The organism is Mycobacterium sp. ELW1, from assembly GCF_008329905.1.
In the GTDB taxonomy this organism is placed as follows: Bacteria; Actinomycetota; Actinomycetes; order Mycobacteriales; family Mycobacteriaceae; genus Mycobacterium.
Window position 1 is genome coordinate 1,204,040 of record NZ_CP032155.1, and the last position, 53,756, is coordinate 1,257,795.

A 53,756-nucleotide genomic window follows, 5' to 3' on the forward strand; every position below is an offset into this window, starting at 1 on the left:
GTGGCACTCCGCCCGGCACGATCAACGTGTCGATCCGGTTCGGCACCTCGGCCAGCGGGACATCGACTTTGAGGGTGACGAAGGAGGTCGTGTTGACCGCTTCACCGGTCAGCGAGGCCAGGATAACCTGGTACTTCGCGCCGAAATCGTTTGCCCGCGCGAATATTTCAAGCGGTGCGGCCACATCTTGTAGCGTCACTTTGTCGTACAGCGCGAACACGACGATCTTGGGCGCCGGTGATCCCTGCGCGTTCGCGGGTCGACGCCCCGCGGCGGTCGGCCGCTGTGGACTGTGCTCGTCTGACACCCGGTGCTGTCCTCTCGTGACCCCATCCGAGGTGAAGTCAACGTAGCGGCACCACGGTGAGACGGCAACGCGAACAGTGCGGCAGCACCGCGAAGTCCGGAATTGCGTGTTTCGTGTCCGGACCTGGCGGGCCGAGCAACCGAGTCGTAACACCGCTGAAACCCCCTGGGCGGAGGCTGATTTCACCGTACTCCGCTTCGATGCCGCAGCGAGTCATCAACCCTTCGAAGAAGGTGGGCCATGGATTCTCGGACAGCCTTGACGCTGAGCATCGGCGTGCTCGGCGGCGTGGCAGTCGCGTTCACTGCCGAAGTCATCACCGTGCCGATCTGGGTGGTGTTCCTGGCGTGGGCATCGTTCTTCTTCGTCGGTGGCGGTGTTGCCGGCTGGGTCCGATCGGTCTCGTCGAACATCGTCGGCGTGGTCATCGCATCGGCCAGCCTGTACGCCGCCTACCTGATGGGCGACAGCCTGCTGGTGACCGCCATCGCTGTCGGCGTCGGCAGCGCTGTCATGGTGCAGGCGTCGTGGCTGCCCCTGTTGGCCACCACTCCCGCCGTCGTCGTCGGATTCGCCTCCACGGTGTCGACGGTCGCCGGACGCGGCAACGACATCACCGTCACCACCGTCTCGCACCCGGGGCTCGTGGCCGCGGTGGCCTGCGTCCTCGGAGCGTCCTTCGGCCTGCTTTCCGAGTACCTGGCCACGGCGATGACGAAGAAGCCGGTCGCAGACACCGCACCCCCGCACACGGAAGGAAGCCCGGCCTGATGAAACTGCAGCACTATCTCGGCGGCCTCGAAGGCCTGCCCGAGCCGTTGACCCTGGAGAAACGGGTCTTCGTCGAGGAGTGGGAGAAGCGCATCTTCGGTATCCACGTCGCGATGATGGGGTTGTCGAACCATCTCGGGGCCGCGCTGCCGGCGTATCCCATCGACGACGTGCCCACCGCCTTCAAAGACGAGTGGACGTGGGCCGACCTGCGTACCGGCGCCGAGGCGATGAACCCGTTCGACTACTTCAAGTTTCGCTACTACGAGAAGTGGCTGGGCGGCATCACCCAGTTCTTCATCGACAAGGGTTATGTGACCGAGGAGGAGCTCGCCGAACGGATGTCGCAGGCCGGCTCGGGCGCCGACGCCGAGGACCTGCCGGCGATCGACGACCAGGTGATCGCCTACCTGCGCCTCGGGGACAGCCCGCGCCGTGACGTCGCGCACCCGAAGTTCGCCGTCGGCTCGCAGGTGCGCATCACCAATGTCCCCGCTGACGCACACAGCCGCTTGCCCGGTTACCTGCGTGAACGGGTCGGCACCGTGGAACGCGTTTTCGAGGGTGACTACGGCTATTTCACCCACACCGGCGATGGCATCGGTGACCCGATGCCGATCTACATCGTCGAATTCGCGCCGGCCGAGATCTGGGGCCCGCGCGCCGAGGGCGGCCCGCTGAAGCTCTACGCCGAGTTGTTCGAAGCCTATTTGGCACCGATCGAGGAGAAAGCATGACCGGACAGTTCGCCTACCCGCCGGACCGCGAGGAGATCAGCGCCAAGCAGGTGGCTGCACTCGAGGCGCTGCTCATCGAGAAGGGCGTCATCACGCCGCAGACCGTGGACAAGGTGCTGGCCTACTTCGAGACCGAGATGACACCGCTCAACGGCAAGAAGATCGTCGTAAAGGCTTGGACTGATCCCGAATTCGCCGCCAAGGTCGTGGTCGACACCCCGGCGGCCGTCGCCGAACTGGACCTGCCGGAGGGGATGGCCGGCGCCGAGGGTGAGCACCTGCAGGCGGTGGCCAATACGCCCGGGGTGCACAACCTGGTGATCTGCACGCTGTGCTCCTGCTTTCCGTGGCCGGTGCTCGGGTTGCCGCCGTACTGGTACAAGGATCCGACATTCCGGTCGCGGGCCGCGCGGGAGCCTCGCAAGGTGCTCGCCGAGGTCGGAGTCGATCTACCGGACGACACCGAGATCAAGGTCTGGGACTCCAGCGGCCACTCGCGATGGTTCGTCATCCCCGAAAGACCCTCGGGTACAGAGGATTTCACCGACGAGATGCTGATGGATCTGGTGACCACCGAGTCGATGATCGGCGTGGCATTGGCGGGTCCCGCGTCATGAAGCTGCACGAGACCTGCACCACCGATCAGGCTGCTCCGCAGTTCGACCACGAATGGCAGCGTCGGGCGTTCGGGTTGGCGCTCGCACTCTCGGAGTTCCGGCACTACCCGTGGAGTGAGTTCCAGCAGACCCTGATCGCGACGATCGGGGAGTGGGAAGCCACCCCCGAACCCGAACGGGGGCAATGGGAGTACTACGACCACTGGGTCGCCACGCTCGAGAAGCTCGTCGACCGCCACGAGCTCCTCACTGCTCCGCTGCTCACCGATGCCAATGATCACGCCATCGCGCACGACCACGACCAAGACCACGACCACTAGAACTGCGAGGACCCCTTCGATGAACGAAGCCAATCCCACCCTCGGCACGCCGAGCGTCGACGTCCGTGCGGCCGCAAACACTTTGGCTGCCCCGCTTCGGCTGGCTGTGCTGACGCTGCTCGCGCTGATCGTCTACTACTTCGTCGGCTATGACCAAGGTGCCGTGTCGGTGTTCGGCTCGGACACCCACATCCACGAATTCGTGCACGACGCACGTCACCTGCTGGGGTTCCCGTGCCACTGACCGCCGAATTGCCCGCGGCTGTGCGCTATCTCGTACCCGGCGTGATGGGCGGCATGGTCTGCTTTGCGTTCAGCCGGTGGCTGATCGAACCGTTGATCTCCGCTGCGGTGGGCTACGAAGGCGCTCGCGAGCATGCAGAAGCCGAGCTCGCCGGAGAAGGTCATGGCCACGGCCACGAGCTCTTCAGCCGCTCGGTGCAAGAGAACTTCGGTGCCGCCGTCGGGATCATTGCTTTCGCCGTCGCGATGGGCGTGCTGTTCGTGGTGGCTTACAGCGTGATTCGCTCTGCGATCGAACGACGCGGGGGCACGGCCGATCCCACCGGCCTGGCGCTGCTGTTGTCGGCAGGGATGTTCGGGGCGATCACGTTGGTGCCGGGCCTGAAGTATCCGCCGAATCCGCCGACCGTCGGTCTGGAAGAGACGATCGGCGCGCGAAGTTCGGCCTTCCTGACCATCACGGTGGTCTCCGTGATCGCGGCGTGCGTGGCGACAGCCGCAGGGCTGGCCTGGTCGCGGCGGTGGGGGAGTTGGCCGGCGACCGCACTGGCAGCCGGTGGCTACGGACTGGTCATGGTGGTCACCTTCGCTGCGCTGCCCGGCTTCCACGAGGTTCCCGGCCCGCTCTCCGGACCGGACGGCATCCTGATCGAGGGCTTCCCGGCCCAGGTGCTGGCCGATTTCCGGGTGTATTCGCTGCTGAACCAAGCAGTGATGTGGACGACGATCGGCGTGACGTGGGCGCTTCTGTCGGGATTGGCCGCACGCAGCCGGCGGCGCTCATTCGGAAGGGATTATGTCGCAGCCTGACTGATCGCGTCGGTTCGTCATGCGACACTGACTCCCAGAGCACGTGATGGGAGAACGCAGATGTCGCGCTGGACGAGGGTCACCCGTGTCGCCGCGTTGGTGTTCGCCGGGCTGCTGATAGCGAATGCGGCACCGGCGCTGGCAGATCCGGGTGATCCGGCCGCGGGTCAGGACCCGACGCCGTTCACCGGCGTCGCGCCGTTCGGGCCACCGCGAATAGCTCCTGCGAACGGCTCGACGGTCGGTGTGGCTCAACCGATCATCATCGACTTTCCCGGACTGGTCGACGACGCCGGCGCGACCGAGAACGCCATCCACGTCTCGTCGAACCCACCGGTCCCCGGCAAGTTCTACTGGATGACCCCCACCCAGTTGCGATGGCGCCCGCTCAGCTTCTGGCCCGCGCACACCATGGTGACCGTCGATGCCGCAGGCACCGTCTCCACCTTCCGCACCGGCGACACACTGATCGCCACCGCCGACGACGCGACACATCAGCTGACCGTGACCCGCAACGGGGTGGTGGAGAAGACCATCCCGATGTCGATGGGCATGGCAGCAGGTGGGCACCAAACCGCCAACGGGACCTACTACGTGCAAGAGAAGATGCCGTCGGTGGTGATGGATTCTTCGACCTATGGGGTTCCGGTCAACTCCACCTACGGCTACAAGACGACGGTCGAGCTCGCCGTGCGGTTCGATGACAGCGGCAACTTCGTGCACAGCGCTCCCTGGTCGGTCGACGATCAGGGGAAGCGCGACGTCAGCCACGGGTGCATCAACATCAGCCCGGCCAACGCCCGCTGGTTCTACGACAACTTCGGCGCCGGTGACCCCATCATCGTGAAGAACTCCACCGGCACCTACACCAGGGTCGACGGTTCCAGCGACTGGCAGCGATAGCGCGGTCTCGCTTTTCGTTCGCTGAGGGAGCAGGGCGCTGACAGAGATGCGGCAACGTCTGCGTTCGCTCGCCCTTGAGTGATTTGCCAGAACGTGCAACACCGGGACCGGACGGACCGGCCGTACGGTCCAAACACGGCCCATCCCTGTCGAATTCAATTTTCCCGCCCCTTACTTGGGGTAGGTTGCTCATGGGTCAGGGGTGACACGACGACGGGGAGTCACTATGTATGCAGTCCCTCGGCCCTTTGTTGCCGCCACGGCGGCAGTGGTCGGCGCCGGCGCCATCGCGATCAGCCCGGTAGGCCCGGTGGCCGTGGCGCCGCTGGATATCCACGCCGCACCCGCGATCCAACTGGCTGCCAGCACCGACTGGGCGGACATCTTCACCAGGGCCGGCCAGAGCGCGCAGGCGTTGTTCGACACCTGGCGACAGGCGCCGGCTCCGGTGCTGCAGCAGATCGTCGCCAACCAGATCTCCTACCTCAAGGAGCTGCCTGACTTCGCTGCCGTCGCCAACCAGATCCAGACCCATCTCCGGGCCGCGCTGGCCGCACCGACCGCTCCCGATCTGAGCACTCTGGACCCCACCCACGGGACCTTCTACCAACTGCTGCCCGCGGTCTTGCAGTTGCCCGGTGTCCCAGAAGCGTTGAACCTCATCATCTCCCCGACCGGGCGGCAGTTGCTGGGCTTTTCGACGACTGCGCTGAGCGGCTTGATCCTCGGCATGGCCGGTCCGGTGCTGGGGCCCCTCATCGTGTTGTCGTCGAGCGTGGATGCGATCCGGGCGGAACTCACCTCGCCGACGCCCGACGTGGCTGCTGCGCTCAGCACGTTGACGAACATCCCCGCGGCCATGACCGACGCTTTCCTCAACGGCGGCCAGCACGTCGACCTCACGGCGCTGGCGAAGACATTCGGACCGGTGATCGGAGTCAGCTTCCCGGCCGGCGTGCAAGTCGGGGTCGCGCTCGGCGGTCTACTCAGCCCGGGTGGCTCGATCTTCAATGCCCTGGATTTCGCTTACGACAACAACCTGCTCGGTGTCTTCCACATCCACGTCCCGCTCGCGACCGGTACCGGTGTCGGGCCCATCGGGGCGTTCATGGACTTCACCAGGGCCATCGCCAAGGCCATCGGGTGGACTCCGCCCGCGAGCGCCGCCGCCACCGCCACCGCCCGGAGTGTGGCTGCGCCGAGCGGTTTGGCCGCCGCCAACGAGGTGCCGAGGTCTGTCCTGGCGTCTGTGCCGACCGCCACGGTGACGACGCCGCCGGTTGTCCCCAAAGCAACCACGAACCGTGATGTCAAGGCGAGCAAGGGAAGTGGTGCCGCGGCTCGCGGCACCACCACCGCGAAGCGTACCCCGGCGGCGGCCGGGTCCGGCAAGGGATCCAGCGCGCGGGCGAAGGCACCGGCAAAAGCTGCAGCCGGGTAGTCGCCGGTCAGGGTTCCAAACTCAGTAGCCGGGCCTCGGCGCGCCAGGGCCCCGTTTCGACCACGTCGGGCGATGATACGGATGTGGCTGCTGATACCAATGTGACTAACCAGGAACCGCCGGTCGAGCGCCCGACACCGCAACCGGAGGCATCCGCCGAGGCCGTGAACGGTGAGCCGCCCGCCGACTCGACTCCCGTGTCGCCGCCCAAGCAGCGGACCTGGTCGATGCCGAAGTCGCCGATCACGCGCAAGCAGGCCGACGACGTCGGTCGCGCGGCGCTCAAGGCCGTCACCGGCATCGCCCGGTTCATCGCCGCGGTCGCCCGGAACTCGGCGCTCGCCGTCACGAAGATCTGGCGGGTGATCGAAGGCGTACCGGCGGCCGTGCAGCTGTTCGGCGCCGCGGGCATCGGGATGCTCCTCGGCATCGTCGGCGCGATCACACTGCACTCAACTGCGGGCTTGGTCTGCACCGTCGTGGTCATCCCGGTCTGCGCCGCAACCCTCGGTGCGCTCGGCCACCGGTGGTATCGGGGACTGGGTATCGACGCCACTGAGCACCGCACCTCGGCCGAACCGATGCAATCCGACCTGCAGCGTTCGGTCGAGTATGTCGACAAGAAGCTGGCGCTGGCCCTGACCGCGTTCGGCACCGAGCAACATCAGCAAGCGGTCATCGCGTTGTTCCAGGCGAAGACGGCGGTCGAGCTCACGCTGGGGACAGAGCAAGACCCGCCGAATCACGTCGACCTGTCGCTTCGCGCGGACGACTACGCCTTGCGACCGCGGATCCGCGCCGGGTCGACTTCTGCTCTGCCAGAAAGCAATTCACTGGCGGCATCGTGACAGGAACGGCCATTACCGGTCAGGTCGCTCTCGTCGAGGACGACTACACCCTCGTCATCAACCGCGGCAGCGACGCCGGGGTGAGACCGGGCATGATCTTCGCGGTGCACTCCACGTCGGGGCCGGTGATCACCGATCCCGAGTCCGGCCGGGAACTGGGCAGACTCAGTCGGGAGAAGCTGCGGGTCCGCGTCTTCGATGTACAGCCCCTGTTCGCCCGCGCGCACACCTTCGTCGAGACCGACAGCTTCCACGGCCTGCTCGGGATCCCCTTCGTGCCCGACGACGACGTCGTCGTCATCGACGTCGGGGACGCTGTCGAATTGATCCCTCGAGACGCACTCCGAACGCGCGCCGCCGCCCAGTAGCTACGAAACACGGTACAAACGGGTGATACCGGGTACTCCAGCGCGATGATGAATCGCGCATTCGCCATCGCAGCGCTCCTTGCGGCACCCGTCGTCGTTCTGGCGGGCTGCAACTCCGCTCAGAACGGCAATCCCCAGACATCCGGTACGACGACGTCGGGCTCCAATGCCCAGACGATCACAGCAGAGCTGAAGTCGCCCGACGGTAAGCCCGTCGCCAACGCGACCATCGACTTCGCGAACGGGTACGCGACCGTGACGGTCGAGACCGTCGCCGGCAGCACCCTGTCCCCGGGAAGCCATGGCATGCACATCCACTCGGTCGGCAAGTGCGAGGCCGACTCGGTCGCCCCGTCCGGCGGTGCGCCGGGCAACTTCCTCTCCGCAGGCGGTCACCTGCAGGTCGGCGGCCGCACCGAGCATCCGGCGAGCGGTGACCTGACACCGCTGTTCGTGCGCACGGACGGTTCGGGAAAACTCGTCGCCACCACCGACGCCTTCACCCTCGACGACCTCAAGGGTCCGCAGGGCAGCGCGCTGATCATTCACGCGGGGCCGGACAACTTCGCCAACATCCCGCAGCGCTACACCCACGACGGCGTGCCGGGGCCGGACGCCGAGACGATGGCGACCGGCGACGCCGGCGGCCGCGTGGCCTGCGCGGTCCTGGCGCCGGCGAGCGCAGGCGCCACTCCATCCGTCACGACGAGTACGTCGACCGTCACCGAGACGACGGTTACTCAGGTGCCGCCGGCTGAGACCAGCCCGACCACGACGACATCGACCGCGCCGACCACCACAACGACGGTGAGTCCGACCACCACGGTGACGACGTCGACCACGGTCTCGACCACGACGACGCCGGTCAGTCCCCAGCCTGCCGGCTGACCGCGAGTAGCGGAAGTTGTTGGCCCGCTGCGATCGACATGCGCTGGCGAGCCAGGGCCGGCCATGCCTGGACTGCGCAGAACGGCGCGCACTGGTGCTGAGCTGCGCTGGTGCCGACGTGGACACAGCACTGCACCAAGCGTTCCTCGATCATGGTCGACATGTCCATGAACGGCTTCACCGTGATGCGCACGACCCGTTCGCCCAGCATCCGGCGGAGCTTGCGACGCCGTCCGGGCAACGCCGACGATGCCATGGTGAGCAGGGTGCTCACGCCGAGATCGCAACTCTCGCAAATGGTTCGCCACACATCGCCGATATCCGGGTGCGACAGTGACGACTGCTCCGAGAGCAGCCCCAGCAGCGATTCCTTGACCGCGAGGCGCAGCTGCTGAGGAAGCTCGCTGTCGGCGATCCGGTTCGACACCAGCCCGAGCCGGGCCTTGAGGCCGTCGTGGCCGAGCAGCGACACCAGTGAGCGCCACGCGCCGGCGTCGTCGCGAATCAGGTATCCGACCGAGCAGCAGTGCGGGTGTGAACACGGTAGTGCGGTCAGGTCGCGCCACGTCACCACGCCGTCGGTCTGCGGCCCGAGCCGCTTGAGCACCCCGGTGTGGGTGAGCCGGTCCAACGGGTCGATGTGCCCGGACCGGCCGGAGCCGAACTGCGGCTGGATGCTGATTCCCCCGACGTAGGGCGTGGCCAGAGCCAGTGCGACCATGTCGCCGATCTCGGTGTCGTTCACCCCGAGGGCCGCCGTCATCACCAGCGTCGTGAAGATCTCCCGCTGCGACAACCGTTGCAGTGCGGTGTTTTTCACTGAACGCAGATCCCCGCCGCGGTGATGGCGATGCGCCACCTCGGTGAGACCGTCGTATTGCAGGTACACCTCGACGCGGTCACGATGCTCGGTGAGCAGATCAAGCAGGCCGTCGTCATTGGCAATGCGAACACCGTTGCTGTTGATCAGTATTCGGGTGATCGGACGAGAGGTCAGTTCGGCCAACAGCTCGGGCAACGCCGGGTGCAGCGTCGGTTCGCCACCGGAGAGCATCAGCACGTCGAGGCGGCCGTTTTCGCGGGCCAGCCGCTGATCCACGTTGGCGAGCACGTCGGCGACCGCGACCACGTTGCGCAGGTCCGGCGAGGAACCCGTGAAGCAGGTGGGGCAGCGCAGATTGCAGGTTTCGGCGATGTCTTCGAGAAGGATGCACGTGTGCTGGGTCTGCATCTCCGGCAGTCCGCGCAGATACGCCGACGGGATCGGATCGAAATTCCCCGCCACATCGGGGGTGTGGGCCTTGGTGGGCGCAGTCCATTCCTCCAGGTAACGCAGGATCTCCGGATCCTCGTCGTAGAGAGTGCTCACCAAACCGTGCATCCCGCAGCCACGCTCGAGCCACACCCGCTCGTCGCGCTCGACGAGCCGGCCGCTGAGGCGTGCGACATCGGCCAGCGACTTTTCGGGGGCCTCGTCGTGGCAGGACGGGCAGAACGCGGTGACGTAACGCAACAACCGATCGCCGCGCAACCCCATCCCGGCGGTCACGTGTACAGCTCGGGGTTGAGACCCGTGCAGAATCCGACGGAGATGACGGACAGCACCGCCCAGCCGATCATCAGGCCGAGGCCCAGCCCCTTACCGTTCGCCTTCCCGGTGGCCAGCAGTACACCGCCCCCGCCGAAAGCGATGAGCGCCAACACCACTGCGCCGAGGACCACGGTGCCGTGCCCGCGCCCGTCGGACATGGCCAGCACGGCGAAGGCGATGACGAAGTTCAGCGGCATGTACAGAAACGCCCCGAGGAACGCCATCCCGACCGAGATGCGCGGGGAGTGTGGTTGCCGCGGCGGCGGCACAGGTGGCGGGTAGTCGTACTGACCCGGCGGCCGATACCCCGGCGGAGGCGGGTATCCCGGCGGAGGCGGGTATCCCGGGGGAGGCGGGTATCCCGGGGGCGGCGGGTACCACGGCGGCTGCGGCAGGTAGGCGGGCGGCAGCGGCTGCTCCGGTGGTGGCGGTGGGACGTCGTCGCCCTTCTCGCCGCTCCCCTTCTCGTCGTCGCCCGGTGGGGGAGTCGTCATGCGTGTACCTCCTGCCGCTGCGCTGGGAAGCGATAGTAGCCGCGGCGGTAGCCGTACCACATCCGAACGCCGACAACGGCGAGCGAAGGCAGCAGGAACCATTGCGGCCGAGTCAGATCCAGCCACACCGTCTGGTTGGCGCGGGTGAACTCGACGAAGAAGCGGAACACGGCGTATGCCGCGACGTAGATGACGAACAGTTCACCCGGCCTGGTGATGCGGGGCCGCAGCCACATCAGCGCAGCGAAAGCCGCCAGCTGGAAGGCGATTTCGTACACGAACGACGGGTGCATCGCCTGGCCGGTGAGGCAGCCGGGGCATTCGGGTGTGCTGGCGGCGGCGTGTACACCCCAGGGCAGGGAGGTGGGCCGACCGGGTGCCTCGGTGAGATGGCACCCGATCCGGCCGACGGCCATCCCGAGTGCCACCGCCGGTGCGAACAGGTCGCCGGTCTTGCCCCGGTACCCGCCGAGTCGTTTGGCGATCAGCACCCCGACGTAGGCTCCGAGCAGGCCGCCGAGAATGCTCTTGGAGCCGTACTCCCAGGCGCGCGCCAGCGTGGGGTTGGCGGCGAAATCCAGGTGACGTGCCCAGCCGGAGAGGCGCATTCCGATCGCGCCGCCGACGAGTGCGCCGGTGACCGCGACCAGGGACTGGTCGTTGACGGCCCCTCGCCGACGCGCCTCGACCATGAACACGACCATCGCGGTCACCACCCCGAGTCCGACGAACAGACTGTGCACCGGAATCGCCACCGGTCCGACGTGCCATTCGGGGACCATGTGTCAAAACCTATCGGCAATTTCGCGACCGCGACGTGTGATTGCCTGCGAGTGGTTCGGTTCGGACCGCCGCGTCGGCGTCCACGGTGGAATAACGTGACATGTCACGTAGTTCTTATGGCCGTAGGTCCCACACATCGAGGAGTAATCATGGGTCAACTCAGCGGCAAGACAGCCCTGGTCACCGGCGGCACGTCGGGCATCGGCCTGGCGACCGCACAACACCTCGCGGCCGAAGGCGCGCATGTCTTCCTGACCGGACGAACCCAGGAGCGGGCCGACGCGGCGGCGGCCACGATCGGTGACGCCGCGACCGGAGTCGCGGCCGACGTCACCGATATCGATGCCCTCGATCGTCTCGCCGAGGTGATCGGGCAACGTGGCGGCGGCGTGGACGTGATCTTCGCCAACGCGGGCGGTGGCGAGTTCGCGACTCTGGAGGAGGAGACACCCGAACACCTGGCCGACACCTTCACCCGCAACGTCGGCGGCACGGTCTTCACCGTGCAGAAGATGCTGCCCCTGCTCAACGAGGGCGCCTCGATCGTGCTCACCGGGTCGACGGCCGCCAGCCGCGGAGTGCCCGCCTTCGGTGCCTACGCCGCATCGAAGGCCGCCATCCGCTCGTTGGGGCGGACCTGGGCGGCTGAATTGGTCGGCCGCAGGATCCGGGTCAACACCGTGGTCCCCGGGCCGATCGAGACACCCGGGCTCAAGGGTCTGGCTCCCAGTGGCCAGCATGATGCGCTACTCGACGGGGAGGCCGCGACGGTGCCGATGGGCCGCGTCGGTAACCCCGGTGAAATCGCCACTGTGGTGGCGTTTCTCGCCTCCGACGCGAGCAGCTTCATGACCGGGTCTGAGATCTTCGTCGACGGCGGGTCCGTTCAGGTCTGATCCGGGCGCGGCAGCGTTCCCTCTCGCAGGATGCTGTCGTAGACGACCGCCAGGATGTCGGCCAACTGCTCGTCCTGGCGGTCGTCGAGGTCGGAGAAGAACAACGTGCGAACCCATTCCGCGTGCAGCGGCGCGGCCGAACGCAGCGTGTCCCAACCGGCGTCGCTGAGCAGCACGTCGGTGGATCGGCGATCGGTGTCCGATCGCACACGTTCGACCAAGCCGCGACCGGTCATCCGCTGAAGATGATGGGACAGCCTGCTGCGCTCCCACCCGATCGTGGTCGCCAGCGCGGTCAATTGGGTACGTCGGCCCGGCGCCTGCGACAGCGCGTTGAGCACCGTGTAGTCGCTGAGCGACAGTCCGCAGTCGGCCAGCAGTTGCCGGTTCATCTCGTATTCGAGCCGGTGATACACCCGCATGTAGTTCAGCCAGGTCCGCTGCTGAGATGCGTTGAGCGGATAGCTCTTACGGCGTGCGGCCACGCGGGGTTCTCCTGTCTGGAAAATGTGACGTGTCACGCATCCTAAGTCTGCCCGCTGCGCGTTCAGAAACGTTTCACAACATGTGCAGTGCGGGGTGGCACACTCGCCAGATGGATATTGACTCCACCGATACCGCCGTCGTCGTCATCGATCCGCAGAACGACGTGTTGAGCCCGACGGGTAAGAACTGGGAGGTTCTGGCGGCTTCGGTGACGGAGAACAACACCGTGGGACACCTCGTCGAGATCTTCACCGCTGCCAAGGCGGCCGGTTACCCGGTGGTCATCTCGCCGCACTACTTCTATCCCACCGACCACGGCTGGCTTTTCAACGGACCGCTGGAGTCCGACGAACTGGCCACCGGCACGTTCGCCCGCCGCGGTGCTTTGACACTGGACGGCTTCGACGGATCCGGCGCCGACTGGCTCGAGGAGTTCAAGCCGTTCATCTCCGACGGCTCGACGATCGTGGCCAGCCCCCACAAGGTGTGGGGACCTCAGACCAACGACCTGGTTCTGCAACTGCGCAAGCGCGGGATAACCAAGGTCGTGTTGTGCGGCATGCTCGCCAACATCTGTGTGGAATCCCATCTGCGGGATCTGCTCGAGCAAGGGTTCGAGGTGGCGGTGGTCCGCGACGCCACCGCAGGCCCACGACATCCGACCCGTGGTGACGGATATCAGGCGGCGCTGGTCAATTACGCGTTTCTGGCGCACGCTGTGCTGAGTACCGACGACGTGGTCGCAGCCATGGCAGTTCCGACGGAAGGCGCAACGTGACGGAATCCCGGCCACCGTTCCCGCCCTTTGACCTAGACGCCGCACTGCAGAAGGTTCAGGCCGCCGAAGACGCCTGGAATACCCGCGACCCACACCGTGTCAGCTTGGCCTACACCGCCGACAGCGTCTGGCGGAACCGCGATCAGTTCGTCACCGGCCGCGATCAGATCGTGGAGTTCCTGACCGCGAAGTGGGAGCGCGAATTCGACTATGCGCTGCGCAAGAGTTTGTGGGACTTCCACGGCAACCGCATCGCGGTGCGTTTCCAGTACGAGTGCCGCGACGCTGCCGGCCAATGGTGGCGAAGCTACGGCAACGAACTGTGGGAGTTCGCCGACGACGGGTTGATGCGCCGTCGTGAGGCCAGCATCAACGACGTCGCCATCGACGAATCCGAACGACGCTACTTCGGGCCTCGGCCGGAAGACGAACGAGGCCGCGAGATTCCGTTGCGGTGAATCCGGGCTGACAGGGAGACGACATGAGCAAGCATTACGCGTCCATCGCCTTCACCGACGATGTCCGCGCCGTCCAGAGCGATCATGGCAGCGACGCGTTCTACGGCCGCAAGATCGTGGCCGGTAAGGCCGCCCCGGGACGCGACCCGCTCACCGAGGACGAGAAGGACTACCTGAGCGAGCGGGACGGCTTTTATCTGGCCTCGGTGTCGGAGACCGGGTGGCCGTACGTTCAGTTCCGCGGCGGCAACCCGGGATTCATCCACGTCGTCGATGACCACACCATCGGCTGGGCCGACTTTCGGGGCAACCTGCAATACATCAGTACCGGCAACATGAGCGGTGACGATCGGGTGGCGATCATCGTCCTCGACTACGCCCACCAGCGCCGGCTGAAGATCTTCGGGCACGCCCGCATCGTGACCGCCGACGACGACCCGGAGCTGCTGAAAGCCTTGACCGATGAGACCGACGACTCGGTGGTCGAGCGGGCCGTCCTCGTCGATGTCGAGGCCTACGACTGGAACTGCCAGCAGCACATCACCCCGCGCTTCAGTGCGGCTGAACTCGAACCCGCGCTGGAACCCCTGCGCACCAAGCTGGCGGAGCTGCAGGCTGAAAACGACCGCCTGCGTGCCCAACTCGACGACCCGAAAGGGTGATCACCGATGGCGACATTGGTCTCGGTCAACGTGGGACTCCCCAAGGATGTGGCCTGGAACGGGCGCACCGTGTACACCGGCGCCTGGAAGGCCCCGGTGTCTGGTCCGCGGATGGTGCGCCGGCTCAACGTCGACGGCGACGGCCAGGGTGATCTCGGCGGTCACGGCGGCGAGAACCGTGCCGTGCTGGTGTATCAGGTTGCCTCCTATGAGCATTGGGCCGGTGAACTCGGCCGCGACGACTTGGTGCCGGGCACCTTCGGGGAGAACCTGACCGTCGACGGGATGCCCGATGACGAGGTCTGCATCGGCGATCGGTACCAGATCGGCGAGGTGGTCCTGGAGGTGACGCAACCCCGGGTCACCTGCTACCGCGTCGGAATGCGGCTGGGCGAGCCGCGAATGGCCGCCCTGCTGGTATCGCATCACCGGCCCGGGTTCTACTGCCGGGTGCTGACCGAAGGTGAACTCGCGGCGGGCCAGGAGGTGGTCAAGATCGCCGACGGTCCACAACAGGTCAGTGTGGCCGAGATCGACGCTCTGCTCTACCTCCCAGGGCATCCCCGCGACGCCCTGGAACGCGCCCGCGCCATCCCGGCATTGAGCCCGGGATGGAAGGCCTCGTTGCAGAGCCTGTTGAAACAAGACTCGGGAACGGGCAACACCGGGCTGACCGGAGTCGCGCCACCACCGCCGGCGTGGCCGGGCTTCCGCACGCTCAAGGTGACCGCGGTGCGCGATGAGAGCCGACATGTCCGCTCGGTGTCGCTGGCCGACCCCACTGGCGAGCCGTTGCCGAAATGGCTTGCCGGCCAATCGATCGTGCTGCGGGTCGCGGTCGCCCCCGGCGGGCCGTCGCTGGTCCGCAACTACTCGTTGTCCAACGAGCCGGGTATGCCCGAGTACCGCATCGGCGTCAAGCGGGAACCGATGGGCACGGTCAGCGCATACATCCACGACCACGTGAAGGTCGACGACCTCGTCGAGGTGGCGGCGCCGCGAGGGAGTTTCTTCCTCGACGACAGCTTGCAACCGGTGATCCTGATATCGGCCGGCGTCGGAGTGACCCCGGTCTTGTCGATGCTGCACTCGCTGGCCGAGACCGGCTCCGAGCGCCCCGTCTGGTGGCTGCACGGCGCCCGTGACAGCGCCGAGCACCCCTTCGCGGCAGAGGTGCGGGATCTACTGAATCGACTGCCGCACAGCCAGTCTCACGTCTTCTTCAGCAGCCCCGGCACCGCCGACCGTGCGGGCGTCGAGTTCGATCAACCGGGGCGGCTGTCCGCGGAGGCGCTGAGTGGCCTGGGGCTACCGACGCAGGCGCAGGTGTTCGTCTGCGGCCCGGAGCCGTTCATGGATGCGGTGAGTGACGCTCTGGTCGCGTGCGGTATCGACGCCCGGAGCATCCACTCCGAGCGGTTCGGCGCCCACACGGCGATCACGCCCGGCATCGCGGCAGCCACCGCGCGCCCGCCGCATCAGCCCGAAGGTCCGCCCGGTCCGGGACCCAGCGTGCAATTCGCGCGGAGCGGGCTGTCGGCCCCATGGCGGACGACCGACACCAGTCTGCTCGAGTTCGCCGAAGCCTGCGACGTGCCCACCCAATGGTCGTGCCGCACAGGGGTGTGCCACACCTGCGAGACGGCGCTGCTGGCCGGTCGGGTCCGCTATGACCTGGAGCCGCTGGAGCCGCCGGCCGACGGCAACATCCTGCTGTGCGTCGCCTCGCCCGCCGAGGACGTCGTCGTCGATTTGTGAGTCGTCAGGGCTTGGTGAGGTAGCGCTGCCAACGCCGCTGGGTGGTTGCCGCCGCCGGGGCGTCGGCGGGCCGCAGGGCGTCGAACATCCGGGCCTGCACCGTCGCGGTGTCGAGGTGGGTCCCGATCGCCACGAGGTGGGAGTCTGCTCCTGACGGGAGGGCGCTTCGGGCGATGTGCACCGCGGGCCCGACGACGTTGATCACGAAACCCCTTACGGCGGTGCGATGTCGCACCGCCACCCGGCCCTTCATCCGGTACACGCCTGCGGGCGGAAACTCGAGTAGCTCCAGCAGCCGCGCCGGGTCGATCGGCTCGGTGGCGGTCACCGTCACCGACTCGGCGTGCACGTGGTCGTGCTCACCCACCGTTTCTTCGAACAGCGCATCGCGAAACGACAACTGGCCGGCCTCGTCGGTCGCCGCGGCGACGTCGTACAGCAGGGCCGGGTCGATGTTTCCGTTCGTGGCCCCGATGACGTGGGCACGTGAATTGCGTTCGCGCACCCGGGCTTCGACCCGCGCCAGCACGGCATCGTGGTCCTCCGTCGGGATCTGATCGAGCTTGTTGACCACCACCAGCGTCGCCGCGCCGTACCGGGCGGGTGCCACGCCGCCGCGGTCGACGGTGTCGAAGTGCTGTAAGGCATCGACCACATCGACGACCCCGCCGTCGCGGACGCCGCCGATCTCGCTGAACCCGATGATGCGGGCCAGTGCTGCGGGATCGGCCAGACCGCTGGCCTCCACGATGATGGCATCCAGCCGCAGCTTGGGATCCGCGAGCCGGGCGAGCGCGGCGTCCAGTTGACCGTCGTCGGGAAGGCAGCAGATGCAGCCACCGGCGATCGAGGCGGGCTCGTCGATCTGCCCGCTGATCAGGCCGGCGTCGACGTTGATCTCGCCGAAGTCGTTGATTACCACCCCGATCCGAGCCTGCGGGGTACGCAGCACGTGATTGAGCAGGGTCGTCTTACCCGCGCCCAGATGGCCGGTGAGCGCGATCACCGGGACCGTTGCGCCGCTGACAGCCCGGGACACCACGTTCCAGATGGTGCCACACTCGGCCGTGCCGCGGCGCGCCGCATCATGCCGCGTTTGCTGAAAGCTATGAATGTCCACACCGTGGCGGGCGAATGCCAAGGCCGTGACCGCTGCGGTCGCGCAATGCCCAGCGTGCAGTCCGGCTACCTCGGCGCCTCAAAGATTGCTGGGCGAAACGCCCTCGTAGACAGTGGCTACCTCGCTGGTGGCGGGCTAAAGTGCCTCAGGCAATCACATCTTCCGGTCTGTCTCGCGGCACTGTCGCGCAGTGCCGCGGGATCCATGCCAGGACCGGATCGAGTCGTTTGCTAAGTAGAAGCGGCCGTGCGCGGGGCGCGCGTCGTGGTCGTCTCGAGCTCGGGGGGGAACAATCGTCACCGATCGCCAAGCGCTGACAGCCCGCGGACGGATGTGGGCCGGCCGTGGCGTCGTGGTCGCGTTGACTCTGCTGCTCCTCGTGATGTTCGGAAACCCGCCGGCGAACGCCGTCGTGATGTGGCATCCCAAGCCTGCGCCGCTGCCCACCCCGTGGACCAAACTGGTCGGGCCGGAGAACGCGCTGCCCGACTACCCCCGCCCGCAGATGACGCGGGCGTCCTGGATGAACCTCAACGGCGTGTGGGGTTACATGGGTCGGTCAGCCGGAACGGTGTTGCCCGCACCTCCCGCGCCGAGCGCCTACGGTGAACAGATCCTCGTCCCGTATCCGGTCGAGTCGGCCCTGTCCGGTATCCAGCGTCACGACGACGAGATGTGGTACCGCAAGGTGGTCAAGCTGCCGAGCAATTGGGTGGGGCAGCATGTGCTGCTGCATTTCGGTGCGGTCGATCAGATCGCGACGGTCTGGGTGAACAACCAGGAGGTGGCCCGGCACGAAGGCGGCTACACCGAATTCAGCGTCGACATCACCCGGGCGCTGCAGTGGCCGGGCCCCCAGGAGATCACTGTCCGCGTCCAGGACCGCAACGACGCCAATCCCTTTCCGATCGGTAAGCAACGCAATCGACCGAAGGGACTGTTCTACACCGGCGCGTCCGGGATCTGGCAGACGGTCTGGGTGGAGCCCGTCCACGCCACCTACATAAACAAGGTGGACATCAGCACGGATCTGACCGGTATGACCGTCACCCCGCGCATCGCCGGAACGAAGGGCCAGCGCGCCGTGGTGTTCGTCGTCAAGCCCAACGGCGGCCGGGTGGTGGCGGTCGGCTCTGCCGGTGCCGGTGACACCATTCGTCTGCCGGTGCCCGAGCCGCACTTGTGGACACCCGACGATCCGTACCTGTACGACCTGAAGGTGGCGTTGGTGGATCCGTCGGGCAAGGTTGTCGACGCGGTCTCCAGCTATGCCGGGCTGCGCACGATCGGCACGATGCCCGATCCGCAGGGCCGGCCGCGAATCGCGTTGAACAACAGGATCACGTTCCTGCACGGCCCGCTGGACCAGGGGTACTGGCCCGACGGCATCTACACCGCGCCCACGGACGAGGCGCTCAAGTCGGACCTGCTGCGGATCAAGGATCTGGGGATGAACTTCGTGCGCAAGCACGGCAAGGTGGAACCCGCGCGCTGGTACTACTGGGCGGACAAAGTGGGGCTGATGGTCTGGCAGGACATGCCGTCGCTGGATGTGTCCCTGGACATCCCGGTGGGCCCCGCCCCGGAGCCGTCACCCGCGGCGAAGGCCAACTTCGAGAAGGAACTGCTGGCGATGATCGACCAGCTGCGCAGCGTGACGTCGATCGTCGGCTGGGTGCCGTTCAACGAGGGCTGGGGGGAATTCGACACAGCCCGGATCGCCGGCGTCACGAAGGCGGCGGACCCAACTCGGATGGTGGACGCCAACAGCGGGGTGAACTGCTGCAAGTCGCGTGGCGACACGCTGGCCGGCGACATCTACGACGACCACACCTATGTCGGTCCCGGCGAACCTCAGATCCACGACGACCTGATGAAGGCGCATTCGAAAGGCCCTGTCCCGGTGGATAATCGGGTACGCGTCGACGGCGAATACGGTGGGCTGGGACTGGTGCTCGACCAGAACCGCTGGCCTGGGCGACCGGAGGCCTACGAAATGGCGGACAGCCCGGCGCGACTGACCGAACGGTATGTCCAAGTGAGCCGCAGATTGGAAGACATCGTCCGCAGGACAGGTCTGTCCGGGGCGATCTACACCCAGACCACCGATGTCGAGAACGAGGTCAACGGCTTCTTGAGCTACGACCGCTGGCAGGTCAAGATGCCGATCGCCGTTGTGGCCGAACGTAATCGCGCGGTGATTGCCGCCGGTACCCCGGGGATGGCGCCGCAAGACGTCCGCAGGTGACGCCGATTGGCCTGTCGGACGTCCCGGGGTGGTCTACCGTGATCCGATGCCATATGGACGTAGCTTCGGACTCGTGGCCGGGATCGCCGCCGCGCTGATCACTGGTGCGAGCGGGATCGCGCACGCCGCGCCACCCCCGCCGAGCCCCGATCAGGCCAGCGCCGAGTGGACGGTCACCGACGGTTATTTCGTCAAGCAGATCGGCTGCACCCCCGAGACGCCGGGCGACCCGCTGTCCATCACCTGGGATCCACCGGGGTTCATCCCGGGATTCGGCGGCCAGGGAATGATCAACGACGCCAATCCGGCGCTGGGCGGGCATTTCTCGGCCCGGTGGGATCCGATGCCCGGCTTCTGGGATGTTCAGTACGAATTCTGCTGAGCCAGCGGCCGATCGCCAGTTCTACTGGTCCCGGGACGCAAGGCCGGCGGGGGCGTGCCCGATCGCCCGGTGGATGGCATCGGCCAGCGCCAACGCACTCTCTTCGGTCAACTCCAGTGCCACCCGGGCCGCGGGCCCCAGCGCCGGATTGAGCACGTCGATGTTGACCGTGTGGGTGTACGGCGCGTGCACGGGGTGGTCGACGTAGACGGTGGCCCGGTCGGCGCCGAACCATCCCGTCGCGCCCTTACCGCTGCCCTCGATGACAACACGCTCGGTGAGATAGGTGCACATGGCTTGGGAGACCTAGCCTTTCAGGTGGGTGGCGAAGAAGGCGTCGATGCGTCGCCAGCCGTCGACGGCGGCGTCGACGCGATAGGCGGGCCGGTCGACGGAGAAGAACGAATGCCCGGCGCCGTCATAGCTGTGGAACTCGTGCGGCTTGCCGAGCCGGGTCAGCTCCGCGTCGAGGGTCGCCACCGCTTCGGGCGTCGGGAATCTGTCCTGCGCGCCGAACAGCCCGAGCATCGGAGCGCTCAGGCTCGGCGCCAGGTCGAGGATCGGCTTCATCGCCTTGGGCATTCCCTCGGGCGGATCCTCGACGATGAACGCGCCATAGCAGTTGACCGCGGCATCGAACGGCAACGAGCAGGCCGCCAGGAATGCGTGCCGGCCGCCCGAGCAGTGGCCGATCACGCCGAATTTTCCGTTCGCGCCGGGCAGTCCGCCGAGATGGGCCACCGCGCCGGCGACGTCGCCGACCAGGCGCTCGTCGGGCACCCCACCGGCGGCCCGGGCGGCGGCCGCGGCATCGTCGGGATCGGCGCCGGGCGCTTCCCGCGAATAGAGGTTGGGGCACACCACGTGGTAGCCGCCGACGGCGAGCCGCCGGACGAACTCTTTGGTCTCCCGGTCATAGCCGGGCATGTGGTGGATCCACACCAGGCCGGCCCGTGACCCACCGGTCAGCGGCCCGGCCCAGTACGCCTCGATCTCGTCGCCGCCGTGTCCGTTGATCGTGATCGTCTCCGCGCGGATCGCGTCCGAGCCAGGATTTGTCATGGGGCCCATGATGGAAGGTGACGTGATCCACGGCAAGGGAGTCCCATCGTGAATACCGCATCCGAGCAGCCGCCGACAGATTATCCGCAGGTGGCTGCGGCCCGAGGCCGGGTAGAACCGTCGCCCCGCCGGGTCCGCGGCTTCCTCGGCACCGAGCTGGTCTTCGATACGACGGCGGCGCGGTACGTGTGGGAGGTCCCGTACTACCCGCAGTACTACGTTCCGCTGGCCGACGTGCGGCCGGAGTTCCTGCGCGACGAGGACCATCCGCAGCGGGTGCAGTTCGGACCGTCGCGCACGTTCGCGCTGACCGGAGGATCGCAGACGTATCCCTCGGCGGCGCGAGTGTTCGACGAGGGAGCGGGTCCGGTCGCGGGGCTGGTGCGATTCGACTGGGCGGCGCTGAGCTGGTTCGAGGAAGACGAGCCGATTTACGGCCACCCGCGCAACCCTTACGCGCGGGTCGATGCGCTGCGTTCCCATCGTCACGTCAGGGTGGAGCTCGACGGCGCCGTGCTGGCGGACACCCACAGCCCTGTTCTGCTGTTCGAAACCGGTTTGCCGACAAGGTATTACATCGACCGGACCGACGTCGCGTTCGAGCATCTCGAGCCGTCGGACACTCAGAGCCTATGCCCCTACAAGGGCGTCACGTCGGGTTACTGGTCGGTGCGGGTCGGCGACACCCTGCACGCCGATCTGGCCTGGACATACAACACTCCGCTGGCCGCGGTCGCGCCGATCGCAAACCTGATCGCCTTCTACAACGAGAAGCTCGACATCAGCGTCGACGGCACGGAGCTGCCCCGGGCGCACACGCACTTCTCGTAGTGTCGGGCCAAGGTCGAATCTCGGAGACCGCCGAGCGCCTACACTGACGAGAAGCACGAGGGTGTCCACCCCGCCGAGGCATCGTTTGCCTGGTGTGTGGTGCGGCTGGGGCGCGGGAGGTGATATGACCGCCGAACTGACGGATGACAGCGCCTCCGATTACATGCGTCGGATGGAGCTGCTGCTCGCTGCCGTCCAGGAGCTGTCGCTGGCGCGCAGCCTGCCCGAGATCCAGGCCATCGTGCGGACCTCGGCGCGTGAGCTCACCGGCTGCGACGGCGCGACGTTCGTCCTTCGCGACAACGGCCATTGCTACTACGCCGACGAGTACGCGATCGCGCCATTGTGGAAGGGCAGCCGGTTCCCCGTCGAAAACTGCGTCAGCGGCTGGGCGATGAACCATCGCGAGGCGGTGGTGATCCCCGATATCTACAGCGACGCGCGTGTCCCGCACGAGGCGTACCGGCCCACGTTCGTGAAAAGCATGGTGATGGTGCCCATCCGCAAGGTCGACCCGATCGGGGCGATCGGCAATTACTGGGCCCACCACCGTGAGGCGACCGATAGGGACGTGTTCCTGCTGCAGGCGCTGGCCGATTCCACCTCCATCGCCATGGAGAACGTGCAGCTGTACGCCGAGTTGGAACAGCGGGTGCGGGACCGGACTGTCGAACTCGAGATGGCCAACGACGAGATCCACAAGTTGTCGATCACCGACGAGCTGACCGGTCTGAACAACCGCCGTGGCTTCTTTCTGAGGTCGGACACGGCGCTGCATGCGGCACGACGCCACGGCGGCTCATGCCTGCTGGTGTTCCTCGATGTCGACGGCCTCAAGCAGGTCAACGACACCCAGGGACATGAGGTGGGGGACGCGCTGCTGGCCGATGTGGCGGACCTGCTGACGGGCACGTTGCGGGAATCCGATGTCATCGCCCGCATCGGCGGAGACGAGTTCTGTGTCCTGATCATCGAACCCGACTGCGATCAGGCGGTGCTGCGCGGCCGCATCCTCACCGCCATCGACCGGTACAACACGATCAGCCAGCGATCGTATGAGTTGTCGGTCAGCATCGGCGTGGTCACGGTCACCCCGGCCGACGGCGAAGCCATCGACGAACTACTCTCCCGCGCAGACGAACTGATGTACGAGGAGAAGAAGCGCAAGTCCGATTCGCGCCGCCCGGCCTGATCTCAGTCGTCGGTGACGGTCAGCTTCACATCGATATTGCCGCGGGTGGCGTTCGAATAGGGGCAGACCTGGTGAGCCTTGTCCGCCAGCGCGACGGCCGTCTCGTGGTCGACGTTGGGCAGCACGATCTCCAACTCGACCGCCAGGACGAAGCCGCCGGCGTCATTGCTGCCGAGTGAAACTTTGGCTCCCACAGCTGAATCGGAGACATCGGCCTTCTCCTGCCGGCCCACCAGCCGCAGGGCGGAGTGGTAGCACGCGGCGTAGCCCACAGCGAACAGTTGCTCGGGGTTGGTGCCGGTACCCGTGCCGCCGAGTTCCTTCTGGATGCTCAGGTCGACATCCACCTTGCCGTCGGAGGTTCGGCCGTGCCCGTCGCGGCCATCACCGGTGGCGAGTGCTTCCGCGGTGTAGAGAACCTTCATGTTCGGATCCTTCGATTGGGTTGGTCAGAGGACTTTCGACAGAAACTCTTGCAGTCGTGGGCTTTTCGGATTGTCGAACACTTCCGCCGGGGCATCGTCCTCGACGATGTTGCCGTCGGCCATGAAGATCACCCGTGAGGACACCTCGCGAGCGAAACCCATCTCATGGGTGACCACCACCATCGTCATCCCGCCTTCGGCCAGGTCCCGCAGCACCTGCAGCACGTCGCCGACCATCTCCGGGTCCAAGGCGCTGGTCGCCTCGTCGAACAACATGATCGACGGATCCATTGCGAGTGCCCGCGCGATCGCGACCCGCTGCTTCTGGCCGCCCGAGAGCGTGGCCGGCTTCACATGGGCCTTCTCGGCGAGACCGACCTGGCCGAGCAGTTCCATCGCCTTCTTCTCGGCAGCGGCCTTGTCCATCTTCTTGGTGATCAGCGGTGCCAGCGTGACGTTCTGCAGCACGGTCATGTGCGGGAACAGGTTGAAGTGCTGGAACACCATGCCGATGTGCTGACGGACCTTGTCCAGGTCGACTTTGCGGTCGGTGAGGTCGAAGTCGCCGACCACAACCTTGCCGGCGGTGATGTCCTCCAGCTTGTTCAGGCAACGCAGGAACGTCGACTTTCCCGACCCGGACGGGCCGATGACGCACACCACCTCGCCCTGCTTGATGTCGGTGGTGATGCCGTCGAGCACCACGAGTTCGCCGAACGACTTCTTCAGCTCTTCGATGTGGATCATCACCGTGCCCGCCGGCTTTGCGTCGGCGGAATCGGGAACGAGGTCGGTCATTTCACGATCCTTTTCTCGACGCGGTCGGAGAGTTTGGTGAGCGCCATGATGACGATGAAGTAGATGATCCCGATGATCAGCCACATCTTGAACGACTGGAAGTTCCCGGCGATGATGATGCGCCCGGTCTGCGTCAGCTCGGCGATGCCGATCACCGACAGGATCGAGGTGTCCTTCAGCGTGATCACGAACTGGTTGATGTACGACGGGATCATCGTCCGGATAGCCTGGGGGAGTATGACTTTACGCATCGTAGGCAGATATCCGATGCCCAGACTGCGGGCCGCTTCCATCTGTCCTTTGTCGACGGATTGAATGCCGCCGCGCACGATTTCGGTCATGTACGCGCCCGCGTTCAGCGACAGGGTGATGATGCCCGCGGTCAGCGCACTCATCTGGAAGCCCAGCGCCGACGGGATGCCGAAGTAGATGAAGAAGGCCTGCACCAGTAGCGGGGTGCCGCGGAAGATGTCGACGAACGTCGTGCCGATGGCACGCAACACTATCGAGCGGGACACCCGGAACAGGCCGAAGATGACCCCGAGCACCAGGGCGATCGAGATCGAGACGACCGTCAGGATGACGGTCATCTTCAGGCCCTGCAGCAGGATCGGGTAGGTGCTCTTGATCAGTCCGAAGAACGAGTTGTCGTCGTTGGCGGCGCCTTCGCCGAGGTAGCGGTTGACGATCTTGTCGTACTGACCGGACTTCTTGAGGTTGTCCAGGCCGGCGTTGAACTTCTTGATCAGCTCGGCGTTGCGGCCCTTGTTCACCGCGAAGCCGTAGCCGGTCGGCTCCTCCTTGGGCGTGACGGTCTTGAAACCGTTGCCCTGCGCGATGCCGTACAGCAGCACCGGGTAGTCCTCGAACACCGCCACCGAGTTGCCGGTCTTGACCTCGTCGAACATCGACGAGGAGTCGGCGAACGAGACCACCTGGAAGCCGTACTTGTCCTTGATGGAGTTGGCGAAGGTTGCGCCTTGGGTGCCGTTCTTGACTGCCACCCGCTTGCCGCGCAGGTCGTCGTAGGACTTGATGTCGTTGTTGGTCTTCAGCACCGCCATCTGAATACCGGACTCGAAGTACGGCTCGGAGAAATCGAAGACCTGTTTGCGCTTGTCGGTGATCGACATCCCGGCGATCACGCCGTCGACCTGGTTGGCCTGTACGGCCTGCAGTGCGGCGTCGAAGCCGAGCGGTTTGATGTCGACGGTGAATTTCTGATCCTCGGCGATCGCGCGGATGAGATCCATGTCGATTCCGACGAAATTGCCTTGCTTGTCCTGGAATTCGAACGGAGCGAAGGTGGTGTCGGTGGCGATCAGGTAGTTCTCGCCGTCGGCTGAGGCCCGTGCGGGCGCGAACAGTCCGGTGGTGAGCATTGCCAAGACGGCGGCCAGCGCCACCAAGGCGAACGCCCGCGCAGTACTTCGGTGAGACTTTCGGCGTAACCATCCGGTCGGCATGCGCTGCCCTCCCATTTTCCAATTGTGCGCGTGCAGTTCACGCTAACGTCAAGAGTTGCCGCGTGTCTGGGTAACTGCCCACCGACAACGAGGAGTGTCATGACCATGCGACTGGTGACCTGCGCCGCGATCGTGCTGCTGCTGTGCTCGGCGATGCCCACCGTAACGGCCTCGGCGACGCCGCCCGACGGCGACGTGACGCGCACCGAGCTCGCCAAGGGCGACACCGAGACGCCGGTGTCGATCACCACCGACGGGCCCACCACGCAGATCGTCCAGAGCTTGTCGATGGCGCCCGGCGCGTCCAGCGGTTGGCATACCCACCCCGGCACCGAGCTGTCGGTGATCACCGGCGGGTCGGTGGCATTGCAGACCGCCGGTACGTGTGCCCCGGTGACCTACGCGGCCGGGCAGGCGGTCGCTATCCCCGCGGGCGTTCCGCATCGCGTTGCCAACGATTCCGGCGCGCACGCCGAGGTCGTCGTCACCTACACGCTTCCGGTCGCCGCCCCGGTCCGTGAGGACGCTCCCGACATGTGCGCCGGCTAGTCCGATCCCGGTTCCTGTCAGTTGTTTTCGCCGTATCCCGAAGGCGGGCGCCGCGCTGACGTCAGCCCGGCTCGACAGTGTTGGAGAAGCCGGACTTGTCGACCGTTGGTGAGCCGCCGTGGTAGGTGATTTTGTTATCCATCCCCGATGCCTCGATGGCGTCGGCCACATCGACGGTCACGATGTTGTTCATACCGGACACCTGAACGCGCTTGCAGTGGCCGGTGATCACCACGGTGTTGTCCATGCCGCTGATGGTGACCACGCTGTCGTCGCACGCGAGCCGCTTGTTCTCGTTGACACCGGAGACGCTGAGATTGGCGCCCGATGCGGGCGGGGCCACCGTGGCAGCCGAATTCGACGGCGGAGCCGGGGTGCTGCGACTGGGCCGGGTGGCCGTGGTGAACGTGCCACCGCCGCCGGAGATGGTGGGCAGGCCCGGCGAGGTCCGGCTGGCGTTGAGGTGACTGGTGATCAGGATCGCGCCGCCGCCGACGGTGAGCCCAAGTACCAACAGCACGAACACAATCCAGCCGAGGCGCAGGCCCGGTGCGGATGCCGGAACTGACGGCGGTGGCCCGTAATACCCCGGGGGCGGCGGTGACCAGTTGCCCGGCGGCGGTACCGAGGTGCCCAGCTCGCTGGTGTGCGCCTGCTCGGTGAGTGGACGCTCGAGGTCCCGAATGCGTTTCTCGGGATCGTCGTCTGGGTTCATCGTCTCGCACTCCTCGTTCCGGTTCCCGACAGAATATTGCCCACCCGCGTCTTGCCAGGATGTTTGACCTCGAAAGGGTCATTGCTTGATGTCGAAAGCGCCCGTTTTGCTGTGGTCGCGTACGGGTATCTGCCGGCATGGCTCGTCCGCACCCCATCATCCGGCTGGCGCTCCACACTCCGGTCGAGTTGTACGAGCACGGCTTCGGCCGGCTGCTCGGCAAGCGCTTCGTTCGCCTGAGTCACGGCGGATCCGAGTCGTGCGACTGTCGCACGGTACTCGAAGTCATCGGCGCCAGCGACGACGAGGTGATGGTCATCGCCGGTCTCGGGCCGTCGTGTGAGTGGTTCCGCGACATCGCCTCCGGTTCGCCGGCGTCAATCGAGATGGGTGGGGTGACGTTCTCTGCCGAGCACCGGGTGCTCAGTGAGCCGGAGGCCGTCGCGGTGATCGCCGAATACGAACGGCGCCATTGGCTGATCCGGCCCATCGTCTACCGGGTGATGGGGATCCTGCTGTGCCGGGAGTACGACGGAAGTCCGGCCGCGCACGTCGACCTTGCGCACCGACTGCCGATCGTCGCGTTTCGCCCTGCTCGCCTGGCCGCCTAGGCATACGGTCCTCTCGGCAACTTCTCCGCGGCGGTGGAGGTCTGATGACCGAGGCGACTACGCGTGCGCCGGGCCGGGCCTATCGGGTGCTGCTCACCCAGGGCACGCTGTACACGACGGGCACCCAGCTGGCCAACGTGTCGGTGGTGCTGCCGTTCATCTGCGCCCAGGAGGGCTACTACTGGGCGGCCGGCCTGCTCTATCCCGCCTACTGCATCGGGATAGTCGGGGGTAACTCACTGTCGCCCTACATTCTCGCCAGAGCTCGTCACCTCAAACACCTGGTCATCGCCGCCACCACCCTGCTGATGGCCACGTTGGTGGTCGTCAGCGCGTTCTCGGCATGGACCAAGTGGTTCATCGCGGGCATCTTCCTGGCGGTGTCATTGGCCACCGGAGTCGTCGGGGGAGTGTCGAAAGTCGCCTTCTCCGAGGTGGTTTCGAGCAAGTTGGCGGAGCAGCGTCGCAGCGATCTGATTCTCACGCAGGGTGCCATCGGCGCGATCCTGGCGATCGGGACGACCCTGGTGTTGCTGCCATTCCTGGCTCAGCGCGACCCGGCGCACAGCCATCTGGACCTGCTCTGGCTGGGCTCGTCGGGACTGCTTGCCGCCGCGATAGCCGCGGTGTTCATCGGCCCGGTGCGGGCATCCGAGGTCGACCGGGTTACGTTCAAGGACACCTACCGCGACGGTGTGCGGGCGGCACGATCGCAATCGTGGTTTCGCCGCTACGCGCTCGTCCAGTTGCTGTTCGTCCCGGTCAGCCTCGGCACCTCGTTCTACAGCATCCACGCCTCGGTGAACCACAGTGACACCGCCGGCAGCCTGCACGTGCTGGTCATCTCGTCGAGCATCGGCATGGTGGCGGGCGCTGTGTTCTGGCGCTTCGTCAGCCGCGCGCTCGGGGTGCGCGGCATGTTGATCAACAGCGCTCTGCTCGGTTCGGCGGCCGCCGCGATCTGCGTGGTGATGGAGTACCGCGACGACCTCAACCACATCTGGATCTACGGCATCGTGTTCATCCTGGCGACCATGGCCAACCAAGCCATCTTCAGCGCCGGCCTGGCCTGGATCGGTGCCTTCGCGGCCGAGGATCACCGCGCCACCCTGCTGGGTTTCGGTTCGCTGATCATCGCCGTGGAATCGTCGCTTCTGGGTGCGGCGCTCGGCGCGGTGGCCGAGGGTGCCGCGGTGGTCGGCCCGATCATCACGATCCTGGGCCTCAATGTCCTCGCCGGCGTGGCGGCGGTGTGGGTGGCGCCCGGCCGAGAGGGACTAGTTCGGCAGCAGTAGCCGGACGGCATGGGCGACGACGGCGTCGACGTCATCGCCGAGCGTGCCGGCCAGCCACTGCTGAGCCAACTCGGCCATCGCGCCGGCATACATCGCTGCACCGACTTCGGTTGCCACCCGGTCGGATTCGGGTGCGGTGCGGCGATGCTCGTCGAGGACGAGCTCGCGGACGTGGTCCTGGGCCAGGGTTCGCCGGGCGGCCAGGATGGGGTTGGTGCGGGCCTCGGTGAACAGGATCTTGCCGCGCCGCGGGTCGGCCGAGCTGAAGTCGAGCACGGCTCGGATGCCGGCCTGTAGCCGGGCTCGCCGGTCGCGGGCACCGGCCATCGCCGCGGTCAGGATCCCACCGAGCTCTCCCGCCACCTCGTCGTACACGGCGCCCAGAAGTGCGTCGGTGTCGGCGAAGCTCTCGTAGAAGTAGCGGGAGTTGAGTTCGGCCGCCCGGCACACCGACCGCACGGATACCGCAGCTTCCCCGCCGTCGCCGAACAACGCGTAGGCGGCGCGGACCAGAAGGGCCCGGCGCTCGGCCTGGCGGTCGGCGGCGGACAAACCGGCCCACCGGGTGGCACTCGGCATTGGCCGAGGATATACGGAGATCCCTCGGCGCCATGTTATTTTGGTTACGGGCGTAACCAAAATGGCGTGCTCGCCGGAAGGGACCAGCCGAGATGAAACTGCCACTGCCACACCAGCTTCTCGAGCGCAAGATCAGAGGCGATTTCGACAAGAACATCCGGGGGAAGTTCTTTCGTGGCCTCGAGTTCGCCGAGCCGGAGGGCGACCCGGGCTGGTTCGGTCCCGGTAGCGCGGTCTGGCATGTGCATTCGCACACCCCCGCATTGATCTTCGGACTGCAGTGCGCCGCGTTCATCGAGCGCTTCGATCCGAGCATCTTCTGGATGGGCTCCGACCACTCCCGGGTCGTCGAGCACGACGAGGACGGCAACCCCACCGGCCGGCTCGACCTCAAAGGGTCCGGGGTTCGCCTGGCCCACTCGGTGGCGTTCTTCATCGGAACCGCCTATGGATCCACCGCCACCGCCGAGCGGGTCGCCCAAACCGTGCGGGCCATGCACCACACGATCAAGGGTGTTCGACCCGACGGCCTGGCCTATGACGCCGACGATCCGGACTGGCTGCGCTGGAATTACGCCACCGTGGTCTGGGGGATCGCGACGGGCCACGAGCTCTATCACCCGACGCCGCTGCGCAACATCGACCGCTACTACGGCGAGTTCGTCCGGGTCGGCCATGCCCTTGGCGGCACCGACCTGCCGTCGACAAAGGCCGAGACCCTGGAGTGCCTGCGGTCGTATCTCCCGCGGCTGGCGCTGACCCACGGTGCCGCCATGTTCACCGGGCCAAACCTGCAGAACAATCCGGACGTCCCGCAGGAGGCCAAGTTCTTCGACTGGGCGATTCGCGACAGCATGCCCGACTGGGCTGCGCAGATGCTGGGGTATCAACCGCCTCATCCGGTCGAGCGGGCCGCGCGGCGTGCCGCAACCTGGGCTGCCCTCGGCGGGACGCACCTCGCGATGGATCCACTGCCGGAGTTCCAGCAAGCCTGCCGGCGGGTGGCCAACGGCACCATGACCGGCCACACCGAGCCGTCCTACGTGTTGGGCAGCGATCCGGTCCGAAGCCGCGAGGCCGTCGAACAGATGGTGTGATCTGAGCCACTGGCGAATTGCTGAGACTCGCTCGCTAAGCGTGCCGATCAGCGAACATGTTCGAGATCAAGATCGTCGAGGGTTGCATCCCGCCCCGGTGGGGCTCCGTGCGCGTCAATAACCTAAGAACTTTCCTTAAGAATTTAGACGCGGCTGAGGCATTGTGATTTGTGCCTCTTTCGACTTGCCGCCGGTAAGAAAATCTAAGGCCGAGGTTCGTTACGTTCATTCGTTCGTGATCTTGAATACTGATAAATAAGCACGTCAGAATGCCTTTTTGAGCGGCCGCCACGCCATTGCAACGAAATGATAACGATCCTTGTCTTAGCAGTTGCTGAGATCTTCGGGGTGCTTGGTAATGGGTTCTGAAAAGCCGCGAATTCTCCGTGAATTGACTCGCTACACTCGACGAAGGCGGTTACCGGCAGGTAACGCGAAAACGACCAAAGACAATGTGCGGCGCAGTGCAGGCCGCCGGAGGTACGAGATCATGGCAAACACAGCGGGAGTTACGGAAGGGTCCACTGTCACCGGTGTCGCGGTGGCTGAGCGGGCCGCCGCAGAGCGCTCCTTGTGGCTGTCGTCGCTGCCGTCGATCCGGCGGGCCCCGATCAGCGACCTGCTGCCGCAGCTGCTGGGCGGCGCCGGACTGGAGCCGCTGACCGAGCCGATCGCAGCGCCGGTGATGACCGTGGCGCGCACGCTCGCAGTCGGGCATGGACCCGTCAGCGACATCGCCGTCAGTCCCGATGGCCGTCATCTCGTCACCGCCCACTACGGCGCCGACGTGGTGTGCGTCATCGACACCGCGACGCTGTCGGTCACCGCGACCATCGACGGGCTCAGCGAGCCCTACGCGGCCGTGATCGTCGGTGATCGCGCCTATGTCAGTGCAGCCTCCAACGCCGAGGATGCCGTCGTCGCCGTCGACACCCGCACCGCAACGCCGCTCGCGGCCAAGACGTTCGACATGACCCTCTCCGGCCTGGCCGTCAGCCCGGCCGGCGACGTGCTCTTCGTCGGCAGGACCGGCGAGGACGATCTCGATATCGCGGTCATCGACATCGAATCCGGCTCCGTCAGCAGCATCGCCATCCCGGCCGCGCCCGGCTCCTCCATCGAGACCGTTCGACTCAACGCCGACGGCACGCGTTTGTTCGCCGCGCTGACCACCCCGACGGGCGGCATGCTGGCGATCATCGACACCAGGGCCCGCGCGGTCAAGGCCAGCGTGTCCATCGACGGCTCGATCGGTGACATCGCAGTTGTGCCCAACGGCCGCACCATTTTTGCCACCGGATGGGACGTCGACCTCGGCGGTGTCATCCATGTCATCGACGTCGCCCGTGCTCGGGTCACCGACACCATCGACATGGGCGGTGTCCCGACGCAGCTGGTGCTCAGCCGCGGCGGCGCCTGCGCCTACATCGTCGATCGTGACGAGATCGCGGTGATGTGCACCGCCACCACCGAGATCGTCGACAACGTCGTCATCGGTCCCCAGCTGTCCTGCCTGGCGGTCGACCCGGTGCGGAACCGGCTGTACGCGGCGGACTACGCCGGCGCGATCACCGCCGTCCGGCTGGATCCGGCCGTGCCGCAGCCCCAGTTGGCCGTCGCGGCATCCTGACCGGGCTGCCACGATGGAGTCATGACCTCGACTCCACGGCAGCGCGTCGTCAACTTCGTCCAGCGCCGGGTCGCCAACCCGCTGATGCGGCTGGTCCCCGTTCAGACTCTGCTGGAGACGACCGGACGGAAGTCCGGCCAACCGCGAACCACCCCGATCGGTGGCCGGCTCGAGGGCGACGCGTTCTGGTTGGTGTCGGAATTCGGCGATCGATCCCAATACGTCCGCAACATCGCGGCAAACCCGCGGGTACGGGTCCGCGTCCGCGGTCGCTGGCACAGCGGAACCGCCGTGGTCTTACCTGACGACGACGCGCGAGCGCGGCTGGCCGAGCTTCCCCGGATGAACAGTGCGGCGGTACGTGCGATGGGAGACAACCTGCTCACCATCCGCGTGGACTTGGATTAGTGGGCGCTGCAGTCCAGTGACACCGAGATCGTCTGGCTGGTGACCACCGGCACCAGGATGGTGCGATTGTTGCCGCGCCCCGGTCCGGTGTAGGGCACCCACTGAGTGACGGTCTGGGGATTGCGCACGTTTGTGACCACGCACTTCGACATCGGACCGGTGCCGATGCGATCGATGTTCACGGTGTAACCCTGATTCTGCAGCTGATTGATCGTGGCCTGAGCCGAACTGTCGGCCCATGCCGTCGCGGCCGGCCCGGCGATGATGCCACCCGCTGCCGCCACTGCTGCGAGCGCATATGCGGTCCGCATGATCGCGCCTCCTCTTTTCCCGCCCAATGATCCTCCAGTTACATCGTCGTTGCCCACGAAAACGTTCCCGCTCCCTGCAGATTCGCCTGGAGTTGTTTAGCCCGGGCAGGGTCGGGAACCCCCAACCTGCGGGCGGAAGTGCGGTGGCACGGTCGAAAACGACTGGCGCTGCGAGAGAAACCGCCCGATCAATGGGATGCACGGTGCGCATGCGCCTCATCCTGCACTGCAGGAACAGACGCCAAGGAGGACCCATGGCAGGCAACAGCGGACCCGAAGAGGGCATCAAGGGCGTCGTCGAAGACGTCAAGGGCAAGGCCAAGGAAGTCGTCGGCACCGTGACCGGCCGCGACGACCTCACCGAAGAGGGCAAGGCCCAACAGGACAAGGCTGAGGCCCAGCGTGACGCCGCAGCCAAGGAAGCCGAGGCCGAGAAGGCTCGCGGTGAGGCGAAGGCCCAGGAGAAGCGACAAGAGTCGCACCAGTAGGCGAGATGTAAAAACCCGGCCGGTGAATCCGGCCGGGTTTTTGCCTGTTCAGCCCCGCGGGCCGTACATGATCAGCGCCACCCCCACCAGGCAGATCACCGAACCGGTCACATCCCAGCGGTCCGGGCGGAACCCGTCGGCCGCCATGCCCCACAGCAGTGAACCCGCGATGAACACCCCACCGTACGCAGCCAGGATCCGGCCGAAGTGCGCATCGGGCTGCAGCGTCGCGACGAAACCGTAAGCCCCCAAAGCGATTACACCAAAGCCGACCCAAATCCAGCCGCGGTGTTCGCGGATGCCCTGCCACACCAGCCAGGCGCCGCCGATCTCCAGCAGCGCCGCGGCCAGGAACAGGGCCGCCGATTTCAGCACAACCACCGGGCCAGCATGGCATGGGCGCGTCGCCCATACCCACCGGTGCCGGGTGGCCGATCCCGTACCTGCCGCGTCGCTCGTCGCGATAGATTCGGGCCTATGCAGAGCACGATGCAGAACTTTCCGCTGACCGTTTCCGCGATCCTGCGCTACGCCGCCACCGTCCACGGCGATCGGACCGTGACCACCGCGACCGGCGACGGCTTCCGCCACGCCACCTACCGCGAGGTCGGACAGCAGGCGGCCCGGCTGGCCAATGCGTTGCGGCGCCTGGGCATCACCGGCGACGACAGGGTCGCCACCTTCATGTGGAACAACCAGGAACACCTGGAGGCCTACGTCGCGGTGCCCTCGATGGGGGCGGTGCTGCACACGCTCAACATCCGGCTGTTCCCCGAACAGATCGAGTTCGTCGCCTACGAGGCCGAGGATCAAGTGGTGATCGCCGACCTGTCGCTGGCGCCGATCCTGGCCCCCGTGCTGCCCAAGATGGAGACGGTGCACACGGTGATCGCCGTCGGCTTCGGCGATCTGGAGCCCTTCGAGGCCTCTGGCAAGCGGGTGGTGCGCTACCACGACGTCCTCGCCGCCGAGTCCGATGAGTTCGACTGGCCGGAGATCGACGAAAACTCAGCTGCTGCAATGTGTTACACCAGCGGCACCACCGGACATCCGAAGGGTGTGGTCTACGGACATCGGTCGAACTACCTGCACTCGATGGCGGTCTGCAGCGGCAACGGGCTCGGACTCAGCTTCTCCGACAAGGCCTTACCGATCGTCCCGATGTTCCACGCCAACGCCTGGGGACTGCCCTATGCGGCGTTGATGGCCGGCGCCGACCTGGTGCTGCCCGATCGATTCATGGATCCCACCTCGTTGGTGAACCTGATCGAAAGCCAGCGCCCGACGGTGGCCGGGGCGGTGCCGACCATCTGGAACGATGTGATGAACCACCTGGACCGCAACCCGGGTCACGACATCTCGTCCCTGCGGCTGGTGTCCTGCGGCGGGTCGGCTGTACCGGTGTCGCTGATGAAGGCGTTCGAGGAAAAGTTCGATGTGGAGATCCGCCAGCTGTGGGGGATGACCGAAACGTCGCCGATCGCCACGCTGGCCTGGCCGCCACCGGGCTTGACCCCCGAAAAGCAGTGGGAGGTGCGCGGAACGCAGGGCCGACCGATCTGCGGTGTGGAAACCCGCATCGTCGACGACGAGGGCGCGGTGCTGCCCAACGACGGCGAGGCGGTCGGTGAGCTGGAGGTCCGCGGTGCGTGGATCACCGGCTCCTACTACCGCAACACCGACGAGTCGAAGTTCCAGTCGGGCTGGTTGCGCACCGGGGACGTGGGCCGCATCGACGGCCAGGGCTACATCACGTTGACCGACCGGGCCAAGGACGTCATCAAGTCCGGTGGTGAGTGGATCTCGTCGGTCGAACTCGAGAACTTCCTGATCGCCCATCCCGCGGTGCGGGAGGCCGCGGTGGTCGGGGTGCCCGACGAACGCTGGCAGGAGCGGCCGCTGGCCGCGGTGGTGCTGCACGAAGGGGCCGAGGCCTCGCCCGAGGAACTACGGAATTTCCTGTCCGACAAGGTTGTTCGGTGGTGGCTGCCGGAACGGTGGACATTCGTCGACGAGATTCCGCGGACCAGTGTCGGCAAGTACGACAAGAAGACCATCCGCGCCAGGCACGCCGACGACGTCTACGACGTCACCCACCTCGGCTAGTTGTACTGACCACGGACGTTAAGTACGGCGTGGCGTAGTGACATGACGAAGACCTCCGAGTGAAGTGCGAGCTGCTTAAGGAACGCACCAACTCACTCCGGAGGTCTTCATGGTCCACCGTAATGCCCCCTTGTCCGAAACCGGTCGTCTGCGGCTGGCACGTTGCGTTGTCGAGGATGGCTGGACGCTGCGACGGGCGGCCGAGCGGTTCCAGGTTGCGGTCACTACCGCTGCGCGCTGGGCCCGCCGCTACCGCGAACTAGGCGAAGCCGGCATGGCCGACCGCAGCTCACGCCCACATCACAGCCCTAATCAAACCCCCACACGCACCGAGCGGCGCATCATTAAAGTCCGAGTACTTCGACGTTGGGGACCGGCTCGCATTGCTTATCTGCTGGGACTGAATGTCTCGACTGTCCACAACGTGTTGAGGCGCTACGGCCTAGCCAAGCTGCGGTGGCTGGACCGGCCCACCGGGCGAGTTATCCGGCGGATGGAGTCAGCCAGCCCCGGCGACCTGGTGCATGTCGATGTCAAGAAGGTAGGCAAGATCCCGGCTGGCGGCGGATGGCGCATGTTGGGCCGCAGCGCAGGAAATCATCACTCCCGCAAGGACAGAAGCATAGGAACTGGCAGCGACCGTTCCGGGCGGCGTGGTTATCACTTCTTGCACACCGCCATCGACGCTCACTCCCGGCTGGCCTACTCCGAACTGCTAATCGACGAACGCAAAGACACAGCTGCTGACTTCTGGCAAAGGGCTAACGAATGGTTCAACGCATGCGGCTTCACCGTACGGAAAGTGTTGACAGACAACGGCTCCTGTTACCGATCCCACTCATTCCGAGATGCACTCGGGCAGATCGAACATCGTCGAACCAAACCCTATCGACCCCAGACGAACGGCAAGGTGGAGCGATTCCACCGAACCCTTGCCGATGAATGGGCATATGCGCGGCTCTACACCAGCGACGCCGAACGGTGCGCGGAGTTCCCTCGCTGGCTGCATACCTACAATCACCATCGCGGCCACACCGCACTCGGCGGCCAACCACCCGCCACCCGCGTACCTAACCTCTCAGGTCAGTACAGCTAGTCCGGCCGTACCGGCGACGGAACTTCTCGACCTGACCCGCCGCGTCCATGATCCGGCGCTCACCCGTCCAGAACGGATGCGACTCCGACGTGACCTCCGCGACCACGAGAGGGTAGGTGCGCACGCCATCGGCGGTCTCCACGTCGATCGTGCGCGACGTCGTGATCGTGGAACGGGTCAGGAACGTCGTACCGGTCGTGGCGTCCTGGAACACCACCGGGCGGTAGTCGGGGTGGATACCGGGTTTCATCGGTCTTCTCCGTGGTTGGTTGTGGGCCCGGTTGTGGGCCTGGATAATTCGCTGTGCCCGGCCGAGTCGCCGCACGGCTCCTCGTGCCAATGCCCGAACGGGTCGGGATAGTCGGCCCAGCTTCCGGGACTGCTCATTTCGTCATCGGTGACCAACGCCTGCCGCAGCGCGTCCTCGATCTCGAGGCGTTCCGCGCCGCAGACCAGAATGGTCATCGACGTTCGACGATCGCCGTATCGGTCGTCCCACGCCAGGCTTGCCATGACTCGGCGTTCCGGTTCGACGTAGGCGACCTCCGAATCACTCATCGCCGCCAGCCACTTTCCGCCTGAGCTGACACGCAGGCCGCCGCCGGCGGACTCCAGATACATCACGTTGTCGGGCTCATTGGCCAGCCAGATTCGGCCGCGGGTGCGCACCACGCCGGTCAGCAGTACGTCGAGCGCATCGTGAAGGCGCTCAGGGTGAAACGGGCGGTCGGCGACGAACTCGACGATGCCGACCTGTCCGTCGGTGTCCAGTGGCGGCTCACCGTCCAGCAGCGGCCCGTGCGGATCGTCAGTGCGGCCACGACGCGCGCCGGGCTCCAGGTTCGCCACTGCTTCCTCGACGTGATCGGGCAGTTGGATGATCCAGGCACGAGGTGCCAACCGACGCAGAACGGCCACGGTGGTGCGGTCCACTCTCGGCGCCACGATCACGTCGGCGAACTCGCTGTGGCCGACCACCACCTGGGCCACGGTGCGCCCGTCGTCGAGCTCGTCGTCGCAGAGCGCGTGTGCGAGCCAGGTGGGTGAATCCAAACAGGTGATGACGCCGATGATTTCGACGTCACGGGACGCGGGTCCGTCGAGGTAGCCGGGGCCCAGGCGGGTCCGGACGTGGTTGATGGCCCAGCAGACGGGTTCGGGCTCCAGGTCGGGCTCCAGGTGTACGACGATCCGCTCCACATCGGCGCGGCGGTGCAGTCTGCGCAACAGCAGGAGCAGGTCGTTGCGCACCGTGCACGACAGGCAGCCGTGTTCCAGTTCCAGGACGTGACCGGCGGTGGTGGGAACGCCGTTCTGCACGATGGTCAGAATTCGGTGCACCACATGGCCGTCGAAGTGGTGCCGCACGACCAGAGTTCCGTCCTGCCGCAGCAGTGTCCTGGCCACGGCGTCGCTGTCACCGTGACCTGCGACCAGCAGTACCGGGGTTCGCACCGCACCTCCCATATTGAAAACGATTTCCATTAACTGCTCGCACACGCTACAGTGCGACACGGCACTTGTCGAAAATCATTTTCAATAATACGAACGGCCGCAGGAGGGTTGTCGATGTCTGCACGATGCCAAGTCACCGGGCGCTCACCGGGTTTCGGTAATTCGGTGTCGCACTCGCATCGGCGCACCAGCCGGCGCTGGTCGCCGAATATCCAGATCAAGACCTACTACTTGCCCTCGGAGGGGAGGCGCGTCCGGCTTCGGGTCAGCGCCAAGGGCATCAAGGTCATCGACCGCGACGGGATCGAAGCCGTGGTGGCGCGCATGCGCCGGGAAGGACAGAAAATCTGATGGCACGCAACGAGATCCGGCCCACCGTGAAGCTGCGGTCGACCGCCGGCACCGGGTATACCTACGTGACAAAGAAGAACCGCCGCAACGATCCCGACCGGATGGTGTTGCGGAAATACGACCCCGTGATTCGGCGCCACGTTGAGTTCCGAGAGGAGCGCTGACGTGGCCAAGCGATCCAAGATCGTCAAGAACGACCAGCGCGTCGAGACAGTCGCCCGCTACGCCGAGCGCCGGGCCGAACTGAAGAACATCATCCGCTCGCCGGGCAGCACCGCGGACGAAAAGCTCAGCGCCCAGCGCGAACTGGCACGTCAGCCGCGCGATGCGAGCGCGGTGCGGGTGCGCAACCGCGATGCCGTCGACGGGCGCCCGCGCGGACATCTGCGGAAGTTCGGTCTGTCGAGAGTGCGGGTGCGCGAACTGGCCCACCAGGGACAGCTGCCCGGAGTTCGGAAGGCGAGCTGGTGAAAGCGAAGAACCGCAACCGGCGTCCGGCCCCGGAGTTCAAGCCCCGGCGCAACACTCTCACCGGGATGGGACTGACCTCGGTGGACTACAAAGACACCGCCACCCTGCGGGTGTTCATCTCCGAACGCGGAAAGATCCGGTCCCGCAGGGTCACCGGCCTCACGGTGCGCCAGCAGCGTCAGGTGGCGACCGCCATCAAGAACGCGAGGGAGATGGCGCTGCTGCCGTACCCGGGGGCGAAATGACGTCCACGCCGTTCACTGTTGTCGTCTGCGCCTGTTGCACGCCGCCGGACACGTCCGTGTTCGACGCTCTGCGGACCATGGTGCGGGAAAGCTCAGGCGGAATGCTGGTGTCCGCGCCGTGCCTGCTCGGCCCGGATGGCTGCCCGGACGGCTGCCACGCACACCGCGGTGGAGGTGCGGTCGCCGTGGTCCAGCCGTGCCGGGCCGATCGCTCGCCGGTCGGTCCCGCCCGATGGATCGACCTCAGCGCTCCGCGCGCTGATAGGCCGTGACGACCGCCGCCCCGCCGAGACCGATGTTGTGCTGCAGCGCGGCGGTCACGTTGTCGACCTGACGTTTGTCCGCGGTGCCGCGCAGCTGCCAGGTCAGCTCGGCGCACTGTGCCAGACCGGTCGCGCCCAGCGGATGGCCCTTGGAGATCAGCCCGCCCGACGGGTTCACCACCCAGCGTCCGCCATAGGTGGTGTCGTTGTTGTCGATCAGCTCCGGCGCTTCGCCCTCGCCGCACAGGCCCAGGGCCTCATAGAGCAGCAGCTCGTTGGCCGAGAAGCAATCGTGCAACTCGATCACCTGGAAGTCGGCCGGGCCGAGACCGGACTGGTCGTAAACCTGTTGTGCGGCCTGAACATTCATGTCGTAGCCGATGATGTTGGCCGCGCTGCCGTCGAAAGTCGACGCGAAATCGGTGGTCATCGCCTGCCCGACGATCTCGACGGCCTGACCGGCCAGCCCGTGCTTGTCGACGAACGCCTCACTGGCCACGATCGCGGCGCCGGAGCCGTCCGAGGTGGGGGAGCACTGCAGCTTGGTCAGCGGATCGGAGATCATCTTCGCGCCCAGGATGTCATCGAGGGTGTACTCCTCCTGGAACTGCGCGTACGGATTGTTCACCGAGTGCTTGTGGTTCTTGAAGCCGATCTTCGCGAAGTGTTCGGCGGTGGTGCCGTACTTCTTCATATGCTCGCGGCCTGCCGCACCGAACATCCACGGTGCCACCGGAAACGTCATCGAGTCGGTCTCGTTGAGGGCGACGATATGACGCATCAGCGGCGACTCGCGATCCTCCGCGCCGCCGCCGAGCGAGCCGGGCTGCATCTTCTCGAAGCCCAGGGCGATGGTGCAGTCGGCGAGGCCACCGCGGATGGCCTGAGCGGCCAGGTACAGCGCCGTCGAGCCTGTCGAACAGTTGTTGTTGACGTTGACGATCGGGATGCCGGTCATGCCGAGCTCGTAGAGCGCACGTTGGCCTGAGGTGGAGTCACCCGAGCAGTAGCCGACGTAACCCTGCTGCACCTCGGCGTAGTCGATGCCGGCATCGGCCAGCGCCTTGGTGCCGGACTCGTTGGCCATCTGGGGATAGTCCCAGCCTTCGCGGCGGCCCGGCTTCTCGAACTTGGTCATCCCGACCCCGACGACGAACACCCTGTTCGGCATAACAATCCCTTCCGTCTCCGCTGACGATCCCGTTAGTGTAGACCCGATTGGAACACGTTCTAGTTTTCTGTAGAGGAGCACCAATGACGTTGCGAGTCGTGCAGTGGGCAACCGGGTCGGTCGGGGTCGCGGCGATCAAGGGTGTGCTGGAACATCCCGAACTCGAACTGGCCGGCTGCTGGGTGCATTCCACGGACAAGGCCGGCAAGGACGTCGGCGACATCATCGGAACCGAACCGTTGGGCATCCTGGCCACCAACAACATTGACGACATCCTCGCGCTGGACGCCGACGCGGTGATCTACGCGCCGCTGCTGCCCAACGTCGAGGAAGTGACCGCGCTGCTGCGCTCGGGTAAGAACGTCGTCAGCCCCCTGGGCTGGTTCTACCCGAGCGAATCCGAAGCCGCCCCGCTGGAGGCCGCCGCCCGCGAGGGCAACGTCACTCTGCACGGCGCCGGGATCGGACCGGGTGCGGCCACCGAGTTGTTCCCCCTGCTGATGTCGGTGATGTCCACCGGGGTGACCTACGTGCGGGCGGAGGAGTTCTCCGACCTTCGGACCTACGGCGCACCCGACGTGCTGCGGCATGTGATGGGCTTCGGGGGCACGCCGGAGAGCGCGTTGACCGGACCCATGCAGAAACTGCTCAACGGCGGCTTCTTCCAATCGGTTCGGCTCATCGTCGACCGCCTGGGTTTCGCCGCCGAGCCGCAGATCCGCACCTCCCAGGAGGTGGCCGTCGCGACCGCGCCCATCGACTCCCCGATGGGAGTGATCGAACCCGGCCAGGTCGCCGGGCGACGCTTCCACTGGGATGCCGTGGTGACCAACACCATCGTCGTGCGCATCACGGTCAACTGGCTGATGGGCGAGGAAAACCTGGATCCCGCATGGTCTTTCGGGCCGGCCGGTGAGCGTTATGAGATGGAGGTGCGGGGCAACCCGAACACCTTCGTCACGGTCAAGGGTTGGCAGCCGGAAAGCGTCGAGGAAGGTTTGGTGAGCAACCCGGGTGTGGTGGCCACCGCGGCGCACTGCGTCAACGCCGTTCCGGCGACCTGTGCCGCCGAGCCGGGCGTCGCCAGTTTCTTCGACCTGCCGCTGATCACCGGACGCGCAGCACCTCAACTCGCGCGCTGACTATCCTTGGCGAGATGGCTCACCCCGTCGTCGTCCAGCAGTCCCGCGCCATTCCCGTCGCGGTACCGGATGCGTTCGCCAAGACGCTGCCGATGCCGCTGCCCCAGTTGTTCCACCGCTGGTATGGTCCGATCCCACCGATCAAAGCCGTGCACGACCAGACCGGTGACTGGTCGGCGGTGGGGCAGACCCGCGCCATCGCCCTGGTCGGGGGCGGAGGCATGAGGGAAACCCTGACCACGGTCGACGCGCCTCATGCGTTCGGCTACACCCTCACCGACATCCGCGGCGCGATGGCGCCGCTGATCGATCACGTCGAGGGGCTGTGGGCCTTCAGCGAACAGGGCACCGGCACGAAGGTGACCTGGCAATGGACCCTGCACCCGAAGTCGGCGCTGACCGCGCCGTTACTGCCGGTGTTCGCCCGGATCTGGCGCGGCTATGCCAACCAGGCCCTGGCCACTCTCTCGGATCACCTGCTGAGCTAGGACCCCAGCAAGGCCGCGGGCCCGCGCTGCATCAGCTGGCGCCCGATGATGATCCGCTGAATCTCACTGGCGCCCTCCCAGATTCGCTCCACCCGCAGTTCGCGGAACATCCGCTCCGCGACGTTCTCGCGCATGTATCCGCGCCCGCCGAAGATCTGCACCGCCCGGTCGGCCACCCGGCCGGCCATCTCCGAGCAGTACAGCTTGGCCATCGAGGCCTGGCCGTGCAGTGCCTTGCGGTCGAGGCCGGCATCGATACCGCGGGCCACCTCGTAGAGCATGCTGCGTGCGGCGAACAGCTCGGTGGCGCTGTCGGCGAGCATTCCGGCCACCAACTGGTATTCGCCGAGCGGCTTGCCGTCGACCATGCGATCTGTTGCGAATGAGGTCATCTCGTCGACCAGGCGTTGAGCGGCGCCCACACAGCGCGACGCCACCATGAGCCGTTCGAAGCGAAACCAGTCCTGGGTGAACGTCATGCCTTCGCCCTCGGCGCCGACCAGATGACTGACCGGAACCCGGACGTCGGTGAACGACACGATCGGATGCTCGTCGGGAATGTGGTGCGAATAGTGCGGAGTGCGTACCACCTCCACGCCGGGCCAGGGCAGATCCACCACGAGCAGCACGTGGTCACCCTCGTGCGGACCGCCGACCAGAACAGCCTGAACGAAGACGTACTCGGCCAAGTTGAACGACGTGACGTGCCACTTGATCCCGTTGATCACGTACTCGTCACCCTCGCGGCGCGCGGTCGTCTCCAACGCCGACACATCGGAGCCGGCGAACTCTTCGGTGATCGCGTACGCCTCGTGCTTCTCGCCACGCACCGCGGGGAGCAGCCAGCGCTGCTTCTGGTATTCGGTGGCCACCCCGGCCCACCACTGCGGCGGGGTGTGCATCACCCAGGCGATCGCGTTGGTGACCCTACCGACCTGCTCCTGGACCAGAACTTGTTGCAGCGCAGTGAATCCCGGACCACCGACCGAGGTGGGCATGTTGGTGGCGTACAGGCCCAGTTCGATCGCCCTGGCGTGATGCTCGGCGGTCAGCTCCTTGGGCAGCTGGCCGCCGGCCATCTCGGCGTCCACCTCGTAGGGGATCAGTGTCTCGACGAACTCGCGGGCGGTGTCCCGGATCCGCAGGTCTTCGGCTGTCAACCCATACATTCGCGGTGCTCTCCGCTCCCTGGAAGCTCTTGACTGAGCGTTCAGTCTATGCCACGGTCTTGAGGTATGGCCAGCAGTCACAGTGCGGACATCGTGGTCGTCGGTGGTGGAACTGTCGGGGCGTGGACGGCCGTGCAATTGGCCGAACGCGGCGCAGGCCGGGTCGTGCTTCTCGAGGCGCAGACACTCGGTGATGGGGCCAGCAGCCGCGCTGCCGGAATGGTGCGCGCGCAAGGCGGCACCGAGACCGCGATCAGGCTTGGGTTGCGCAGCCAGGAGTTCTACTCCACCAGCGGGGACCGTTACCCACTGGACTGCGGCTTCGTGGCGCAGGGCTATCTGATGCCCTGCTTCACCAATGCCGAAGTGCAACAGGCACACGATCGGATTGCGTTGCAGCGCCGACTCGGACTGGCCGTGGAATGGCTGTCCAGTTCCGATATCGACGACCGGCGCACGGGCTTGGCGCCCGGGGTGACCGCAGGCGGCTCGTATGCGCCCGGCGACGGATACATCAACGCGCCACGCAACGTACTCGCCTACGCCGCGGCGCTGACCGCACACCGAGTGGATGTCCGGGAACGCTGCTCCTTCACCGGTCTGCGGGTGGCCAACGGGCGGGTGGTCGGCGTCGACACATCAGACGGTCCGATCGACACCGGCCGGGTGGTGCTCACCGGTGGACCAATGCTCGGTGAGGTCGGCGCGACGGCAGGTGGGCGCATCCCGGCGGGCGGTACCCGCCACCAGGTCGTGGTCACCGAGCCGCTGCGTGACGCCGACATCGATGAACTTCCCATGGTGTTCGATGTGAGCGAAGGAATCTACTGGCGCCCAGGAGAATTCGGGGGTGTGCTGTGGGGGATGAGCAACCCGGCCGAACGGCCCGGTGAGGCTACCGAGTTCGACTGGAGTTACTACCAGAAGGCGCTGGCCCGCATCGAGTCGCTGTTTCCGGCGGTGCGCGGTCTCGGGCTTCGGCGCGCATGGGCGGCGACGATCGACTACACCGGTGACCATCTGCCGATACTGGGTCCGCTGCTGACCGACGACGGTGCGATCGACGGCACCGTGGTGGCCAGTCCGGCCGGGCACGGCATGATGTGGGGCCCCGCGGTCGCCGAGGCGGCCGCGGACCTCACGCTCACCGGTGGGTGTGACTGGCTGGATCTGACCGACCTCGGTTTGGACCGCTTCGATGCCGACGGCAACAGCCGGCTCGAGCCCGAGCCGATTTCCCTACCGTTTCCCGAACACGCCTGATGCGAAAGGTTTTCCTTCCATGACTGTGCTGACCACCGTCCTGGCCGAGGCCGCCGATGCCGAACTCGAGGACTGGGGTCCGCTGGAGGAGGCCACCGCACACCCGATGGCGACGCACGGCGTGGAGGTGTGGGTCGATGGCGACAAGTCGGCCGGCATCTGGCAATGCGCCCCCGGCCCGTCGCACTGGACGTTGGAGACCAACGAGGTCATCTATGTGGTGTCCGGGCGGATGACCGTCACCCCCGACGCCGGCGAGCCCAGCGAGGTCGGCGCCGGCGACCTCGCGGTCTTCCCGGTCGGCTGGACCGGCACGTGGGTGATCCACGAGACGCTGCGCAAGGCCTACGCGATCTTCTGACTCGTCACCGTGCGCGCAGCACGACGAGCGCGTCGACGGCCACCACCCCACCCGGTGAGGCGATCACCGGGTTGGCTTCCACGGCGTCGATGTGCTCACCCAATTCGATTGCCAGTTGCGAGAATCCGACGACGACATCGGCGAGCGCGTCGATGTCGACCGGTGCCGCCCCGCGCCAGCCGGCCAGCAGCGGCGCGGTGCGCAGCGACCGGAGCAGGGCAATGGCGGACTCACGGGTGACCGGCGGACAGGCGACCGCGCGGTCGGCCAGCAGTTCGACCAATGTCCCGCCGGTGGCGACCACGACCATCGGCCCGAAGTTGTCGTCACGCACCACACCGAGCGAAATTTCCACGCCCGCAGGGGCCATCGCGTCGACGCTGACGTCAGGTCCCAACCGTTCGGCCATCTCATCGTAGGCCACCCAGAGCGATTCGCGGTCACAGATGCCGAGTATTACGCCGCCGACATCGCTTTTGTGCGCGGCGCCCAGCGTTTTCAGCACCACCGGGTAGCCGACGGCATCCGCGGCCGTAAGCACCTCCGAGACGGTGTGAGCGGCATATGAGCGGGTGACCGGGATGCCGTAGTCGGCCAGCAGCCGGAAGGCGGTCGGCGCGTTCCACTCGGCCGCGGTGAGTGCGGCGGTCCAGCGCTCTACGCGCTCGGTGTCGATCTGGGGGAGTGCCGTCGAGACCGGCAGCGGCCAACGGGCCAGGTGCCCCAGAGCGGCAATCCCGGAGCGAGCCCCTTCCAGGACCGCAACCCCGTTGCTGCGCAATCTGTTCGCAGTGTCCGGGTCGACCGCCGACGGTACCGAGGTCAGCACCGCCAGAGCTGTGTCGGTGCCTGCGACCACATCAAGCACCGCGTCGGGGTAGCCGGTGTCGCCGTCGAACTCGGTGACCAGGTCGACGGCCAGTGCGGTCACCGCGACGCCGGGATCGTCGACCAGTGCTCGCAGGCATCCGCTGAACAGCGCGCGGGTGTCGGCGCCAGTGCCCCAGACGTCCAGGGGGTTACCGGGGGACAGCCCGTCGTCGAGCAGTTCTGCGAGTGCGTGCAGGGTCGGCTCGGCGAGTTCGGTGAAGTCCACCGCCAACTCGTGGGCCAGGTCGGCACAGAGCGCACGTTCGGCCCCGGAATCGTGCACTGTGGCGATGCCGTGCGAGCCGGGGCGTCGCCGCCGGCCCGTCTCGAAAAGTTCGATGGTGTCGACGAACTCGGCCATGTCGGTGACCCGGACCGCGCCGGTGTCGGCGCAGAAGGCCTGCCAGCCGGCGGCGTCGCCGGCGAGCGCACCCGAGTGGGCGGCGACCATGGCGCGCCCGCGCGGCGAATGGCCGACGGGCAGGATCACCACGGGGATGTCGCGCTGCGCGGCACGGCGCAGCCCGGCTCGCAGCCGTCCCACCGACCGGGGCGTCTCCAGCAGTAGGGCGATCATCGTCGTGCCCGGGTCGTCGACGATGTAGTCCACGTAGTCGGCGGTGTCGGTGACCAGTTCCTGGCCTGAGGAGATCGCTAATCGGAACCCGAAGCCGCGGGACGCCCGCAGAATGGTGGAGAACGCCGACCCCGAGTGGGTGACCAGTGAAACTCCGCCCGGTGGTAGGGGATCCGGTTCCAGATAGCCCAGCGCGCGCAGCCCGGTGACATTGTTGACGAACCCCATGCAACCCCCGCCGCATACCGCCATCCCGGCGTCGGTGGCGGTGTCCGCCACGGCCCGGCGCAGCTGATCACCGTGCGCGGAGCCGAAGATCACCGCCGACTCCGCACCCATCGCCGCCGCACTCTTCAGCTCGGCCAGCAGGGCGGTGTCGGGAACTCCGAGCAGCACCAGATCGACCGGCTCGTCGAGCGCGCACAGTGACGGAGCACAGGTGATGCCATCGATGTGGTCGTAGCGCGGATTGACCAGATGCATTCGCGCCGAACTGCGGCGCGCTTCGACGATCATTCGCTCCCCGAAGCTGCCCGGTTTCGCCGAGGCCCCGACGAGTGCCACCGAGCGGGCCTCCAGCATGGCGGCGACGGAGCCCCGCCGGCTGTCGCTCATCGCCGGCGGAAGCGCTTCTTCTTCGTGTCGGCCAGCGCGGCTCGCGCCGCCTGCCAGCCAGGGATACCGCACACTCCACCACCGGCGTGGGTGCCGGAGCTGCCGTTGTACAGCCCGGAGATCGGCGTGCGGTAGTCGGCGTAACCGGGCGCGGGTCGCATGTGGAACAACTGCTCCAGGGACAACTCCCCGTGGAAGATGTTGCCACCGATGAGGCCGTACTCCTGCTCCATCTCATGCGGCCCGACGATGTCGCGGTGCAGGATCGAGGATTTGAAGCCCGGTGCCACCTGGTCGTACAAGTCGATCAGGCGATCGGTGTAAGCATCCAACTCCGCGGTGTGCGGTTCGTTGGCCCAGTCCGCCGGCACCCACTGGGTGAACAGCGACATGATGTGCGTGCCATCGGGATTGAGCGTCTTGTCCAGTGTCGTGGGAATCACGCCGTCGCTGAAGGGCATCAGCGCGGGCTTGCCGACGCGAGCGTCTTGGAATGCCGCCTCGATGTATTCCATCGTGGGTGCCATCTCGACCGAACCGGTGTGGTGCTCGGCCTGCCCGTCGCTGGGATCGGCGGTGAAGTTCGGTAGTTCGGCCAAGGCCAGGTTGATCTTCACCACGCCGCTTCGGGTCTTGAAGTGTTCGATATCGGCGACGAACTCCGGCGGCAGTTCGGTGCGCGGAATATGCTCCAGGAAAGCGGTTTTCGGGTGCAGCGTGGTGACCACCAGGGGTGCTCGCAGCTCATCGCCGTTCTCGAGCACCACCCCCTCGATTCGCCCGCCCCGCACCAGCATTCGCGAGACCCGGGCCTTTGTGCGAATCTCCGCTCCGAAGCTCCGGGCCGAGCGGGCGATGGCTTCCGACACCGCGCCCATCCCGCCCTCCGGGTAACCCCAACTTCCGAGCTGGCCGTCACCCACGTCGCCGATGGAGTGGTGCGCCATCACGTATGCGGTGCCGGGCTCATACGGTCCGGCCCAGGTGCCGATCACCCCGTTGACGGCCAGAGCGCCTTTGATTTGCGGTGATTCGAACCAGTCGTCGAGCAGATCGGCGATGCTCATGGTCAGCAGCCGGGTGACGTCTCCCATCATCCGGGTGGTCATGCCGCGCTGGCTCCAGCCGAGCTTGGCGAGCTCGAACAGATCCGACGGTTTGTGCGATCCGATGTTGGGCGGCACCTGGGTCAGCAGCGGCCCCATGACGTCGGCGATCCCTTCGAGCCAGGCGTTCCACTTCGGCCAGGTGTCGGCGTCCTTCTTGGAGAACTTGGCGAGCTGCTCATAGGTGCGGGCCGGGTCGTCCTCGTAGATGGTCAGCGACCCGCCCTCCGGAAAAGCCTGGTAGTACGGGCCCATCGGGTGCACCTTGTAGCCGTGTCGTTCCAGGCTCAGATCCCGCACGATCGTCGGTGGCATCAGGCTCATCACATAGGACAGCCGGGTGACCCGCAGATGCGGCGCGTCCTCCCACGGCGCCTCGGTGGTGGCCGCGCCGCCGAGCGAACCGCGCGATTCCAGCACAACGGTGTTGGCGCCCGAGCGCGCGAGGTAGGCCGCCGAGACAAGCCCGTTGTGCCCGCCGCCGATGACGATGGCGTCGTAGGTGTTCGACATGACGCGTCACTCCCGTTCGTCCCGCTTGCCGTCTTTGACTGACTGTTCAATCTAATCGAGTGTTAGGCTTTCAACAAGAGCCGGCACCGGCGCCGCAGAGGGGAGTACGACGAGATGGCAGATCCTGCACCCGCGACCGAGAACAATGAGGCGAGGCGCATCCAGATGTTGCGCGCTGCAGCGGAGCTCATCTGCGAACGCGGCTTCTCTGAGACCAGAATCTCTGATGTGGCCAAACGGGCCGGGGTCAGCTCGGCGTTGGTTATCTACTACTTCGGCACCCGGGACCGGCTGCTCGTCGACGCGCTGCGGCACTCGGAGGAATCGTTCTATGAGGCGGCCGAGCAGATGCTCGCCGAGGTGCCGTCGGTTCGCGAACGGTTGTCTCTGCTGATCCAGTGGACATGTGTACCCGAGGCCGAGAACGAGATCCCCGGGGCGTGGGGCCTCTGGTTCGATCTGTGGGCGCAGGCATTTCGGCACGACGAAGTCAAAGCAGGCCGGGTGGAGCTCGACGCGCGCTGGCGCCGGATGATCGTCGACACCGTGGAATCGGCCGACCTGAAGTCGGACGTCGACGCGAAGATGTTCGCGCTGGAGTTCTCCGCTCTGCTGGACGGCCTGTCGATCCAGGTGGCGCTCGAGGACCCGGAAGTCGATTCAAAGGTCGCCTACGAGATCGCGATGCGCTTCGCCGAACGGGAGCTGGACCTGCCGCGCGAGAAGCGCACCCTGGTGGCTGCCGGTAAGGGCCGACGCTCGCGCTAAACCGGACCGGCGACCAGATCCGCCGCCGGATCCTTGATCACCACCGCTGCGCTGCGGGCCAGCACCCGCACCGCGTCCGTCGAACACACACAGGTGATGGGCATTCCGGCGTCGTATGCCGCCGACCCGGGACCGTACCGGTTGGGGACGTCGACGACGAGAGCCGTCGGCTCGCCGACGTCGACGTGCACCTGGGTCGAGGCGCCGTGGTAGACCACCTGGGCGACCGTACCGCGGATCGCGTTGTGCCCCGGCGATACCGGATCCTCTGGAGACTGCAGGGCGATGCGCTCCGGACGGATCACGATCGCCGCGGGCCCGGGCCGGCACGAGGCGTCCACCGCGGCGCCGAGGCGTGTCGCCAGCGCCGAGCACAGCGCCGCACCGTCGTTGTTCTCCAGCACCTCGGCGTCGAAAATATTTGCCGCGCCCAGGAACCCGGCCACGTAGGTCGTTGCCGGGGCGGAGTAGATCTCTTGCGGCGGACCGACCTGTTCGACGCGACCTTCGGCCAGGACGGCGATCTGGTCGCTCATCGTCAACGCCTCGTCCTGGTCGTGGGTCACGTAGACGAACGTGATCTCGACCTCGCGCTGGACGGCTCGCAACTCGAGCTGAAGTTGCTTGCGCAGCTTGGCATCCAGAGCGCCGAGCGGCTCGTCGAGCAGCAGTACCCGGGGCTGCAGAACCAGCGCACGAGCCAACGCGACGCGCTGCTGCTGGCCGCCGGAGAGCTGGGTGGGGCGCCGTTTGGCGAACTCGTGCATCCGGACCAGGTCGAGTGCCTCACCGACGCGGCGTGTGATCTCGGGCTTGGGTGCCTTCTGGTAGCGCAGGCCGAATGCGACGTTGTCCCAGACCGACATGAAGGGGAACAGCGCGTACGTCTGGAAGACAGTGTTGACCGGTCGCTTGTGAGGGGGATCCTGCGCGACGTCTCGACCGTCGAGCTCGATGCGCCCCGAGTCGGGCTTCTCGAACCCGGCGATCATCCGCAGCGTGGTGGTTTTGCCGCACCCGGATGCCCCGAGCAGCGAATAGAACTGTCCTGCTGGAATATCCAGGTCGATTCCGGTCACCGCGGGAACGCCGTCGAACGCCTTGGCCAGCTGATGCAGCCGGATGGCGCCGCCGGTCACCGGCGGCCGTCCCGACAGCAGGCGCTCAGGCCGCCACCGCCTCGGCCAGCCGGGCGAAGTTCGCGGCGAATCGGTCGACATCGGCCTCGTCGTGCTGAACAGACAACAACCATTGCTCCACCTTGCCCCACGGTGGTAGGAACACACCGCCATTGTGCTGCATGAGCCAGTGCAGGTGGCCCAATCGGTCGTCGATGTGCAGGAAATCGCGGAAATCGTGGACCGGCTCGCGCTTGAACGTCACACAACCCTTGGCTCCGACACTCACCACGTGCCAACCGTAACCGTGTTCGGTCACGGTCGCCTCCAGAGCGCCGCGAAGCCGCTGCGCCAGCGACGTCATCCGGGTGTACGCCGCCGGTGTGAGCACCTCCGAGAGAGTGGCCCTGGTGGCGGCCATCGCCAGCGGGTTGCCGTTGAAGGTGCCGACCTGTTCGTACCGGCCGTCGGCGATCGCCGACATCACCGCGGTGGTGCCGCCGATCGCGGCGACCGAAATGCCGCCACCCAAAGCCTTTGCCAGGCAGACGATGTCGGGAACCACACCCGATGTCGCGGTGACTCCACCCGGGCCGGTGGTGAAGCCGGTCTTCACTTCGTCGTAGATCAGCAGGGCGCCGTCGGCGTGCAGCAGCTCGCGAATGGCGGCCAGATAGCCGGCGTCGGGTGGGATGATGCCGGCGTTCATCATCACCGGTTCCAAGATCATGGCGGCGATGCCCCCGCGGTGCACGGCCAGTGCCCGGGCCACCGCCTCGGGATCGTTGAACGGGACCACCACCACCAGATCGCGGATCGCCGCCGGGATGCCCGTGTTGCCCGGCACGCCGATCGGATGGTCGCGAGGGCCCACCTGGTCTGCCTCGGGCAGCACCGAGACCTGCACCGAGTCATGGTGGCCGTGATAGCAACCCTCGACCTTGATGATCAGGTCCCGTCCGGTGACCGAACGGGCGAGGTGCACGGCGTCCATGGTCGCCTCGGTGCCGGAATTGGCGAAGCGCCACAACGGTAGATCGAATCGGCGGGCCAGCTCCGTCGCGATCCAGATCGCGTCCTCGGTCGGCTGGGCGAAGTGCGTGCCACGGCGGACCTGGCGGCTGACCGCCGCGACGATCGCGGGGTGAGCATGGCCGGCGATCGACGCTCCGTAGCCCCCGTGCATGTCGACGTATTCGGTGCCGTCGACGTCGTAGACCTTCGAGCCCGCACCGTGGCTCATCCACACCGCCTGCGGCTGGGCGATCTGCCAGTTCGACGTGGCCCCGCCCGCGAGGTGTTCCTTTGCACGGCAGATCATTTCGGTGCTGCGCGGCTGACGCGCCAGGAACACCTTCTCCTGGTCGGCGATGAGTCTGTCGACCGCATCCTGAACCGGGCTCTCGATTGTCGGCGAAGCCACGGGGCACCTTCCGCTCGATTAGCGTGCGGACCTGCGAAAAAGCCGTCCGACATCTATTGACTGAGCGTTCAGTCTATGCCAGAGTCCAGGGAGCGATCAAGACTCGAGACGACTCGAACCACGGAGGCGCGGATGCCAGCACCCATCGGTCCCGGCCCGAATCGTCGGCAGTTCCTCCAGCGGGCCGCCCTGCTGGCTGCGGGAACTCCCGCGCTCGTGGCGTTTCTCGACGCGTGTTCCAAAGGGGGACAATTCACTTCGGCCCCCACTCTGAAGATCGCTTCACCGCAGAACCCGGTGAAGTGGGACATACCGAACGACAACAAGCCGATCGCGGACGGGCTGGCACCCGAAAAGGGTGCCACGCTGCAGCTGTACAGCTACGCCGACTACATCGCGCCCGACGCCATCAAGTCGTTCGAGGACAAGTACGCCACCAAGGTGGCGGTGTCGACGTTCAACGACACCGACGAGGCCATCACCAAGATCCGCGGCGGCAACGTCGACTACGACATCTACTTCCCGAGCTACGACCAGATCAGCCGGCTGGTGAACGGTGGCCTGGTCCGTCCGCTCAACCACAGCTACATCGGCAACATCACCAACGTCTGGCCGTTCTTCGCCAACCCCTGGTACGACCAGGAGTGGCGCTTCACCGTGCCCTACACCGTGTACACCACCGGCATCGGCTGGCGCGCCGACCAGGTGCCCGCCGACATCGGCGCGTTGAAGAACCCCTACGAGTCGCTGTGGGATCCGGCCTACAAGAACAAGACTGCCGTCATCGACGACTGGCACACCGCGATGGCCATGGTGCTGCTGAAGCTGGGCATCACCGACGTCAACACCTCCTCGGCCGACGATCTGAAGAAGCTCGGCGACCAGTTGACCGAGTTGGTCAAGGCGACGTCGCCGAAGGTCACGGTGACGATGTACAGCGACCTGCCCGCAGGACAGATCGGACTGTCCCAGATGTGGTCCGGGGACATCGTCAACGCCGTCAACTACCTGCCGGAGGGAACGGGTCCGGAGATCCTGCGCTACTGGTTCCCGTCCGACGGCAAGGGGCTGGTGGACAACGATCTGATCGTGCTCCTGCGCGGCGGCAAGAACCCGGTGCTCGGACACCTGTTCCTCAACCACATGCTCGAGACCGAGGTGGCCAAGCAGAACTTCAAGCAGATCGGGTATCAGCCGCCGCAGGTGTCGCTGAACCCGGACTCGCTTGTCGCAGAAGGCCTGGTCCCGGAAAACCTGAAGAGCGCAATCGTGCGTCCCGAGTACTTCGATACCGGATACCGGCTGCTGGAACTGGACGCCACCAATGATGCTGCCTGGCACAATGTTTGGCGAGCCTTCAAGGCCGGGGGATCCTGACCGCGGTGCCGCGCACGCGCAACAGCCTGTCTTTGTTTTGTGGGGATCCTGACGCGGTGCCGCGCACGCGCAACAGCCGGCTGTGGCCTCTGCTGGCGATGCCGGCACGCTATGGCTTGCCGTGTTCTTTCTGGCGCCGCTCTACGTGGTGCTGGCCATCGTATTCGGCCAGGTCGACCCGATCTTCCGCACACCCATCCCGGTGTGGAACCCGTTGGAATGGGACCCGTCTCAATTCACCTACGTGCTCACCCACATCGTCGGCGCCGACGGTGTCTATGGTCCGGCACTGGTGCGCACCGCGGTCTACGTGGTGCTGGCCAGCGTCCTGTGTCTGCTGATCGCTTTTCCGGTCGCCTACTTCACCGCGCGGCTGTCTGGTCGATGGGCGGGGGCGTTGCTGGCCGCATTGATCGCACCGTTCTGGATCAGCTACATGATG

63 protein-coding genes (2 of these 63 running past the window's edge) are annotated in these 53,756 nt (G+C 66.3%); 40 read left to right on the plus strand and 23 right to left on the minus strand.

Annotated features, from left to right (window positions below):
• A protein-coding gene (locus D3H54_RS05565; protein WP_149383354.1) for a GlxA family transcriptional regulator crosses the window boundary here: on the minus strand, positions 1–226 show its 5' end (the start). The gene continues 773 nt to the left of window position 1, outside the view; the window shows 226 of its 999 coding nt (coding positions 1–226); it begins with the start codon at positions 224–226; its stop codon lies off the left edge, out of view.
• Positions 227–547: 321 nt separating this feature from the next.
• Here D3H54_RS05565 and D3H54_RS05570 point away from each other — a divergent pair, with 321 nt between their 5' ends.
• From D3H54_RS05570 to sodC, 11 genes are all read left to right on the plus strand, one after another.
• On the plus strand, positions 548–1,078 hold the full coding sequence (locus D3H54_RS05570) for a DUF1097 domain-containing protein (protein ID WP_149378215.1): 531 nt from the start codon (positions 548–550) through the stop codon (positions 1,076–1,078).
• Entirely contained in the window at positions 1,078–1,815 is a 738-nt protein-coding gene (gene nthB / locus D3H54_RS05575) for a nitrile hydratase subunit beta (protein WP_149378216.1), read from the plus strand. The genes D3H54_RS05570 and nthB overlap by 1 nt, the downstream gene beginning before the upstream one ends.
• The gene (gene nthA, locus D3H54_RS05580; RefSeq protein WP_149378217.1) at positions 1,812–2,432 is read left to right on the plus strand and encodes a nitrile hydratase subunit alpha; all 621 of its coding nucleotides are present in this window, start codon (positions 1,812–1,814) and stop codon (positions 2,430–2,432) included. The genes nthB and nthA overlap by 4 nt, the downstream gene beginning before the upstream one ends.
• Positions 2,429–2,752 carry a nitrile hydratase accessory protein gene (locus D3H54_RS05585; protein ID WP_149378218.1) on the plus strand — a complete coding sequence of 108 codons (324 nt, stop codon included), beginning with the start codon at positions 2,429–2,431 and terminating at the stop codon, positions 2,750–2,752. The genes nthA and D3H54_RS05585 overlap by 4 nt, the downstream gene beginning before the upstream one ends.
• A 19-nt stretch (positions 2,753–2,771) precedes the next feature.
• Complete coding sequence (locus tag D3H54_RS05590; protein WP_149378219.1) at positions 2,772–2,996, plus strand: CbtB domain-containing protein; 225 nt, start codon at positions 2,772–2,774, stop codon at positions 2,994–2,996.
• On the plus strand, positions 2,987–3,805 hold the full coding sequence (locus tag D3H54_RS05595; protein WP_149378220.1) for a CbtA family protein: 819 nt from the start codon (positions 2,987–2,989) through the stop codon (positions 3,803–3,805). Before D3H54_RS05590 ends, D3H54_RS05595 begins: the two co-directional genes overlap by 10 nt.
• A gap of 60 nt (positions 3,806–3,865) precedes the next feature.
• Complete coding sequence (locus D3H54_RS05600) at positions 3,866–4,708, plus strand: L,D-transpeptidase (protein ID WP_149378221.1); 843 nt, start codon at positions 3,866–3,868, stop codon at positions 4,706–4,708.
• Positions 4,709–4,934: 226 nt separating this feature from the next.
• Positions 4,935–6,149, plus strand: a complete 1,215-nt coding sequence (locus D3H54_RS05605) for a hypothetical protein (RefSeq protein WP_149378222.1) — start codon at positions 4,935–4,937, stop codon at positions 6,147–6,149.
• Positions 6,150–6,232: 83 nt separating this feature from the next.
• A complete protein-coding gene (locus D3H54_RS05610; protein ID WP_286199114.1) occupies positions 6,233–6,997 on the plus strand; it encodes a hypothetical protein in 765 nt (254 codons plus the stop codon).
• Complete coding sequence (locus D3H54_RS05615) at positions 6,994–7,365, plus strand: hypothetical protein (RefSeq protein WP_210419653.1); 372 nt, start codon at positions 6,994–6,996, stop codon at positions 7,363–7,365. Before D3H54_RS05610 ends, D3H54_RS05615 begins: the two co-directional genes overlap by 4 nt.
• 45 nt (positions 7,366–7,410) lie before the next feature.
• A complete protein-coding gene (gene sodC, locus D3H54_RS05620; protein WP_432246489.1) occupies positions 7,411–8,253 on the plus strand; it encodes a superoxide dismutase[Cu-Zn] in 843 nt (280 codons plus the stop codon).
• On the opposite strand, the gene D3H54_RS05625 is transcribed toward sodC, so the two are convergent.
• The 3 genes from D3H54_RS05625 to D3H54_RS05635 are packed head-to-tail and all read right to left on the minus strand — an operon-like array spanning position 8,231 to position 11,120.
• A complete protein-coding gene (locus tag D3H54_RS05625; RefSeq protein ID WP_168215040.1) occupies positions 8,231–9,790 on the minus strand; it encodes a radical SAM protein in 1,560 nt (519 codons plus the stop codon). The two genes, sodC and D3H54_RS05625, sit on opposite strands and share 23 nt — an antisense overlap.
• A gap of 8 nt (positions 9,791–9,798) precedes the next feature.
• Positions 9,799–10,338, minus strand: a complete 540-nt coding sequence (locus D3H54_RS31640; RefSeq protein WP_286199115.1) for a hypothetical protein — start codon at positions 10,336–10,338, stop codon at positions 9,799–9,801.
• Positions 10,335–11,120 (minus strand): prolipoprotein diacylglyceryl transferase, encoded by a 786-nt coding sequence (locus tag D3H54_RS05635; protein ID WP_149378224.1) that lies wholly within the window; start codon positions 11,118–11,120, stop codon positions 10,335–10,337. Before D3H54_RS05635 ends, D3H54_RS31640 begins: the two co-directional genes overlap by 4 nt.
• A gap of 150 nt (positions 11,121–11,270) precedes the next feature.
• On the opposite strand from D3H54_RS05635, the gene D3H54_RS05640 reads away from it, so the two are divergent.
• Positions 11,271–12,017, plus strand: a complete 747-nt coding sequence (locus D3H54_RS05640; protein ID WP_149378225.1) for an SDR family oxidoreductase — start codon at positions 11,271–11,273, stop codon at positions 12,015–12,017.
• Here the strand turns inward: D3H54_RS05640 and D3H54_RS05645 are convergent.
• Positions 12,008–12,502 carry a MarR family winged helix-turn-helix transcriptional regulator gene (locus D3H54_RS05645; protein ID WP_286199116.1) on the minus strand — a complete coding sequence of 165 codons (495 nt, stop codon included), beginning with the start codon at positions 12,500–12,502 and terminating at the stop codon, positions 12,008–12,010. The two genes, D3H54_RS05640 and D3H54_RS05645, sit on opposite strands and share 10 nt — an antisense overlap.
• A 110-nt stretch (positions 12,503–12,612) precedes the next feature.
• On the opposite strand from D3H54_RS05645, the gene D3H54_RS05650 reads away from it, so the two are divergent.
• The 4 genes from D3H54_RS05650 to D3H54_RS05665 are packed head-to-tail and all read left to right on the plus strand — an operon-like array spanning position 12,613 to position 16,159.
• Positions 12,613–13,281 (plus strand): cysteine hydrolase family protein, encoded by a 669-nt coding sequence (locus D3H54_RS05650; protein ID WP_149378226.1) that lies wholly within the window; start codon positions 12,613–12,615, stop codon positions 13,279–13,281.
• Positions 13,278–13,739 carry a nuclear transport factor 2 family protein gene (locus D3H54_RS05655; protein ID WP_149378227.1) on the plus strand — a complete coding sequence of 154 codons (462 nt, stop codon included), beginning with the start codon at positions 13,278–13,280 and terminating at the stop codon, positions 13,737–13,739. The genes D3H54_RS05650 and D3H54_RS05655 overlap by 4 nt, the downstream gene beginning before the upstream one ends.
• A 23-nt stretch (positions 13,740–13,762) precedes the next feature.
• The gene (locus D3H54_RS05660; RefSeq protein WP_149378228.1) at positions 13,763–14,401 is read left to right on the plus strand and encodes a pyridoxamine 5'-phosphate oxidase family protein; all 639 of its coding nucleotides are present in this window, start codon (positions 13,763–13,765) and stop codon (positions 14,399–14,401) included.
• A 6-nt stretch (positions 14,402–14,407) separates the two neighbouring features.
• A complete protein-coding gene (locus D3H54_RS05665; protein ID WP_149378229.1) occupies positions 14,408–16,159 on the plus strand; it encodes an MOSC and FAD-binding oxidoreductase domain-containing protein in 1,752 nt (583 codons plus the stop codon).
• Between the two features lie 4 nt (positions 16,160–16,163).
• On the opposite strand, the gene D3H54_RS05670 is transcribed toward D3H54_RS05665, so the two are convergent.
• Positions 16,164–17,201 (minus strand): CobW family GTP-binding protein, encoded by a 1,038-nt coding sequence (locus D3H54_RS05670; RefSeq protein ID WP_286199117.1) that lies wholly within the window; start codon positions 17,199–17,201, stop codon positions 16,164–16,166.
• Positions 17,202–17,610: 409 nt separating this feature from the next.
• On the opposite strand from D3H54_RS05670, the gene D3H54_RS05675 reads away from it, so the two are divergent.
• Together D3H54_RS05675 and D3H54_RS05680 are read left to right on the plus strand one after the other, a co-directional pair.
• Complete coding sequence (locus D3H54_RS05675) at positions 17,611–19,527, plus strand: glycoside hydrolase family 2 protein (RefSeq protein ID WP_149378230.1); 1,917 nt, start codon at positions 17,611–17,613, stop codon at positions 19,525–19,527.
• 46 nt (positions 19,528–19,573) lie between these two features.
• Entirely contained in the window at positions 19,574–19,909 is a 336-nt protein-coding gene (locus D3H54_RS05680) for a hypothetical protein (RefSeq protein ID WP_149378231.1), read from the plus strand.
• 21 nt (positions 19,910–19,930) lie between these two features.
• On the opposite strand, the gene D3H54_RS05685 is transcribed toward D3H54_RS05680, so the two are convergent.
• Complete coding sequence (locus tag D3H54_RS05685; protein WP_036343599.1) at positions 19,931–20,203, minus strand: DUF6295 family protein; 273 nt, start codon at positions 20,201–20,203, stop codon at positions 19,931–19,933.
• Positions 20,204–20,215: 12 nt separating this feature from the next.
• A complete protein-coding gene (locus tag D3H54_RS05690) occupies positions 20,216–20,971 on the minus strand; it encodes a dienelactone hydrolase family protein (RefSeq protein ID WP_149378232.1) in 756 nt (251 codons plus the stop codon).
• A gap of 48 nt (positions 20,972–21,019) precedes the next feature.
• Between D3H54_RS05690 and D3H54_RS05695 the strand changes: the two genes are divergently transcribed.
• Positions 21,020–21,802: a DUF427 domain-containing protein gene (locus D3H54_RS05695; protein WP_149378233.1), complete on the plus strand. Its 783-nt coding sequence runs from the start codon at positions 21,020–21,022 to the stop codon at positions 21,800–21,802.
• A 124-nt stretch (positions 21,803–21,926) separates the two neighbouring features.
• Complete coding sequence (locus tag D3H54_RS05700) at positions 21,927–22,994, plus strand: sensor domain-containing diguanylate cyclase (RefSeq protein WP_149378234.1); 1,068 nt, start codon at positions 21,927–21,929, stop codon at positions 22,992–22,994.
• 2 nt (positions 22,995–22,996) lie between these two features.
• Here the strand turns inward: D3H54_RS05700 and D3H54_RS05705 are convergent, their stop codons facing one another.
• Genes D3H54_RS05705 through D3H54_RS05715 form a run of 3 tightly spaced genes read right to left on the minus strand, consistent with a single transcriptional unit; the run spans position 22,997 to position 25,599 of the window.
• Positions 22,997–23,419 carry an organic hydroperoxide resistance protein gene (locus D3H54_RS05705; RefSeq protein WP_149378235.1) on the minus strand — a complete coding sequence of 141 codons (423 nt, stop codon included), beginning with the start codon at positions 23,417–23,419 and terminating at the stop codon, positions 22,997–22,999.
• Between the two features lie 24 nt (positions 23,420–23,443).
• Complete coding sequence (locus tag D3H54_RS05710; RefSeq protein WP_149378236.1) at positions 23,444–24,217, minus strand: amino acid ABC transporter ATP-binding protein; 774 nt, start codon at positions 24,215–24,217, stop codon at positions 23,444–23,446.
• On the minus strand, positions 24,214–25,599 hold the full coding sequence (locus tag D3H54_RS05715) for an amino acid ABC transporter substrate-binding protein/permease (RefSeq protein ID WP_286199253.1): 1,386 nt from the start codon (positions 25,597–25,599) through the stop codon (positions 24,214–24,216). The genes D3H54_RS05710 and D3H54_RS05715 overlap by 4 nt, the downstream gene beginning before the upstream one ends.
• 189 nt (positions 25,600–25,788) lie before the next feature.
• Between D3H54_RS05715 and D3H54_RS05720 the strand changes: the two genes are divergently transcribed.
• Positions 25,789–26,232, plus strand: coding sequence for a cupin domain-containing protein (locus tag D3H54_RS05720; RefSeq protein ID WP_432246575.1), 444 nt, complete (start codon positions 25,789–25,791; stop codon positions 26,230–26,232).
• A 61-nt stretch (positions 26,233–26,293) separates the two neighbouring features.
• On the opposite strand, the gene D3H54_RS05725 is transcribed toward D3H54_RS05720, so the two are convergent.
• Positions 26,294–26,947 carry a DUF3060 domain-containing protein gene (locus D3H54_RS05725; RefSeq protein WP_149378238.1) on the minus strand — a complete coding sequence of 218 codons (654 nt, stop codon included), beginning with the start codon at positions 26,945–26,947 and terminating at the stop codon, positions 26,294–26,296.
• Positions 26,948–27,084: 137 nt separating this feature from the next.
• On the opposite strand from D3H54_RS05725, the gene D3H54_RS31455 reads away from it, so the two are divergent.
• Both D3H54_RS31455 and D3H54_RS05735 read left to right on the plus strand, forming a co-directional pair.
• Complete coding sequence (locus D3H54_RS31455; RefSeq protein WP_210419654.1) at positions 27,085–27,558, plus strand: hypothetical protein; 474 nt, start codon at positions 27,085–27,087, stop codon at positions 27,556–27,558.
• A gap of 44 nt (positions 27,559–27,602) precedes the next feature.
• Entirely contained in the window at positions 27,603–28,853 is a 1,251-nt protein-coding gene (locus D3H54_RS05735; protein WP_149378239.1) for an MFS transporter, read from the plus strand.
• Here D3H54_RS05735 and D3H54_RS05740 read toward each other — a convergent pair.
• Positions 28,836–29,432 carry a TetR/AcrR family transcriptional regulator gene (locus D3H54_RS05740; protein WP_149378240.1) on the minus strand — a complete coding sequence of 199 codons (597 nt, stop codon included), beginning with the start codon at positions 29,430–29,432 and terminating at the stop codon, positions 28,836–28,838. The two genes, D3H54_RS05735 and D3H54_RS05740, sit on opposite strands and share 18 nt — an antisense overlap.
• A gap of 98 nt (positions 29,433–29,530) precedes the next feature.
• Between D3H54_RS05740 and D3H54_RS05745 the strand changes: the two genes are divergently transcribed.
• From D3H54_RS05745 to D3H54_RS05755, 3 genes are all read left to right on the plus strand, one after another.
• The gene (locus D3H54_RS05745) at positions 29,531–30,529 is read left to right on the plus strand and encodes an oxygenase MpaB family protein (protein WP_432246576.1); all 999 of its coding nucleotides are present in this window, start codon (positions 29,531–29,533) and stop codon (positions 30,527–30,529) included.
• A gap of 490 nt (positions 30,530–31,019) precedes the next feature.
• On the plus strand, positions 31,020–32,159 hold the full coding sequence (locus D3H54_RS05750) for a YncE family protein (RefSeq protein WP_168214785.1): 1,140 nt from the start codon (positions 31,020–31,022) through the stop codon (positions 32,157–32,159).
• 21 nt (positions 32,160–32,180) lie between these two features.
• On the plus strand, positions 32,181–32,567 hold the full coding sequence (locus D3H54_RS05755) for a nitroreductase/quinone reductase family protein (RefSeq protein WP_149378243.1): 387 nt from the start codon (positions 32,181–32,183) through the stop codon (positions 32,565–32,567).
• On the opposite strand, the gene D3H54_RS05760 is transcribed toward D3H54_RS05755, so the two are convergent.
• Positions 32,564–32,878 carry a hypothetical protein gene (locus D3H54_RS05760; RefSeq protein WP_149378244.1) on the minus strand — a complete coding sequence of 105 codons (315 nt, stop codon included), beginning with the start codon at positions 32,876–32,878 and terminating at the stop codon, positions 32,564–32,566. The two genes, D3H54_RS05755 and D3H54_RS05760, sit on opposite strands and share 4 nt — an antisense overlap.
• 254 nt (positions 32,879–33,132) lie before the next feature.
• Here D3H54_RS05760 and mbp1 point away from each other — a divergent pair, with 254 nt between their 5' ends.
• Positions 33,133–33,366: a microaggregate-binding protein 1 gene (mbp1, locus tag D3H54_RS05765; RefSeq protein ID WP_149378245.1), complete on the plus strand. Its 234-nt coding sequence runs from the start codon at positions 33,133–33,135 to the stop codon at positions 33,364–33,366.
• Positions 33,367–33,414: 48 nt separating this feature from the next.
• Here mbp1 and D3H54_RS05770 read toward each other — a convergent pair whose 3' ends face one another.
• A complete protein-coding gene (locus D3H54_RS05770; protein WP_149378246.1) occupies positions 33,415–33,747 on the minus strand; it encodes a YnfA family protein in 333 nt (110 codons plus the stop codon).
• A 96-nt stretch (positions 33,748–33,843) separates the two neighbouring features.
• Here D3H54_RS05770 and D3H54_RS05775 point away from each other — a divergent pair, with 96 nt between their 5' ends.
• Positions 33,844–35,472 carry a long-chain fatty acid--CoA ligase gene (locus D3H54_RS05775; RefSeq protein WP_149378247.1) on the plus strand — a complete coding sequence of 543 codons (1,629 nt, stop codon included), beginning with the start codon at positions 33,844–33,846 and terminating at the stop codon, positions 35,470–35,472.
• Between the two features lie 109 nt (positions 35,473–35,581).
• Positions 35,582–36,568: an IS481 family transposase gene (locus D3H54_RS05780; protein ID WP_149378248.1), complete on the plus strand. Its 987-nt coding sequence runs from the start codon at positions 35,582–35,584 to the stop codon at positions 36,566–36,568.
• On the opposite strand, the gene D3H54_RS05785 is transcribed toward D3H54_RS05780, so the two are convergent.
• Positions 36,543–36,818, minus strand: a complete 276-nt coding sequence (locus D3H54_RS05785) for a type B 50S ribosomal protein L31 (RefSeq protein ID WP_149378249.1) — start codon at positions 36,816–36,818, stop codon at positions 36,543–36,545. The two genes, D3H54_RS05780 and D3H54_RS05785, sit on opposite strands and share 26 nt — an antisense overlap.
• Positions 36,815–38,023, minus strand: coding sequence for a ribosome hibernation factor-recruiting GTPase MRF (mrf, locus tag D3H54_RS05790; RefSeq protein ID WP_149378250.1), 1,209 nt, complete (start codon positions 38,021–38,023; stop codon positions 36,815–36,817). The genes D3H54_RS05785 and mrf overlap by 4 nt, the downstream gene beginning before the upstream one ends.
• Before the next feature lie 114 nt (positions 38,024–38,137).
• Between mrf and rpmB the strand changes: the two genes are divergently transcribed.
• The 4 genes from rpmB to rpsR are packed head-to-tail and all read left to right on the plus strand — an operon-like array spanning position 38,138 to position 39,090.
• Positions 38,138–38,374: a 50S ribosomal protein L28 gene (gene rpmB, locus D3H54_RS05795; protein ID WP_149378251.1), complete on the plus strand. Its 237-nt coding sequence runs from the start codon at positions 38,138–38,140 to the stop codon at positions 38,372–38,374.
• Entirely contained in the window at positions 38,374–38,538 is a 165-nt protein-coding gene (gene rpmG, locus D3H54_RS05800) for a 50S ribosomal protein L33 (RefSeq protein ID WP_149378252.1), read from the plus strand. Before rpmB ends, rpmG begins: the two co-directional genes overlap by 1 nt.
• Position 38,539: 1 nt before the next feature.
• Positions 38,540–38,845: a 30S ribosomal protein S14 gene (gene rpsN, locus D3H54_RS05805; protein WP_149378253.1), complete on the plus strand. Its 306-nt coding sequence runs from the start codon at positions 38,540–38,542 to the stop codon at positions 38,843–38,845.
• Positions 38,839–39,090 carry a 30S ribosomal protein S18 gene (gene rpsR / locus D3H54_RS05810; RefSeq protein ID WP_168215042.1) on the plus strand — a complete coding sequence of 84 codons (252 nt, stop codon included), beginning with the start codon at positions 38,839–38,841 and terminating at the stop codon, positions 39,088–39,090. Before rpsN ends, rpsR begins: the two co-directional genes overlap by 7 nt.
• 243 nt (positions 39,091–39,333) lie before the next feature.
• On the opposite strand, the gene D3H54_RS05815 is transcribed toward rpsR, so the two are convergent.
• The gene (locus tag D3H54_RS05815; protein ID WP_149378255.1) at positions 39,334–40,524 is read right to left on the minus strand and encodes a lipid-transfer protein; all 1,191 of its coding nucleotides are present in this window, start codon (positions 40,522–40,524) and stop codon (positions 39,334–39,336) included.
• Positions 40,525–40,607: 83 nt separating this feature from the next.
• On the opposite strand from D3H54_RS05815, the gene D3H54_RS05820 reads away from it, so the two are divergent.
• Both D3H54_RS05820 and D3H54_RS05825 read left to right on the plus strand, forming a co-directional pair.
• Positions 40,608–41,666: an NAD(P)H-dependent amine dehydrogenase family protein gene (locus tag D3H54_RS05820; protein WP_149378256.1), complete on the plus strand. Its 1,059-nt coding sequence runs from the start codon at positions 40,608–40,610 to the stop codon at positions 41,664–41,666.
• Positions 41,667–41,680: 14 nt separating this feature from the next.
• Entirely contained in the window at positions 41,681–42,154 is a 474-nt protein-coding gene (locus D3H54_RS05825; protein ID WP_149378257.1) for an SRPBCC family protein, read from the plus strand.
• On the opposite strand, the gene D3H54_RS05830 is transcribed toward D3H54_RS05825, so the two are convergent.
• Positions 42,151–43,323, minus strand: a complete 1,173-nt coding sequence (locus tag D3H54_RS05830; protein ID WP_149378258.1) for an acyl-CoA dehydrogenase family protein — start codon at positions 43,321–43,323, stop codon at positions 42,151–42,153. The two genes, D3H54_RS05825 and D3H54_RS05830, sit on opposite strands and share 4 nt — an antisense overlap.
• Positions 43,324–43,389: 66 nt before the next feature.
• Between D3H54_RS05830 and D3H54_RS05835 the strand changes: the two genes are divergently transcribed.
• Together D3H54_RS05835 and D3H54_RS05840 are read left to right on the plus strand one after the other, a co-directional pair.
• Positions 43,390–44,586, plus strand: coding sequence for an NAD(P)/FAD-dependent oxidoreductase (locus D3H54_RS05835; protein ID WP_149378259.1), 1,197 nt, complete (start codon positions 43,390–43,392; stop codon positions 44,584–44,586).
• Between the two features lie 19 nt (positions 44,587–44,605).
• Positions 44,606–44,947 carry a cupin domain-containing protein gene (locus tag D3H54_RS05840; RefSeq protein WP_149378260.1) on the plus strand — a complete coding sequence of 114 codons (342 nt, stop codon included), beginning with the start codon at positions 44,606–44,608 and terminating at the stop codon, positions 44,945–44,947.
• Positions 44,948–44,951: 4 nt separating this feature from the next.
• On the opposite strand, the gene D3H54_RS05845 is transcribed toward D3H54_RS05840, so the two are convergent.
• Complete coding sequence (locus tag D3H54_RS05845) at positions 44,952–47,009, minus strand: acetate--CoA ligase family protein (protein WP_149378261.1); 2,058 nt, start codon at positions 47,007–47,009, stop codon at positions 44,952–44,954.
• Positions 47,006–48,628, minus strand: coding sequence for a phytoene desaturase family protein (locus D3H54_RS05850; protein ID WP_149378262.1), 1,623 nt, complete (start codon positions 48,626–48,628; stop codon positions 47,006–47,008). Before D3H54_RS05850 ends, D3H54_RS05845 begins: the two co-directional genes overlap by 4 nt.
• A 114-nt stretch (positions 48,629–48,742) precedes the next feature.
• Between D3H54_RS05850 and D3H54_RS05855 the strand changes: the two genes are divergently transcribed.
• A complete protein-coding gene (locus tag D3H54_RS05855; RefSeq protein ID WP_102808852.1) occupies positions 48,743–49,396 on the plus strand; it encodes a TetR/AcrR family transcriptional regulator in 654 nt (217 codons plus the stop codon).
• Here D3H54_RS05855 and D3H54_RS05860 read toward each other — a convergent pair.
• Both D3H54_RS05860 and D3H54_RS05865 read right to left on the minus strand, forming a co-directional pair.
• Complete coding sequence (locus tag D3H54_RS05860) at positions 49,393–50,535, minus strand: ABC transporter ATP-binding protein (protein ID WP_149378263.1); 1,143 nt, start codon at positions 50,533–50,535, stop codon at positions 49,393–49,395. The genes D3H54_RS05855 and D3H54_RS05860 overlap by 4 nt on opposite strands.
• A 25-nt stretch (positions 50,536–50,560) precedes the next feature.
• Positions 50,561–51,937 carry an aspartate aminotransferase family protein gene (locus D3H54_RS05865; protein ID WP_149378264.1) on the minus strand — a complete coding sequence of 459 codons (1,377 nt, stop codon included), beginning with the start codon at positions 51,935–51,937 and terminating at the stop codon, positions 50,561–50,563.
• Positions 51,938–52,069: 132 nt separating this feature from the next.
• Here D3H54_RS05865 and D3H54_RS05870 point away from each other — a divergent pair, with 132 nt between their 5' ends.
• Together D3H54_RS05870 and D3H54_RS05875 are read left to right on the plus strand one after the other, a co-directional pair.
• A complete protein-coding gene (locus D3H54_RS05870; RefSeq protein ID WP_149378265.1) occupies positions 52,070–53,314 on the plus strand; it encodes a polyamine ABC transporter substrate-binding protein in 1,245 nt (414 codons plus the stop codon).
• Positions 53,315–53,396: 82 nt separating this feature from the next.
• Positions 53,397–53,756, plus strand: the 5' end (the start) of a protein-coding gene (locus D3H54_RS05875; RefSeq protein ID WP_286199118.1) for an ABC transporter permease. The gene runs 513 nt beyond the window's last position; 360 of the gene's 873 nt are visible here — the first part of the coding sequence; its start codon is at positions 53,397–53,399; the stop codon falls past the right edge of the window.

What these genes read in the sequence shown, in the direction of transcription:
- D3H54_RS05570 (WP_149378215.1), top strand. Translation starts at nt 548, where the DNA reads ATGGATTCTCGGACAGCCTTGACGCTGAGCATCGGCGTGCTCGGCGGC.
- nthB (WP_149378216.1), top strand. Translation starts at nt 1,078, where the DNA reads ATGAAACTGCAGCACTATCTCGGCGGCCTCGAAGGCCTGCCCGAGCCG.
- nthA (WP_149378217.1), top strand. Translation starts at nt 1,812, where the DNA reads ATGACCGGACAGTTCGCCTACCCGCCGGACCGCGAGGAGATCAGCGCC.
- D3H54_RS05585 (WP_149378218.1), top strand. Translation starts at nt 2,429, where the DNA reads ATGAAGCTGCACGAGACCTGCACCACCGATCAGGCTGCTCCGCAGTTC.
- D3H54_RS05590 (WP_149378219.1), top strand. Translation starts at nt 2,772, where the DNA reads ATGAACGAAGCCAATCCCACCCTCGGCACGCCGAGCGTCGACGTCCGT.
- D3H54_RS05600 (WP_149378221.1), top strand. Translation starts at nt 3,866, where the DNA reads ATGTCGCGCTGGACGAGGGTCACCCGTGTCGCCGCGTTGGTGTTCGCC.
- D3H54_RS05605 (WP_149378222.1), top strand. Translation starts at nt 4,935, where the DNA reads ATGTATGCAGTCCCTCGGCCCTTTGTTGCCGCCACGGCGGCAGTGGTC.
- sodC (WP_432246489.1), top strand. Translation starts at nt 7,411, where the DNA reads ATGATGAATCGCGCATTCGCCATCGCAGCGCTCCTTGCGGCACCCGTC.
- D3H54_RS05625 (WP_168215040.1), bottom strand. Translation starts at nt 9,790, where the DNA reads ATGGGGTTGCGCGGCGATCGGTTGTTGCGTTACGTCACCGCGTTCTGC.
- D3H54_RS31640 (WP_286199115.1), bottom strand. Translation starts at nt 10,338, where the DNA reads ATGACGACTCCCCCACCGGGCGACGACGAGAAGGGGAGCGGCGAGAAG.
- D3H54_RS05635 (WP_149378224.1), bottom strand. Translation starts at nt 11,120, where the DNA reads ATGGTCCCCGAATGGCACGTCGGACCGGTGGCGATTCCGGTGCACAGT.
- D3H54_RS05640 (WP_149378225.1), top strand. Translation starts at nt 11,271, where the DNA reads ATGGGTCAACTCAGCGGCAAGACAGCCCTGGTCACCGGCGGCACGTCG.
- D3H54_RS05650 (WP_149378226.1), top strand. Translation starts at nt 12,613, where the DNA reads ATGGATATTGACTCCACCGATACCGCCGTCGTCGTCATCGATCCGCAG.
- D3H54_RS05660 (WP_149378228.1), top strand. Translation starts at nt 13,763, where the DNA reads ATGAGCAAGCATTACGCGTCCATCGCCTTCACCGACGATGTCCGCGCC.
- D3H54_RS05665 (WP_149378229.1), top strand. Translation starts at nt 14,408, where the DNA reads ATGGCGACATTGGTCTCGGTCAACGTGGGACTCCCCAAGGATGTGGCC.
- D3H54_RS05675 (WP_149378230.1), top strand. Translation starts at nt 17,611, where the DNA reads ATGTGGGCCGGCCGTGGCGTCGTGGTCGCGTTGACTCTGCTGCTCCTC.
- D3H54_RS05680 (WP_149378231.1), top strand. Translation starts at nt 19,574, where the DNA reads ATGCCATATGGACGTAGCTTCGGACTCGTGGCCGGGATCGCCGCCGCG.
- D3H54_RS05685 (WP_036343599.1), bottom strand. Translation starts at nt 20,203, where the DNA reads ATGTGCACCTATCTCACCGAGCGTGTTGTCATCGAGGGCAGCGGTAAG.
- D3H54_RS05690 (WP_149378232.1), bottom strand. Translation starts at nt 20,971, where the DNA reads ATGACAAATCCTGGCTCGGACGCGATCCGCGCGGAGACGATCACGATC.
- D3H54_RS05700 (WP_149378234.1), top strand. Translation starts at nt 21,927, where the DNA reads ATGACCGCCGAACTGACGGATGACAGCGCCTCCGATTACATGCGTCGG.
- D3H54_RS05705 (WP_149378235.1), bottom strand. Translation starts at nt 23,419, where the DNA reads ATGAAGGTTCTCTACACCGCGGAAGCACTCGCCACCGGTGATGGCCGC.
- D3H54_RS05710 (WP_149378236.1), bottom strand. Translation starts at nt 24,217, where the DNA reads ATGACCGACCTCGTTCCCGATTCCGCCGACGCAAAGCCGGCGGGCACG.
- D3H54_RS05715 (WP_286199253.1), bottom strand. Translation starts at nt 25,599, where the DNA reads ATGCTCACCACCGGACTGTTCGCGCCCGCACGGGCCTCAGCCGACGGC.
- D3H54_RS05720 (WP_432246575.1), top strand. Translation starts at nt 25,789, where the DNA reads ATGCGACTGGTGACCTGCGCCGCGATCGTGCTGCTGCTGTGCTCGGCG.
- D3H54_RS05725 (WP_149378238.1), bottom strand. Translation starts at nt 26,947, where the DNA reads ATGAACCCAGACGACGATCCCGAGAAACGCATTCGGGACCTCGAGCGT.
- D3H54_RS31455 (WP_210419654.1), top strand. Translation starts at nt 27,085, where the DNA reads ATGGCTCGTCCGCACCCCATCATCCGGCTGGCGCTCCACACTCCGGTC.
- D3H54_RS05735 (WP_149378239.1), top strand. Translation starts at nt 27,603, where the DNA reads ATGACCGAGGCGACTACGCGTGCGCCGGGCCGGGCCTATCGGGTGCTG.
- D3H54_RS05740 (WP_149378240.1), bottom strand. Translation starts at nt 29,432, where the DNA reads ATGCCGAGTGCCACCCGGTGGGCCGGTTTGTCCGCCGCCGACCGCCAG.
- D3H54_RS05750 (WP_168214785.1), top strand. Translation starts at nt 31,020, where the DNA reads ATGGCAAACACAGCGGGAGTTACGGAAGGGTCCACTGTCACCGGTGTC.
- D3H54_RS05755 (WP_149378243.1), top strand. Translation starts at nt 32,181, where the DNA reads ATGACCTCGACTCCACGGCAGCGCGTCGTCAACTTCGTCCAGCGCCGG.
- D3H54_RS05760 (WP_149378244.1), bottom strand. Translation starts at nt 32,878, where the DNA reads ATGCGGACCGCATATGCGCTCGCAGCAGTGGCGGCAGCGGGTGGCATC.
- mbp1 (WP_149378245.1), top strand. Translation starts at nt 33,133, where the DNA reads ATGGCAGGCAACAGCGGACCCGAAGAGGGCATCAAGGGCGTCGTCGAA.
- D3H54_RS05775 (WP_149378247.1), top strand. Translation starts at nt 33,844, where the DNA reads ATGCAGAGCACGATGCAGAACTTTCCGCTGACCGTTTCCGCGATCCTG.
- D3H54_RS05780 (WP_149378248.1), top strand. Translation starts at nt 35,582, where the DNA reads ATGGTCCACCGTAATGCCCCCTTGTCCGAAACCGGTCGTCTGCGGCTG.
- D3H54_RS05785 (WP_149378249.1), bottom strand. Translation starts at nt 36,818, where the DNA reads ATGAAACCCGGTATCCACCCCGACTACCGCCCGGTGGTGTTCCAGGAC.
- rpmB (WP_149378251.1), top strand. Translation starts at nt 38,138, where the DNA reads ATGTCTGCACGATGCCAAGTCACCGGGCGCTCACCGGGTTTCGGTAAT.
- rpmG (WP_149378252.1), top strand. Translation starts at nt 38,374, where the DNA reads ATGGCACGCAACGAGATCCGGCCCACCGTGAAGCTGCGGTCGACCGCC.
- D3H54_RS05815 (WP_149378255.1), bottom strand. Translation starts at nt 40,524, where the DNA reads ATGCCGAACAGGGTGTTCGTCGTCGGGGTCGGGATGACCAAGTTCGAG.
- D3H54_RS05820 (WP_149378256.1), top strand. Translation starts at nt 40,608, where the DNA reads ATGACGTTGCGAGTCGTGCAGTGGGCAACCGGGTCGGTCGGGGTCGCG.
- D3H54_RS05825 (WP_149378257.1), top strand. Translation starts at nt 41,681, where the DNA reads ATGGCTCACCCCGTCGTCGTCCAGCAGTCCCGCGCCATTCCCGTCGCG.
- D3H54_RS05830 (WP_149378258.1), bottom strand. Translation starts at nt 43,323, where the DNA reads ATGTATGGGTTGACAGCCGAAGACCTGCGGATCCGGGACACCGCCCGC.
- D3H54_RS05835 (WP_149378259.1), top strand. Translation starts at nt 43,390, where the DNA reads ATGGCCAGCAGTCACAGTGCGGACATCGTGGTCGTCGGTGGTGGAACT.
- D3H54_RS05840 (WP_149378260.1), top strand. Translation starts at nt 44,606, where the DNA reads ATGACTGTGCTGACCACCGTCCTGGCCGAGGCCGCCGATGCCGAACTC.
- D3H54_RS05845 (WP_149378261.1), bottom strand. Translation starts at nt 47,009, where the DNA reads ATGAGCGACAGCCGGCGGGGCTCCGTCGCCGCCATGCTGGAGGCCCGC.
- D3H54_RS05850 (WP_149378262.1), bottom strand. Translation starts at nt 48,628, where the DNA reads ATGTCGAACACCTACGACGCCATCGTCATCGGCGGCGGGCACAACGGG.
- D3H54_RS05855 (WP_102808852.1), top strand. Translation starts at nt 48,743, where the DNA reads ATGGCAGATCCTGCACCCGCGACCGAGAACAATGAGGCGAGGCGCATC.
- D3H54_RS05870 (WP_149378265.1), top strand. Translation starts at nt 52,070, where the DNA reads ATGCCAGCACCCATCGGTCCCGGCCCGAATCGTCGGCAGTTCCTCCAG.